Origin of the sequence: Nocardioides sp. LHG3406-4, assembly GCF_049897745.1 — a bacterium.
In the GTDB taxonomy this organism is placed as follows: Bacteria; Actinomycetota; Actinomycetes; order Propionibacteriales; family Nocardioidaceae; genus Nocardioides.
This window is the reverse complement of the sequence record NZ_JAFCWV010000007.1, coordinates 113,391-168,496: the sequence shown is the minus strand read 5'-3', so window position 1 is coordinate 168,496 and position 55,106 is coordinate 113,391. Positions and strand designations below refer to the sequence as shown.

The 55,106-nt window shown below is 70.7% G+C and carries 56 protein-coding genes (1 of these 56 only partly in view); 11 read left to right on the top strand and 45 right to left on the bottom strand.

Features of this window, described 5'->3' with window-relative positions:
* A protein-coding gene (locus ACP7BP_RS20620) for a DUF2630 family protein (RefSeq protein WP_426247458.1) crosses the window boundary here: on the bottom strand, window positions 1-148 show its 5' portion. The gene continues 98 nt to the left of window position 1, outside the view; 148 of the gene's 246 nt are visible here — the first part of the coding sequence; the start codon lies at window positions 146-148; its stop codon lies beyond the left edge, outside the window.
* Window positions 148-549 (bottom strand): winged helix-turn-helix transcriptional regulator, encoded by a 402-nt coding sequence (locus tag ACP7BP_RS20615; RefSeq protein ID WP_426247457.1) that lies wholly within the window; start codon window positions 547-549, stop codon window positions 148-150. Before ACP7BP_RS20615 ends, ACP7BP_RS20620 begins: the two co-directional genes overlap by 1 nt.
* Window positions 550-586: 37 nt before the next feature.
* Here ACP7BP_RS20615 and ACP7BP_RS20610 point away from each other — a divergent pair, with 37 nt between their 5' ends.
* Window positions 587-1,978, top strand: coding sequence for an MFS transporter (locus tag ACP7BP_RS20610; protein ID WP_426247455.1), 1,392 nt, complete (start codon window positions 587-589; stop codon window positions 1,976-1,978).
* Between the two features lie 121 nt (window positions 1,979-2,099).
* Entirely contained in the window at window positions 2,100-3,641 is a 1,542-nt protein-coding gene (locus ACP7BP_RS20605; RefSeq protein ID WP_426247453.1) for a hypothetical protein, read from the top strand.
* A gap of 18 nt (window positions 3,642-3,659) precedes the next feature.
* On the opposite strand, the gene ACP7BP_RS20600 is transcribed toward ACP7BP_RS20605, so the two are convergent.
* Window positions 3,660-4,217 (bottom strand): helix-turn-helix domain-containing protein, encoded by a 558-nt coding sequence (locus ACP7BP_RS20600; RefSeq protein ID WP_426247452.1) that lies wholly within the window; start codon window positions 4,215-4,217, stop codon window positions 3,660-3,662.
* A gap of 50 nt (window positions 4,218-4,267) precedes the next feature.
* On the opposite strand from ACP7BP_RS20600, the gene ACP7BP_RS20595 reads away from it, so the two are divergent.
* Window positions 4,268-5,191, top strand: coding sequence for an NAD(P)/FAD-dependent oxidoreductase (locus ACP7BP_RS20595; RefSeq protein WP_426247450.1), 924 nt, complete (start codon window positions 4,268-4,270; stop codon window positions 5,189-5,191).
* Here the strand turns inward: ACP7BP_RS20595 and ACP7BP_RS20590 are convergent.
* Window positions 5,172-5,843, bottom strand: coding sequence for a TetR/AcrR family transcriptional regulator C-terminal domain-containing protein (locus tag ACP7BP_RS20590; protein ID WP_426247448.1), 672 nt, complete (start codon window positions 5,841-5,843; stop codon window positions 5,172-5,174). The genes ACP7BP_RS20595 and ACP7BP_RS20590 overlap by 20 nt on opposite strands.
* A 78-nt stretch (window positions 5,844-5,921) precedes the next feature.
* Between ACP7BP_RS20590 and ACP7BP_RS20585 the strand changes: the two genes are divergently transcribed.
* Window positions 5,922-6,911, top strand: a complete 990-nt coding sequence (locus ACP7BP_RS20585; protein WP_426247446.1) for an NAD(P)-dependent alcohol dehydrogenase — start codon at window positions 5,922-5,924, stop codon at window positions 6,909-6,911.
* Between the two features lie 19 nt (window positions 6,912-6,930).
* Here ACP7BP_RS20585 and ACP7BP_RS20580 read toward each other — a convergent pair whose 3' ends face one another.
* The 29 genes from ACP7BP_RS20580 to ACP7BP_RS20440 form a co-directional block, all read right to left on the bottom strand.
* Entirely contained in the window at window positions 6,931-9,081 is a 2,151-nt protein-coding gene (locus ACP7BP_RS20580) for a DEAD/DEAH box helicase (protein ID WP_426247445.1), read from the bottom strand.
* 258 nt (window positions 9,082-9,339) lie between these two features.
* Window positions 9,340-10,812 carry a M28 family metallopeptidase gene (locus tag ACP7BP_RS20575; protein WP_426247443.1) on the bottom strand — a complete coding sequence of 491 codons (1,473 nt, stop codon included), beginning with the start codon at window positions 10,810-10,812 and terminating at the stop codon, window positions 9,340-9,342.
* Between the two features lie 146 nt (window positions 10,813-10,958).
* Window positions 10,959-11,522 carry a hypothetical protein gene (locus tag ACP7BP_RS20570; RefSeq protein WP_426247441.1) on the bottom strand — a complete coding sequence of 188 codons (564 nt, stop codon included), beginning with the start codon at window positions 11,520-11,522 and terminating at the stop codon, window positions 10,959-10,961.
* 93 nt (window positions 11,523-11,615) lie between these two features.
* Window positions 11,616-12,641 (bottom strand): 4-hydroxy-2-oxovalerate aldolase, encoded by a 1,026-nt coding sequence (gene dmpG / locus ACP7BP_RS20565; RefSeq protein WP_426247440.1) that lies wholly within the window; start codon window positions 12,639-12,641, stop codon window positions 11,616-11,618.
* The gene (locus ACP7BP_RS20560; RefSeq protein ID WP_426247438.1) at window positions 12,638-13,576 is read right to left on the bottom strand and encodes an acetaldehyde dehydrogenase (acetylating); all 939 of its coding nucleotides are present in this window, start codon (window positions 13,574-13,576) and stop codon (window positions 12,638-12,640) included. Before ACP7BP_RS20560 ends, dmpG begins: the two co-directional genes overlap by 4 nt.
* Window positions 13,573-14,406 carry a 2-keto-4-pentenoate hydratase gene (locus ACP7BP_RS20555; RefSeq protein WP_426247436.1) on the bottom strand — a complete coding sequence of 278 codons (834 nt, stop codon included), beginning with the start codon at window positions 14,404-14,406 and terminating at the stop codon, window positions 13,573-13,575. Before ACP7BP_RS20555 ends, ACP7BP_RS20560 begins: the two co-directional genes overlap by 4 nt.
* A gap of 37 nt (window positions 14,407-14,443) precedes the next feature.
* Window positions 14,444-15,214 (bottom strand): IclR family transcriptional regulator, encoded by a 771-nt coding sequence (locus ACP7BP_RS20550; protein ID WP_426247434.1) that lies wholly within the window; start codon window positions 15,212-15,214, stop codon window positions 14,444-14,446.
* Between the two features lie 78 nt (window positions 15,215-15,292).
* Window positions 15,293-15,991, bottom strand: a complete 699-nt coding sequence (locus ACP7BP_RS20545; RefSeq protein ID WP_426247433.1) for a class II aldolase/adducin family protein — start codon at window positions 15,989-15,991, stop codon at window positions 15,293-15,295.
* Window positions 15,972-17,690 carry a bifunctional 3-(3-hydroxy-phenyl)propionate/3-hydroxycinnamic acid hydroxylase gene (locus ACP7BP_RS20540; RefSeq protein WP_426247431.1) on the bottom strand — a complete coding sequence of 573 codons (1,719 nt, stop codon included), beginning with the start codon at window positions 17,688-17,690 and terminating at the stop codon, window positions 15,972-15,974. Before ACP7BP_RS20540 ends, ACP7BP_RS20545 begins: the two co-directional genes overlap by 20 nt.
* 129 nt (window positions 17,691-17,819) lie before the next feature.
* Window positions 17,820-18,311, bottom strand: coding sequence for a VOC family protein (locus ACP7BP_RS20535; RefSeq protein ID WP_426247429.1), 492 nt, complete (start codon window positions 18,309-18,311; stop codon window positions 17,820-17,822).
* Entirely contained in the window at window positions 18,308-19,021 is a 714-nt protein-coding gene (locus ACP7BP_RS20530) for a dienelactone hydrolase family protein (protein WP_426247427.1), read from the bottom strand. The genes ACP7BP_RS20535 and ACP7BP_RS20530 overlap by 4 nt, the downstream gene beginning before the upstream one ends.
* A gap of 347 nt (window positions 19,022-19,368) precedes the next feature.
* Window positions 19,369-20,157, bottom strand: a complete 789-nt coding sequence (locus tag ACP7BP_RS20525) for an IclR family transcriptional regulator (protein WP_426247425.1) — start codon at window positions 20,155-20,157, stop codon at window positions 19,369-19,371.
* A gap of 78 nt (window positions 20,158-20,235) precedes the next feature.
* Window positions 20,236-21,222, bottom strand: coding sequence for a hypothetical protein (locus tag ACP7BP_RS20520; protein WP_426247424.1), 987 nt, complete (start codon window positions 21,220-21,222; stop codon window positions 20,236-20,238).
* Complete coding sequence (locus tag ACP7BP_RS20515; RefSeq protein ID WP_426247422.1) at window positions 21,219-22,340, bottom strand: hypothetical protein; 1,122 nt, start codon at window positions 22,338-22,340, stop codon at window positions 21,219-21,221. Before ACP7BP_RS20515 ends, ACP7BP_RS20520 begins: the two co-directional genes overlap by 4 nt.
* A gap of 28 nt (window positions 22,341-22,368) precedes the next feature.
* On the bottom strand, window positions 22,369-23,319 hold the full coding sequence (locus ACP7BP_RS20510; RefSeq protein WP_426247420.1) for an amidohydrolase family protein: 951 nt from the start codon (window positions 23,317-23,319) through the stop codon (window positions 22,369-22,371).
* A gap of 10 nt (window positions 23,320-23,329) precedes the next feature.
* The gene (locus ACP7BP_RS20505; protein ID WP_426247419.1) at window positions 23,330-24,157 is read right to left on the bottom strand and encodes an alpha/beta fold hydrolase; all 828 of its coding nucleotides are present in this window, start codon (window positions 24,155-24,157) and stop codon (window positions 23,330-23,332) included.
* Window positions 24,158-24,170: 13 nt separating this feature from the next.
* Complete coding sequence (locus ACP7BP_RS20500) at window positions 24,171-25,118, bottom strand: ABC transporter substrate-binding protein (protein WP_426247417.1); 948 nt, start codon at window positions 25,116-25,118, stop codon at window positions 24,171-24,173.
* Window positions 25,115-26,185, bottom strand: coding sequence for a hypothetical protein (locus ACP7BP_RS20495; protein WP_426247415.1), 1,071 nt, complete (start codon window positions 26,183-26,185; stop codon window positions 25,115-25,117). The genes ACP7BP_RS20500 and ACP7BP_RS20495 overlap by 4 nt, the downstream gene beginning before the upstream one ends.
* A 93-nt stretch (window positions 26,186-26,278) precedes the next feature.
* Window positions 26,279-26,530, bottom strand: a complete 252-nt coding sequence (locus tag ACP7BP_RS20490; protein WP_426247413.1) for a hypothetical protein — start codon at window positions 26,528-26,530, stop codon at window positions 26,279-26,281.
* Window positions 26,530-27,708 carry a Rieske 2Fe-2S domain-containing protein gene (locus ACP7BP_RS20485; protein WP_426247412.1) on the bottom strand — a complete coding sequence of 393 codons (1,179 nt, stop codon included), beginning with the start codon at window positions 27,706-27,708 and terminating at the stop codon, window positions 26,530-26,532. The genes ACP7BP_RS20490 and ACP7BP_RS20485 overlap by 1 nt, the downstream gene beginning before the upstream one ends.
* An 89-nt stretch (window positions 27,709-27,797) precedes the next feature.
* Window positions 27,798-28,622, bottom strand: a complete 825-nt coding sequence (locus ACP7BP_RS20480) for a fumarylacetoacetate hydrolase family protein (protein ID WP_426247410.1) — start codon at window positions 28,620-28,622, stop codon at window positions 27,798-27,800.
* Between the two features lie 117 nt (window positions 28,623-28,739).
* Window positions 28,740-29,294 (bottom strand): hypothetical protein, encoded by a 555-nt coding sequence (locus ACP7BP_RS20475; protein ID WP_426247408.1) that lies wholly within the window; start codon window positions 29,292-29,294, stop codon window positions 28,740-28,742.
* Complete coding sequence (locus ACP7BP_RS20470; RefSeq protein WP_426247406.1) at window positions 29,291-30,856, bottom strand: tripartite tricarboxylate transporter permease; 1,566 nt, start codon at window positions 30,854-30,856, stop codon at window positions 29,291-29,293. Before ACP7BP_RS20470 ends, ACP7BP_RS20475 begins: the two co-directional genes overlap by 4 nt.
* 150 nt (window positions 30,857-31,006) lie before the next feature.
* A complete protein-coding gene (locus ACP7BP_RS20465) occupies window positions 31,007-32,101 on the bottom strand; it encodes a Bug family tripartite tricarboxylate transporter substrate binding protein (protein ID WP_426247404.1) in 1,095 nt (364 codons plus the stop codon).
* A 110-nt stretch (window positions 32,102-32,211) separates the two neighbouring features.
* On the bottom strand, window positions 32,212-33,201 hold the full coding sequence (locus ACP7BP_RS20460; RefSeq protein WP_426247403.1) for a PDR/VanB family oxidoreductase: 990 nt from the start codon (window positions 33,199-33,201) through the stop codon (window positions 32,212-32,214).
* Window positions 33,202-33,439: 238 nt separating this feature from the next.
* Window positions 33,440-34,369, bottom strand: coding sequence for an endonuclease/exonuclease/phosphatase family protein (locus ACP7BP_RS20455; protein WP_426247402.1), 930 nt, complete (start codon window positions 34,367-34,369; stop codon window positions 33,440-33,442).
* 117 nt (window positions 34,370-34,486) lie between these two features.
* Window positions 34,487-34,945: a hemerythrin domain-containing protein gene (locus ACP7BP_RS20450; protein ID WP_426247401.1), complete on the bottom strand. Its 459-nt coding sequence runs from the start codon at window positions 34,943-34,945 to the stop codon at window positions 34,487-34,489.
* Between the two features lie 11 nt (window positions 34,946-34,956).
* A complete protein-coding gene (locus ACP7BP_RS20445) occupies window positions 34,957-35,256 on the bottom strand; it encodes a DUF4287 domain-containing protein (RefSeq protein ID WP_426247399.1) in 300 nt (99 codons plus the stop codon).
* Window positions 35,257-35,333: 77 nt separating this feature from the next.
* Window positions 35,334-35,780 carry a DUF1905 domain-containing protein gene (locus ACP7BP_RS20440; RefSeq protein WP_426247398.1) on the bottom strand — a complete coding sequence of 149 codons (447 nt, stop codon included), beginning with the start codon at window positions 35,778-35,780 and terminating at the stop codon, window positions 35,334-35,336.
* 52 nt (window positions 35,781-35,832) lie between these two features.
* On the opposite strand from ACP7BP_RS20440, the gene ACP7BP_RS20435 reads away from it, so the two are divergent.
* Window positions 35,833-36,933 carry a DNA glycosylase AlkZ-like family protein gene (locus ACP7BP_RS20435; protein WP_426247396.1) on the top strand — a complete coding sequence of 367 codons (1,101 nt, stop codon included), beginning with the start codon at window positions 35,833-35,835 and terminating at the stop codon, window positions 36,931-36,933.
* 184 nt (window positions 36,934-37,117) lie between these two features.
* Here ACP7BP_RS20435 and ACP7BP_RS20430 read toward each other — a convergent pair whose 3' ends face one another.
* Window positions 37,118-37,747 (bottom strand): dihydrofolate reductase family protein, encoded by a 630-nt coding sequence (locus ACP7BP_RS20430; RefSeq protein WP_426247394.1) that lies wholly within the window; start codon window positions 37,745-37,747, stop codon window positions 37,118-37,120.
* A gap of 123 nt (window positions 37,748-37,870) precedes the next feature.
* A complete protein-coding gene (locus tag ACP7BP_RS20425) occupies window positions 37,871-42,976 on the bottom strand; it encodes a peroxidase family protein (protein WP_426247392.1) in 5,106 nt (1,701 codons plus the stop codon).
* Between the two features lie 324 nt (window positions 42,977-43,300).
* On the opposite strand from ACP7BP_RS20425, the gene ACP7BP_RS20420 reads away from it, so the two are divergent.
* From ACP7BP_RS20420 to ACP7BP_RS20410, 3 genes are all read left to right on the top strand, one after another.
* Window positions 43,301-44,719, top strand: a complete 1,419-nt coding sequence (locus tag ACP7BP_RS20420) for an AfsR/SARP family transcriptional regulator (protein ID WP_426247391.1) — start codon at window positions 43,301-43,303, stop codon at window positions 44,717-44,719.
* A 62-nt stretch (window positions 44,720-44,781) separates the two neighbouring features.
* Entirely contained in the window at window positions 44,782-45,321 is a 540-nt protein-coding gene (locus ACP7BP_RS20415) for a DinB family protein (RefSeq protein ID WP_426247389.1), read from the top strand.
* Window positions 45,318-45,932 carry a GNAT family N-acetyltransferase gene (locus ACP7BP_RS20410; protein ID WP_426247387.1) on the top strand — a complete coding sequence of 205 codons (615 nt, stop codon included), beginning with the start codon at window positions 45,318-45,320 and terminating at the stop codon, window positions 45,930-45,932. The genes ACP7BP_RS20415 and ACP7BP_RS20410 overlap by 4 nt, the downstream gene beginning before the upstream one ends.
* Before the next feature lie 15 nt (window positions 45,933-45,947).
* Here the strand turns inward: ACP7BP_RS20410 and ACP7BP_RS20405 are convergent, their stop codons facing one another.
* The 3 genes from ACP7BP_RS20405 to ACP7BP_RS20395 all read right to left on the bottom strand — a co-directional run bounded on the left by ACP7BP_RS20405 (window position 45,948) and on the right by ACP7BP_RS20395 (window position 48,076).
* The gene (locus tag ACP7BP_RS20405; protein WP_426247386.1) at window positions 45,948-46,523 is read right to left on the bottom strand and encodes a DUF664 domain-containing protein; all 576 of its coding nucleotides are present in this window, start codon (window positions 46,521-46,523) and stop codon (window positions 45,948-45,950) included.
* Window positions 46,524-46,609: 86 nt separating this feature from the next.
* Window positions 46,610-47,743: an MFS transporter gene (locus ACP7BP_RS20400; protein ID WP_426247384.1), complete on the bottom strand. Its 1,134-nt coding sequence runs from the start codon at window positions 47,741-47,743 to the stop codon at window positions 46,610-46,612.
* Between the two features lie 39 nt (window positions 47,744-47,782).
* On the bottom strand, window positions 47,783-48,076 hold the full coding sequence (locus ACP7BP_RS20395; RefSeq protein WP_426247382.1) for a Dabb family protein: 294 nt from the start codon (window positions 48,074-48,076) through the stop codon (window positions 47,783-47,785).
* Window positions 48,077-48,255: 179 nt separating this feature from the next.
* Here ACP7BP_RS20395 and ACP7BP_RS20390 point away from each other — a divergent pair, with 179 nt between their 5' ends.
* The 3 genes from ACP7BP_RS20390 (at window position 48,256) to ACP7BP_RS20380 (ending at window position 49,802) form a co-directional block, all read left to right on the top strand.
* Window positions 48,256-48,801 carry a GNAT family N-acetyltransferase gene (locus tag ACP7BP_RS20390; RefSeq protein WP_426247380.1) on the top strand — a complete coding sequence of 182 codons (546 nt, stop codon included), beginning with the start codon at window positions 48,256-48,258 and terminating at the stop codon, window positions 48,799-48,801.
* Window positions 48,802-48,878: 77 nt separating this feature from the next.
* Window positions 48,879-49,370 (top strand): hypothetical protein, encoded by a 492-nt coding sequence (locus ACP7BP_RS20385; RefSeq protein WP_426247378.1) that lies wholly within the window; start codon window positions 48,879-48,881, stop codon window positions 49,368-49,370.
* 45 nt (window positions 49,371-49,415) lie between these two features.
* Window positions 49,416-49,802 carry a DUF2237 family protein gene (locus tag ACP7BP_RS20380; protein ID WP_426247377.1) on the top strand — a complete coding sequence of 129 codons (387 nt, stop codon included), beginning with the start codon at window positions 49,416-49,418 and terminating at the stop codon, window positions 49,800-49,802.
* A gap of 2 nt (window positions 49,803-49,804) precedes the next feature.
* On the opposite strand, the gene ACP7BP_RS20375 is transcribed toward ACP7BP_RS20380, so the two are convergent.
* From ACP7BP_RS20375 to ACP7BP_RS20345, 7 genes are read right to left on the bottom strand one after another with little or no spacing between them, the layout of a single operon-like run.
* On the bottom strand, window positions 49,805-49,981 hold the full coding sequence (locus ACP7BP_RS20375) for a hypothetical protein (protein ID WP_426247376.1): 177 nt from the start codon (window positions 49,979-49,981) through the stop codon (window positions 49,805-49,807).
* On the bottom strand, window positions 49,978-50,253 hold the full coding sequence (locus ACP7BP_RS20370) for a hypothetical protein (RefSeq protein ID WP_426247374.1): 276 nt from the start codon (window positions 50,251-50,253) through the stop codon (window positions 49,978-49,980). Before ACP7BP_RS20370 ends, ACP7BP_RS20375 begins: the two co-directional genes overlap by 4 nt.
* A 52-nt stretch (window positions 50,254-50,305) precedes the next feature.
* Window positions 50,306-51,175 (bottom strand): polysaccharide deacetylase family protein, encoded by an 870-nt coding sequence (locus tag ACP7BP_RS20365; protein WP_426247372.1) that lies wholly within the window; start codon window positions 51,173-51,175, stop codon window positions 50,306-50,308.
* Entirely contained in the window at window positions 51,172-52,140 is a 969-nt protein-coding gene (gene speB, locus ACP7BP_RS20360; protein ID WP_426247370.1) for an agmatinase, read from the bottom strand. Before speB ends, ACP7BP_RS20365 begins: the two co-directional genes overlap by 4 nt.
* 16 nt (window positions 52,141-52,156) lie before the next feature.
* On the bottom strand, window positions 52,157-52,918 hold the full coding sequence (locus ACP7BP_RS20355; RefSeq protein WP_426247369.1) for an SDR family NAD(P)-dependent oxidoreductase: 762 nt from the start codon (window positions 52,916-52,918) through the stop codon (window positions 52,157-52,159).
* Window positions 52,919-53,611: an SDR family NAD(P)-dependent oxidoreductase gene (locus tag ACP7BP_RS20350; RefSeq protein ID WP_426247367.1), complete on the bottom strand. Its 693-nt coding sequence runs from the start codon at window positions 53,609-53,611 to the stop codon at window positions 52,919-52,921.
* Complete coding sequence (locus ACP7BP_RS20345) at window positions 53,608-55,068, bottom strand: APC family permease (protein WP_426247365.1); 1,461 nt, start codon at window positions 55,066-55,068, stop codon at window positions 53,608-53,610. The genes ACP7BP_RS20350 and ACP7BP_RS20345 overlap by 4 nt, the downstream gene beginning before the upstream one ends.
* Window positions 55,069-55,106 lie beyond the last annotated feature (38 nt).

Here is a 55,106-nt window from a genome sequence, read left to right as displayed (position 1 = left end):
CCCAGCACTGGTCGAGGGCCTCCTCGACCTGCCTGATCTCGGCCTGCTCGTCAGCCCGGCTGAGCTCGCCGCTCTGCCGCCGTTCGCGCAGCTCGTGCTCGCGCTCCACGAGCGACCTGACCTCGGCGAGAATCTGTTGCTGGTCCATCAGCCAACCGTACGCCCGTCGCCGTGCGCGGAGACGGTCAGGTGGCGGTCGAGATCGGGATCGTCGGGCGCGACCGCGTGCTCCTTGCCCCAGGCGAGCAGGGCGTCGAGCACCGGGAGCAGGGCGCGACCCGACTCCGTGAGCAGGTAGTCGTGGCGCCTGGGGCTGTCGGAGTAGGCGACGCGCTCGATCACGCCGGCGCTCTCGAGCGCTCGCAGGCGGGCGGCGATGCGGTCTCGGGGCGCCCCCGTGCCCCGGACGATGTCGGAGAAGCGGGTGTTGCCCAGGCGGATCTCCCGGACGACCAGCAGGGACCAGCGCTCACCGACGACCTCGAGCGACGCCGCGATCGGGCACGGCCGGCCGGGCAGCTCGGCCAACGTGATGGTGGACACGGGCATGTTCCCCTCCTCGTCGATGGATGCTAGCCTCGCGCCCATGAGTTTGAATGTCAAACCTACCACTGACGCAGCGCCCACCACGGGCCGACGCCTCCTCCCCCTCGTCGCGCTGGGCACTGCCCTCGTGCTCGTCACCTACGTGACGCCGATGGCGACGATCCCGGCGACCGCCGCCGACCTGGGCGCCGGACCCGTCGCCCGGGCGTGGATCCTCAGCTCGATGAGCGCCGGCCTCGCCACCGCACTGCTCGCCACCGGCGTCCTGGGCGACACCTTCGGGCGCCGTCGCGTGTACGTCGCCGGGCTGGGCGCGCTGGGGCTCGGCGCCCTGCTGTGCGGCCTTGCGCAGGAGCCGCTGCTCTACGTCGCCGCCCGGGTGCTGCAGGGCATGGGCGGGGCCGCCGTCCTCGCGTGCGGGCTGGCCCTGCTCGCGCACTCCTTCGCCCCCGGACCCGAGCGCGTGCACGCCACCTCGGTCTGGGGTGCGAGCGTCGGCCTGGGCATCGCGTCCGGTGCGGTGCTGGCGGCAGCGCTCGACATCGGCAGCGGCTGGCGGGAGACGTACGTCGCGGTGGCGGTGATCGCCTTCGCCCTTCTCGTGCCCACCCTGCGAGCGCTGCCCGGGTCTTCCAGGACGCACGCACGCGCCATCGACGTGCCCGGCCTCGTGCTGCTCGTCGCAGGCATGACGCTCCTCGTCTCCGCCCTCACCCAGGGCCGCAACGGCATCGACACCCCGACCGTGGTCCTGGCCGCGCTCGCCGTCGTGGCCCTGGTCGCGTTCGGCCTCGTCGAGGCGCGGGTGCGGATGCCGCTGCTCGACCCCGAGCTGCTCGCGAACCGGCGGTTCCGCGGCGCCACCATGGGCTCCCTGGTGCTCGGCGCCGGCATCATCGGGATGTCGGCGTTCGTGCCGACCGTCGCCCAGGTGGGCCTGGGGGCCAGCCTCTGGACGGCCTGCTGGCTCGTGGTGCTGTGGGCCGGCACGAGTGTCGTCTCCTCCCTTCTGGTGCGCCATCTCCCCCACCCGCTCGAGGGCCCGTTCCCGATCGCGGTGCTGCTCGTCGGCGTCGCGATCGGGCAGGCGTGCGGCTACGGGATCGCGACCGACTCGAGCCCGTGGCGCCTGGCCGTCTCGATGGTGGTCAGCGGAGTCGCCACGGGATTCCTCAACGCGGTGCTCGGCCGCGAGTCCGTCGCGAGCGTGCCGCCCGATCGCGCGGCGATGGGCAGCGGCGCGAACAACACCGCCCGCTACCTCGGGGCTGCTCTCGGCATCACGCTGTTCGTCACGGTCGCGACGCATGCCGGCGACGGCCTCGTGGACGGCTGGAACGTCGCCGTTCTCGTGTCGACGGTGCTGACGCTGGCCGGGGCCGCAGCGATCGCCGCCACCGGGCTGGGCGGCCGGTCGGAGCGGGCGCACTGACGCCTGTCCCCGTGGCCTGCATCCCCCATCGGGGCGATTGCGCCGGCGCGGCTTCCTGAGGAAGGTAGGGATCGTCAGTCGGACGGCCGGCTCGGGGGTGCCGCGAAGGCAGGGGGTCGTCATGGTCCGGACTCGAGTGCGTGCGGGGCTGCCGGCCCTGGCGGTGGTGCTCCTAGGGTCCCTGTTGTCGGTCGCCCATCAGGTTCCGGCCCAGGCCGTCGAGGACGGCGCCAGCCGCGCGTGGTGGGGCACCATCACGATCACGGGCGCCAGGAACAGCCACGACGACACCCTCGGGTCGGAGACCATCAGCGAGAGCTTCTCCGCGACTCTCACCCGCTCCCGGGACGGCGCCTACTCGGGCCGCGCACAGTGGCAGAACCGCTACGACTCGGTCGTCGGCGAGTGCTACGTCCACGACCAGGGCTTCGGCGAGGTCACCTTCCCCGAGCACACCAACCTCACCGACGCCCCGATGACGTACGACGCCGGTGCGGCCGCGTGGGTGAAGGAGTTCCCGGAGATCTGGGTGCCCACGCTCCAGACACGGGACGCCAACTGCGGGAACGAGTCCGGTCAGCACTACTTCGACTACCTGATCGGCCATCCCAGGTGCCCGGATCCGAGCTGGGAGGGATGGTCGGGCTGCTGGCCGTCCTCGCTGAACCTCACCGTCACCGACGCGGCCATCGCCGGACGCCCCGAGCCCCGCATCGTCGAGACGAGGACCGCCGTTCCCGTCAGCGACGCGTCCGACCGCTTCGACATCACCATCAGCTACGACGTCAGCTGGGCCGTCGACGGCCCGGACGCGGCCGACGAGCCGCTGGACGAGACCGCATGTGCGCCGCCGGCCCCCGGCTCCGGGGTCAAGAAGAAGTACCACTACACGACGGCCGACGGGAAGGCCCGCTGGGTGATCGCCGCCGGCCCGGACGCGAAGATCGCGACCTTCGACGTCGGGATCAGGTGGTGCACCACACCGGACGGACCTGCCTTCAGGGGCCCGGCCCGCCTCGGCTCCCAGGTGGTCGCCCACTGGCTCCTGCTGGGCGCCCTCGAGAACGCCGGGTTCGTCGTCGAGGTCGAGGAGCCGTCCCAGAAGATGACCGGCACGAAGCTCACCGCGAAGGGTCGGGTCGTCGGCGCCTTCTCGCCGGTCGAGGTGGCCCTCAACCTGCTGCCCGTGACCAGGATCCTCCACAAGGTCACCGGCCACGTGGACGACTGCTACCGCAAGGTCGCGGGAGGCGTGGACCCGGCCCGCGCGCTCCCCGAGATGGTGGACAAGCTCGCGGGACCGGTCAAGAAGCTCAAGAAGGCGATTCGGAAGCAGCTGCAGAAGCAGCTGGACAAGCGGATGACCACCGTCTTGGCGATCAAGCTCTCGCACCGCTGGCTGAGAGGGCTCGACCACGTCGGCGCCTTCCTGGTCGACGACCTCGCCAAGCGCGTCGCCCTGGGAGAGGTGGCCGTCAAGGGCGCGGCCAAGCTGGTGGGCGAGTCGTTCCGGCTGGCGTTCGGAAAGCTGCGGTTCACGATCTGGCGGCCGCACGTGGTCGTGGACATCAAGAAGAACGGCAAGCACACGTTCACCGACAAGAGCAGCTCACCGATCTATCTGCCCATCGATGACGAGTGGAAGCACAAGACCGTGCCGTAGCCGCACGGCGCGCGGCCTTCAGGCGCGCACGTGCATCCGCTCCCCCTGAGGCCCGAAGATGCTCAGCACCTCGACGACCCGGCGCTCGGCGCAGCCGAACCAGTGCGGCGTCCGGGTGTCGAACTCCGCCACCTCCCCCGGGCCGAGCACGAGGTCCTGGTCGCCGAGCACCAGGCGGAGCCGGCCCTCCATGACGTAGAGCCACTCGAAGCCCTCGTGCGTGTTGGGCGACGGCACCCGGCGATGGGCCGGCCGCACCACCAACTTGTAGACCCGGAGCCCGCCCGGCTGCCGGGTCAGCGGGATGACCGTCGCCCAGTCCAGCTGGACAGGCTTGGCATGCACCCGGGGGTCGCCGGTGGGCGGTGCGTCGACGAGCTCGTCGAGCGTGACGCCGTAGACCCGCGCCAGTGGCAGGAGCAGCTCGAGGGTCGGCCGCCGGCCGCCGGACTCCAGCCGCGACAGCGTGCTGAGCGTGACCCCGGTCTGGCCTGCCACGTCGGCGAGCGTGAGCGACCGTTGCTGGCGCAGGGAGCGGAGCCGGGCGCCCAGCCCCGGGAACGGATCATTTGCCATATCAGCAAACTATCTTGTCAGTTGGCGCGGCGACAGCGCACTCTCGCCGCATGGACTCCTACGACGTCATCATCATCGGAGGCGGGGCGGCCGGTCTCGCCGGCGCCACCACGCTGGCCCGGGCCCGCCGCTCGGTCCTCGTCATCGACTCCGGCCGTCCTCGCAACGCGCCCGCCGCGGGCGTGCACAACTACCTGGCCCGCGAGGGCATGGCGCCGCTCGAGCTGCTGGCCACCGGTCGCGACGAGCTGGCGTCGTACGGCGGCAGCGTGCGCGTCGCGACCGTGCGCGACGCAGCGGGCGACGCTGAGAGCGGCTTCACGGTGCGGCTCGAGGATGGTGCGACGCTGCGGGCCCGGCGGCTACTCGTCACGACCGGGCTCGTCGACGAGCTTCCCGACCTGCCCGGACTGGCCGAGCACTGGGGCAGCGCCGTGCTGCACTGCCCGTACTGCCACGGGTGGGAGGTGCGGGACCGCAAGATCGCCGTGCTCGGGAGCTCGCCGCTGTCGTGGCACCAGGCCCTGATGTGGAGCCAGTGGACGAAGGACCTCACGTTCGTCCTGCACGACCAGCCCGAGCCCGACGCCGACCAGGCGCGGATGCTGGCCACCCGCGGCGTGCGGGTCGTCAAGGGCCGGGTCGACCGGGTCGCCGAGGAGGGCGGCCGGCTCAGCGGGCTCGTGGTCGACGGCGAGGTCGTGCCGGCCGAGGCAGTGGTCGTCGCCGGCTTCATGCGTGCGCGGTCGGAGGTGCTGAGCAGCCTGGGCCTGCACCCGGCCGACTTCCGGATGGGCGAGCACGTGGTGGCCACCCACATCCCGGCAGAGCCCACGGGGCTGACGTCGGTGCCGGGCGTCTACGTCGCCGGCAACGTCACGAACCCGGGCGCGCAGGTCATCGCCTCGGCCGCCGCCGGGATGATGGCCGGGGCCTCGATCAACATGGAGCTGATCATGGCCGACGCCCGCTGAGCAGGCGTTCGAGGCCGTCGAGGATGAGCTCGAGGCCGAAGCCGAACTCGTCCTCGAAGTCCCAGCCCGGCTGGAGCACGTGCTGGGTCGCGAGCTCCACCAGGTGCGGGTAGGCGTCGCCGGGCAGCGGGTGGATGAGCCCCTCGGCCACGTCGGCGGCCGACCGGTCGTCGTCGAAGGGCAGGTTCGCCGCCTGCGAGGAGAAGCCGTAGATGAAGCTGTCGAGCAGCGCGAAGGCGTGCCCGGTGTCGACGATCGAGAAGCCGCCTGCTCGCAGCGCGCCGATCACGGAGTCGTGGTGGGCCAGGGTCGCCGGTCCCGCGTTGGGGCGGGAGTCGACCAGCCCCACCGCCCACGGGTGCTTGGCCAGCACGCGCCGGGCGGCATGAGCGCGGTCGCGCATCGCCGTGCGCCAGTCGGTGTCGGCGGACGCCGTACCGAACTCGGCGAAGATCCGGTCCACCAGCCCGTCCAAGAGGTCGTTCTTGTTGGCGACGTGGTGGTAGAGCGACATCGCCTCGACGCCGACGGCCTGGCCGACCTTGCGCATGCTCAGCGCCGCGACCCCGCTCTCGTCCGCGAGCGCGAGGGCGGCGTCGATCACCACGTCACGCGTGAGCGCCTCGCGTCGAGCCGGTCTGCGGGGGGCCATGCCACCTCCACCCTTGACAATGACTTACAGCGTAAGTTGTACTACACCTTACACCGTAAGTCTGACCTTGGAGGCACCATGTCCCCGCTCACCCGCACCATGCGCGCCGTGACCCAGCAGCGCTACGGCGGCACCGACCGGCTGGTGCTCGCCGAGGTCCCCGTGCCCTCTCCGGGACCGGGTGAGGCGCTCGTCCGCGTCGAGGCCGCCGGCGTCGACCGTGGCGTCTGGCACCTGATGACCGGCAGGCCCTACCTGATGCGGGTCATCGGCTTCGGACTCCGGGGCCCGAAGTCGGCGCCCGGGATGGACCTCGCCGGCACGGTCGCGGCCGTCGGCGCCGGCGTCACGGGGCTGGCCGTCGGCGACGACGTGGTGGGCATCGGCACGGGCGCCTTCGCGGAGTACGCCGTCGCCCCGGCCGCCAAGCTCGTCGCCCGGCCGGCCTCGGTCAGCGCCGTGCGCGCCGCGGCGGTGCCGGTCTCCGGGATCACGGCTCTCCAGGCCGTGCGCGCCGCAGGCATCGAGCCCGGGCAGTCCGTGCTGGTCCTGGGTGCGGCCGGCGGTGTCGGCTCCTTCGCCCTCCAGCTCGCCCGCCACCACGGCGGCGAGGTCACCGGGGTCTGCAGCGCGGCCAAGCGGGAGTTCGTCGAGGGGCTCGGCGCCGCCCGCGTCGTGGCGTACGACGAAGGCGGCACCGCGGGTCTCGGACCGTTCGACGCGATCATCGACACCGGCGGCCTGCGGTCCCTGCGCGAGCTCCGCACCATGCTCGCGCCCCGCGGGACCCTGGTGATCGTCGGCGGCGAGGGCGGTGGGCCGTTGCTCGGCGGCATCGGTCGGGCGGTCGGCGCCTCGCTGCTGTCACGGTTCGTGGCCCAGGAGCTGGTGATGCTGATGTCGGACGAGGACCCCGACGACCTGGCCGCGCTCGCCGCGCTGCTGGCATCCGGGGCCGTGGTGCCTCAGGTCGAGCGGACCTTCACCCTCGCCGAGACCGCCGCCGCCGTCGACCACCTGGCAGCGGGCAACGCCGTCGGCAAGGTCGTCGTGGTCACCAGGTCGTGACTCGGCCCTGCGGCCCTCCTCAGGCGGCGGGGTCGGGGTAGCGCTCCGAGAGGGCGTCGGTCAGCAGCGCCACCAGGGCCTCGAGCTGCAGGTCTGCCGACGAGGAGACCTCCTCGTCGGACCCGTCGAGCGCCCGGGCGGCGAGCCCGGCCTTGCTGTCGATGAGCTCGGCGATCTTGGTGTCGATCGTTTGCGAGGCGATGATCCGCCAGGCGGTGACCGGCTCGTCCTGGCCGATACGGTGCACCCGGTCGATGGCCTGCGTCTGCTCGGCGTCGGTCCACGACAGCTCGGCGAGCACGACGTTGGAGGCCACCTGGAGGTTCAGCCCGACGCCCGCGGCCAGCAGCGAGCAGACCACGATCGAGGTGTCGGGATCCTCGAGGAAGGACTCGATGTTCTTCTGCCGTGCCTTCGGCGTCTGGTCACCGCGGATCGAGGCGTAGCCGATGCCCCGCTCGGCGAACGTCGCCTCGGCGATGTCCATCACGTCGACGTGCCGGGCGAAGAACACCACCTTGCCGACGCTGCGGGCCAGCTGGGCGGCGTAGTCGGCCGCCAGCCCTGCCTTGGCCTGGCCGATGCGGCGCATCATCGCGAAGACGTTCTCGTCGGTCGACGCGGTGTCGTCGCGCTCCCAGCCGGCCACCCGGCGTACGAGCTCGTGGTCGATGCCCTCGACCGTGACACCCGACGTACGGGCGGCCAGGGCGCTGTCGTAGCGCGAGACGAGGCGTCGGGAGAGCTCCCGCTCGGCGTCGCGGATCGAGCGGCCTAGTGCGCCGTCGAGCTCCACGGGCAGGTCGGCGATGCGGCGGGCCGGGATGTCGGCCGCCACGTCGACCTTGCGACGCCGCACGATGCCCATGTCGATGACGGCGGCCCGGGCGGAGGGGTAGAACCCGGGGTCGGCCGGGGTGAGCCCGTTCTCCTCCAGCTTGTGCATGAGCTCGGCGCCCGGGGAGTTCGGCTTGATCCAGCCGAGGAACTCCCAGATGGCGCGGAAGTCCTCGATGTCATTGATGAGCGGAGTCCCGGTCAGCGCCATGAGCAGCGGCCGCGCGATGCGGGCCCGGATCCGCTCCGAGAGGGCGAGCACGTTGCGCGAGCGCTGGGAGCTCTTGTTCTTGATGAAGTGCGCCTCGTCGATGACCATGCTGCGGAAGCCGAGGTCGCCGAGCCAGCCGACGTGCCGGTCGAGGATGTCGTAGTTGACGATCATGATGTCGGCGAAGCCGTCGATGGTCTCGCCGTCGCCGTGCACCACCGTGGCGGCGCGCTGCGGCGTCCAGAGCTCGGCCTCGTGGGCCCAGTTGGCCTTCACCACGTTGGGCACGACCGCCAGCAGCGGGTAGGCGTCGGCGGCCTGGGCGGCCAGCAGCGCCTGGGCGGTCTTGCCGAGCCCGGGCTCGTCGGCGAGCAGGAACGTGCGGTGCCCGGCGGCGGCAGCGGCCACGACCTCGGCCTGGTGGCGCATCAGCTGCAGGTCGGCGGGTGCGCGCAGGGATCCCGGGTCGGGCAGGGCCATGCTCGCGACGGCGCCACCGGCAGCGCGCTCGAACGACGTGAGCAGCGGTCCGATCAGCTCCCACGTCGCGAGTCGCCGAGGGGTCGACTGCAGGGCGGCCTGGCGCTCTGCGGCGGTGAAGTCCTGCGGGAGGAACGGGTTGGCCAGCTGCCGGGAGATCACCGAGCGGGGTACGACGCGGCGCTGCTCGGCGACGGGCGCGGTCTCGGGCTCGTCGGACTCCTCCTCGGCCGGGACCTCGATGCCGGCGGCCTCGAGCATCTCCAGGCGCATCGCCTTGGCGGCGTCGGAGACGACGGCGTCCTCGCCGAGCAGCTCGAAGAGCGACGGCTCGCGGGTGGCCGTCTTGGCCAGGATGATGGCGATCCCGTCGAGGCGCTGCAGCTGCTCGCTGCGGTAGCTCTCGGACGACGACTCGTCGGCCTTGACCCGGGCGCGCTCCTCGCGGACGAGCAGCGCGACGACCTGGAACCTGACGTGCGACTGCCGGGTCATGGTGCCGCGCTGGACGGCGTGCTCGACCTCGCGTGCGGCGCGGGCCAGCTGCGGGATGATGCCCTCCTGGTCCCGGGCGCGGGAACCCCGCCGGTTGCGCGACTGGGTCCGCGTGCTGCCGGACCGGCGCTGGCTACGTGGGGCCAAGGACTCCTCCTCATGGCTGGTGATCAGCCGGTGGTGCACCTGCACCCGAGCAGCCGGCTGGTCCGGCGCCCGACACGTCGTACGACGCGGTCGTGGGCCGGAGCCCGAGATGCGTGCCCTGCGACCTGGAACAGGTCAACCGGGCCGCGAGAGCGGCCGGGTCAGGGGTGTCGACGTGCACCCAGCATATAGGTAGTCCGGCCACGCGTGGGCACGACCCGGGCGGCGCCCTGCCGCCCGGGCCGTTCCAACCGAGGATCAGCGCCGGACTCCCGTCAGGGTCGGGGTCGGCGCCGACCGTGCTCCGGCCTTCCGCAGGGTCACCAGTCGGCGTTCGGACACGGTGCCGTTCACCTCGCGCGTGGACGTCGCGTAGCTGCCGACCGACCAGGCGATCGCGTCGATGTTGCGGTCGAACGCGCGACGGTCGACGTTGCCCAGGTTGTCGCAGGCGGCGTGGTAGCAGGGGTCGTAGGCGATCCCCGCCGTGCCGCCCCAGAGTGCCGCCTGCTCGGCCGTCTTGATGCCCTCGGCACCGGTGAACAGGCCGCCCGCCGGGATGCCGACGGCGATGAAGCCGCCGTAGTCGGAGCGGCCCGTGAAGTCGGTGCCCTGGGTCGGCACACCCAGCCGGTCCTCGATGAACGAGGCGAGTGTCTCCTCGATCTGCGCGGAGCCGTACGGCCCCGGACCAGCACCGACCGCGTCGGAGTCGTCGCCGTCGTACACGAAGTAGGCGGCGTTGGGCGAGCCGATCATGTCGAAGTTCAGGTAGAGCGCGATGTCGAGCTGCTGCTCGAAGCTCAGCGAGTCGACGTAGGCCTGCGACCCGACCAGCCCCAGCTCCTCCGTGCCCCACCAGGCGAACCGCACGGCGTTCTTCACCGTGGCCCTGCCGCCGAGCTCCAGGGCCACCTCGAGCAGGCCGGCCGAGCCGGTGCCGTTGTCGTTGATGCCCGGGCCCGCCTCCACGCTGTCCAGGTGCGCGCCGGCCATCACGACGTTGTCGGTGCGGCCCTTGCGCGTCTGCGCGATGACGTTGCGGCTGGTCATGGTGCGGATCTCCACACTGGGGTCGGCCGTCGCGGTCTGGCCCGACAGCCCCACCAGGGTGTTACCCGTCGCGAAGTCGACGAAGCCCACCGGGATCGTGGCCGGCTCACCGAGGGTGCCGTTGAGCAGGTCGGTGCCGGTCTCCGTGTTGGAGATGATCACGTGGATCGCACCAGCGGCCGCGGCGTTCTGCGCCTTCACGATGAAGTTGCAGGCGCCCCGCCTGATCACCACGATGTCGCCGGTGTAGTCACCGCCGGCGAAGTCGCCGGCCTCGCAGCCCGGGGTGGCGTCCTCGGGGAGCACGACCATCGGGGCCGTCACGCCGCCCGCGGGTGCCGCGATGCTCTCCTGGAGCAACCCGAGCGTGAACGTCTGCGTGCCCACCACGAGGGTGCCGTCGGCCGCGACCCGCTCGTCGTAGGTGAACTCCGGCGTCGTGACCCGGTAGCCGGACCTGCGGAGCAGGCCGGCGACGTACTCCACGCTGGCGTCGTAGCCAGGGGTGCCGGACGCCCGGGTGCCGCCGTTGCGGTCGGCGATCCGCTGGAACGCGACCAGGTGCCGGTTGGCGTCGGCCCCGTCTGCCTTCTTCACCAGCTGGCGAGCGAGGCTGGTCTCGGCCTTCCCGGGATGCTTGTTCGTGTGTGCGGACGCCGAGCTCGGCGTCATAGCCATCACCACGGAGACTGTGGTGGCGAGCGCAACCCCGCACATGAGGCGGGACTTCCTCCAACTGTCCATGTGCTTCCTCCCTCGACGGCAGGGGGCCCGATGCACGCACCTGCCCGTACCGGCACAGTGAGCCGGTCCGCACCGAGACGTCAAGATTCAGGAAGTGAAGCGGCACCCCGCTCAGCCGCGGCCTCCGCGGCCTGCTTCTCGTCGACCCGCCGCCTGACCCGGCCGATCCCCGGCAGCTTGGCGAGCATCAGGTTGAGCTCCCGCGAGACGTCGAGCAGGTCGTGCAGGTCGGGGGCGACGCTCGAGAGGCTGTCGAGCACCGGGATCAGGTCGGCCTCGAACTTCACGACGAGCCCCGGCAGGTGGTCGACGAGCGTGACGAGCGCGTCTATCTCGGCCGGGTCGGTGGTCTCGGCGAGACGCTCCAGCGTCGGCTGCAACGCCGTGAGCGGCGGCTCGAGCCGGTCGAGAAGGGCGACCAGGCGGTCCAGGGGAGCGGCGAGGTCGGTCATCACCCGGTCAGCCGCGGCCCTGGTCTCGTCGACGGCGGCCACGACCTCGTCGGCGCGCTGCCGGGTCTCCTCCATGCGTGAGAGCAGCCCGCCGACGTCACGCAGCAGCCGCTCGGCACCGCCGACCAGCTCACCCACCCGGGGCACCAGGGCGGCGAGCTCGAGGGGGTTGGGGATCGACGGCAGTCGCACCCTTCAAATCTAGCCCCGAGGAGCCAGCACGCCAGGCCGGCGACCGACACGTCGTACGACGCGGTCGGGGGCCGGAGCGTGGGGCGGTCGGGCTCAGGCGCCCGACAGGTCGAGGGCGATGTCCACGATCATGTCCTCCTGGCCTCCGACCAGACGGCGCCTGCCCACCTCGGTGAGGATTGTGCGGACGTCGAGGCCGTAGCGCTCGGCGGCGACCTCGGCGTGCCGGAGGAAGGAGGAGTAGACGCCCGCGTAGCCGAGGGTCAGGGTCTCCCGATCCACCCGCACCGGTCGGTCCTGGAGCGGGCGCACCAGGTCGTCGGCAGCGTCCTGCAGGCGGAACAGGTCGCAGCCGTGCTTCCAGCCGAGGAGGTCCGCGACGCCGACGAACGCCTCGATCGGGGTGTTCCCAGCGCCCGCCCCGTGGCCGGCCAGCGACGCGTCGACCCGGGTGGCGCCCTCCTCGACCGCGACCACGGAGTTGGCCACCGACAGCGACAGGTTCTCGTGAGCGTGGATGCCGATCTCGGTCGTGCCCGAGAGCACGTCGCGATACGCGCGCACGCGCTCCCGGACGCCGTCCAGCGTGAGCCGCCCACCGGAGTCGGTGACGTAGACGCAGTGCGCGCCGTAGGACTCCATGAGGGCGGCCTGCCGGGCCAGCTCGGTGGCCGGCGCCATGTGACTCATCATGAGGAAGCCCGAGACGTCCATCCCCAGCTCGCGGGCGGTCTCGATGTGCTGCGCGGCGATGTCGGCCTCGGTGCAGTGGGTCGCCACCCGCACGGAGGCGACGCCGAGCGCGGCCGCCTGCCGCAGCTCGGCGATCGTGCCGATCCCGGGCAGCAGCAGCGTCGTCAGTCGCGCCGTCCGGAGCTGTGAGGCGGCGGCCTCGATCCACGCCCAGTCGGTGTGGCTGCCCGGCCCGTAGGTGAGCGAGCCGCCGGCGAGGCCGTCGCCGTGAGCCACCTCGACGGCGTCCACCCCAGCTGCCTCGAGCGCCGCGGAGATCGTGCCGACGTCGTCGGTGCTGATGCGGTGTCGCACGGCGTGCATGCCGTCACGGAGCGTCACGTCCTGCACGAACACCCGGGGCGCCTCGTCTCTGGTCCCGTTCATGCGCGCACCGCCTCGTCCAGCTGCGTCGCCAGCTGCTCGCCGACCTGGAGGGCTGCGCTGGTCATGATGTCGAGATTGCCCGCGTACGACGGGAGGTAGTGGGCGGCGCCCTCGACCTCCAGGAACGCCGTGACCTGATGGGTCACTGGAGTCTGGGTCAGGGTGTGCACGGGCTGGTCGGCCGGCACGGGCACGACCTGCACCTGCTGCTTGAGGCGGTAGCCCGGGACGTACCTGGCCACCGCGGCGACCATCTCGACCACCGAGCGCTTCACCTCCTCGGCGTCGACGTCGCCGACCAGGGCGAGCACCGTGTCGCGCATGATCAGCGGCGGCTCGGCCGGGTTCAGCACGATCACCGCCTTGCCCCGCGCGGCGCCGCCGACCGTCTCGATCGCGCGTGCGGTCGTCTCGGTGAACTCGTCGATGTTGGCCCGGGTGCCGGGACCCGCCGATCTCGAGGCGATCGACGCCACGATCTCGGCGTAGGCGACCGGCGTGACGCGCGAGATCGCAGCGACGATCGGGATCGTGGCCTGGCCGCCGCAGGTGACCATGTTGACGTGGTCGGCCTGCAGGTGGTCGCCGAGGTTCACCGCCGGGACGACGTACGGGCTGGTCGCGGCGGGGGTCAGGTCGATCAGCTTCTTGCCGTACGGCGCCAGCGCGGCCGTGTTGGCGCGGTGCGCTCCCGCGGAGGTCGCGTCGAAGACGATGTCGATCTCCTCGAAGCCCGGAAGCGCGATCAGGCCCGCCACGCCGTCGGAGGTCGTGGGCACGCCGAGTCGCGCGGCGCGGGCCAGCCCGTCGGAGAGCGGGTCGATGCCGACCAGCGCACCCATCCGCAGGCGCTCGGAGACCCTCAGGACCTTGATCATCAGGTCGGTGCCGATGTTGCCCGAGCCGATGATCGCCACGTTGCGTCGCTTGCTCATGCCGGTCTCCCTCCGGGGGACTCGCTGTCGGAGAAGGTGGTGTGGACCTCGCCCAGCCCGCTGATCCGCGCCGTGACCACGGCGCCGGAGGACACCGGCACCATCGGACCCAGCGCCCCGGAGAGCACGACCTGCCCCGCCAGCAACGGGTCGCCGAGCTCGCGCAGCGTCCGGGCCAGCCAGGTCAGGGCGAGCAGCGGATCGCCCAGGCATGCCGTGCCGTCGCCGGTCGACACGACGGAGCCGTCGACCTCCAGCTCCATGCGGGCCTCGATCGGAGTGAACGCGTCGAGGCCGACCCGGCGGTCGCCGAGCACGTAGAGCCCGCTCGACGCGTTGTCCGCCACCGTGTCGCCGAAGGTGATGTCCCAGCCCTCGACCCGGCTGTCGACGATCTCGAGGGCGGCCATCGCATAGGCGACGGCGCCCCGCACCTGGTCCAGGGCCAGGTCGCCGTCGGCCAGGTCCTCGCCGAGCACGAACGCCACCTCCGCCTCGACCTTGGGCTGGAGCAGCCGCTCGGTCGGCACGGGTCCGGCCGAGACGTCCATGTCGTCGAAGAGCACGCCGAAGTCCGGGCGATCGACACCCAGCTGTGCCTGCACCGCAGGCGAGGTGAGCCCGATCTTGCGGCCGACCACTCGAGCGCCGGTCGCGAGCCGGTACTCGGTCAGCCAGCCCTGGACCGCGTAGGCGGCGGCTACGTCGTCAGCGCCGATGAGGTCACGGACGGGAGCGCACGGACGCCGGTCCCTCGCGGCATGGAGCAGCCGCCGGGCGGCGGCTCTGACCGCTTCGGACGAGTGGGGACTGAGGATGGTGTCGCTCACCCGGCAACCCTGGACGACGGCCGCACGCCACCGCCACTCATCGGTTCCGCTCCGCGGAACTCCAGCCGGAACCAGCAAGCGCGCGACCGATCCCGTCGGCCACGGAGACGACGAGGTCACGCTGCCGTACGGCGTGGAACCGGGTGATCGGGCCCGAGACGCTGACGGCGGCGACGACGGAGCCGGACCCTTCGCGCACCGGTGCGCCCACGCAGGTCAGGCCGGGCGCGCTCTCCTCGAACTCGAAGGCCGCTCCCGTGGCCCGGACCTGCTCCAGCTCACGCTCGAGCAGCCCGGGCGCCACGACTGTGCGTGGCGTGTGCCGGGCCAGCGGCCCACCCAGCACCCGCGCTCGCACCTCGGCCGGCGCATGGGCCAGCAGCACCTTGCCGATGGCAGTGACGTGCAGGGGCATCCGTCCGCCGAGCCGCGACGGTGCGGCCACCGCCCGGTGCCCGACGGTCTTGGACAGGTAGACCACCTCGTCGCCATCGCGGATGCCGAAGTGCACGGTCTCGCGGAGCTGCCCGTAGAGCTCCTCGAGGTACGGCGTCGCCAGCTCGAGCAGACCGCGGCCGGTGGCGGCTCGCATGCCGATCTCGAAGATCCGGCCACTGAGCCGATAGCCCTCGTCGTGCCGCTCGAGGAGACCTGCACTCACCATGTCGGCGGCGACGCGGTGCAGGGTTGCCTTGGCGAGCTCGGTGCGGCCGCGGAGCTCGGTGAACGTGAGCACGTGATCGTCGGGGCCGTAGGCGGTCAGTACCCGCATGGCCTTGGGCAGCACTCCCGCACGGTCACCCGTCATCGGTCCTCCTTTCCGACAGCTGTGGCGGCGCCGTCGCCCCGGGCGGCCGACCGGCCACGGGTGGACGAACAGGCCGATCTAAGTGGCCGAGCTGCTGCCCTGGACGCGACGGAGCAGGTACGCCCAGGCGGCCTCGATGTTGCTGCGCGTGAAGTGCTGGTCGCGCTTGCGGATGGCCTCGTCGTCACTGGAGTAGCTGAAGTCCGGGGTCGCCGCTGCGGTCAGCAGCTGCAACCGGGCCGCGCGTTCCAGCATCACGGCCGTCACCACCGCCTCGGCGACGTCCGCCCCCACCGTGACCATGCCGTGGTGCGCGAGCAGTATCGCGGGGCGATCCTCGAGTGCCTCGGCGACGGCCCGGCCCTGCTCGGGCGTGGTGATGAGCTCGCCCGATCCGTAGCGGGCCAGCCGGTCGGGGACGAACAGCGTCGCGTCGTGCGAGATCGGACGCATGGGCATGCCCGTCGCCCCGAAGGCCACGACGTGCGGCCAGTGCGTGTGCACGACTGCGCCGACGTCCGGGCGCGATCTCATGATCTCGGTGTGGATCGGCGACTCGATGTGCCGAGTGCCACCGCCGGCCAGTGTCGTCCCGGAGTCGTCGACGAGCACGAGCAGGTCGGCCGTCATCTCCTCGAAGCCGAGCCGTGACGACTTCATCCAGGCACCGCGGCCCTCGCTGTCGCGCACCGACGCGTGTCCCCAGATCAGGTCGTCCTGCGCGTACCCGCCCAGGACGCTGCAGGCGGCCAGCAGCTCAGAGTGCTGATCCGTCACGGGAACCAACTCCGTTCACAGAGGGGACCGGGCCCGGTGACCGAGGGACGGCCGGTGCCTCCGGACCACCGTCCTTCTCCCCGCCTGCCGGGGTCGGGACGCGCAGCCAGCGGGCCAGGTCGGCCACGACGGCGTCAGCCTCGCTGGCGACGAACACCGCCGCCACATATCGGTCGGGCTTGACCAGCACGAAGCTTCCTCGAACGCCGGCCATCACCTCGTTGAGAGTGTCCTCGGCGTCGACGATCGCCGGACGCGTTCCTGCCGGCGGTGGCAGGAGGTCCTCCCAGACGACGTCGATCTCACGCAGTGCAGGCAGGCCGTGGCCCGCGGCGATCGCGGCCACGTGATCCCAGTCGCTGCCGTCGACGTCGACTCCGAGGAGCGCGAAGCCGCTGCCCAGGACGTCGTCCAGCCGGCGCGGGCGCAGGCTCGGGCTCGGCAGCACCCACGGCTGGGGCAACAGCGACCCGACCAGGGGCCGATCGTCGCGGGCGCCGCGACTCACGACACCCTTCGCGTGGACGGTCTTCGGCCGATAGCGCATCTCGCCCAGATAGCGCCGCCCCGCCGGCGCGAGCAGCATGGCTCTGACGACGGCGTCGCGGACCAGCGCTCGCCACCGACTGGTCGTCATCACGACGCGACCGAGCCTCTCGGAGAACTCGACGGTGTCCTTGGCATGCTGTCGTCGTTCGAGCTGGTAGGTGGCGAGCACGTCCGGTGCCAGGTCGCCATGCCAGACCATGGCGAGCTTCCAGGCCAGGTTCGCCGCGTCGCGCACCCCCGAGTTGAGGCCCTGGCCAGCGAACGGCGGCATCATGTGCGCGGCATCGCCCAGCAGGAAGCAGTGCCCGGACCGCCACTGCTCGGCGACGATGGCATGGAACCGGTACACGACGCTGCGCTCGATCTGATCGTCCGTGATCGCCCGGTGCGGGGCCAGGAGGTCCGCCACCAGGTCCGAGCTCGGAGGCTCACTCGGCACGCCTTCGCCGGGCTTCAGCCGGAACTCGTAGCGGCACCTCCCGTCCCGGCCGGGGACGATGACCGCAGGGCGCCTGGGGTTGCCGTGATGCATGCCGTAGCGCTCGCGGTGGTGGTCGTCGAGCACATCCACGACCAGCCAGGTCTGCTCGTGAGAGCGACCGGACATCTCGATGCCGAGGACCTGACGGACCGTGCTGCGGCCGCCGTCGCAGGCGGCGACCCAGCTCACCTCGGTCTCCTCGAGCCGGCCCGTGGCCAGGTCGCGCAGCTGGGCCGTCACGCCTGCTGCGTGGTCGGTGAGACCGACCACCTCGGTCGCGAACCGCACGTGGGTGCCCCGTTGGGCCAGCTGGCCGGCGAGCACGTTCTCGAGCTCGGGCTGGGCGAACTGGTTCTTGAACGCGTACCCGAGCTGGTACGGCCGTCCACCCCGCGCCTGGAACAGCACGCGGTCGTGTCGGTCGTAGTAGCGGGTCCCGGTGCCCGGCACGACCACCTGCTCGATCTGCTCGGACAGACCGGCCGACTGATACACGCGCAGTGACTCGGCATCGAGACTGATCGCCTTCGCCTCGTCGCTCGTCGAGGCATTGCGCTCGACGATGATGACGGAGACGCCCTGAGCCACCAACAGGTTCGCGATGGTGAGCCCCACGGGTCCGGCACCGACGACAAGGACCGGCTCGGATGGCCGACTGGCGTTCGACAAGTGCGTTCCTCACGTTCCCTTGTTGCGGCGATGGCGGCTCGACACAAGGCCCGCACCAGCTGAATCGGACTGACCTCCCACAGCGCCGGCGCACGAGGCGCCGAGTGCCTGGGATCGGATCGGAGTGGCTCAGACGACCGGCTGGTAGGCAGGGCCGCCGTCGTCCAACAGGCGGGCTGCTTCGGCATAGACCCCCTCGGGGTCCTGATCGAGGTTCAAGGTCTTGCGGAACGGCTGCCGCACGTCGCGCTCGATGCGCAGGTAGACCTCGTTCCGATTGCCCTCCGGGTCGAAGAAGTAGATCCCGAAGGCGTTGCCGTGCGTCACCTCCTGCTGCACCGGGACGCCTTCGTCGATGAACCGGAAGTGGAACTCCCGAAGAGCATCCAGGGATTCCACGCGCCACGAGATCTGGTGGGTGAGCTTCACGTCCTCGGGGGCGTTCCTCCCCCGCTGCAGCACGAACTCGTGGTGCTCGTCCTCCGGTCGGGCGCTGAAGAAGACGATGCCCATGTCCGCGTCCTCGTCTGTGACGGTGAGCCCGAGGACGCGCTCGTAGAAGTCCCGCATCCGATCGAGGTCGTCGACCCACAGACCAGTGTGTCCAAGCCCGGTGATCATCGTTGGAGCTCCTCTTCGTGGTCGGGCAGCGTCGTCGCGAACAGGTCCATGGCCATCCCCCAGGCCTGTTGGGCGGCCTCAGGGCGGTACATCTGCGGACGGGCGTCGCAGTGGAATGCGTGGCCCGCGCCGGGGAAGATCTCGATCCGCACGTCCTTGTCGTGCTCAGCGGCCGCGGTGCGGATCGCCTCCAGGTCAGCCTCGGGGATCGTGGGATCGGCGTCGCCGACCAGGAACAGCAGCGGCCCGCCCAGCCCGGCGATGCGATCGAGGACCGAGTGCGGCCCCGAGGCCGCGCCGGGACCGTAGAAGACGGCAGTGGCGGCCAGCTCTGGGAGCGCCGTCGCAGCGGTGAAGGCAGCACGGCCGCCGAAGCAGAACCCCATCAGCGCGATGCGGTCACGACCGATGCCGTCGGCGGTCGTCAGGTGGTCGCACGCAGCGGTCACGTCGGCAGTGACCTGGTCCCGGCCCAGAGCCCCGATCAGCGGCATCGCGGTCGCGTGGTCCGCGTAGTCCACGGTCTCCGTGCCCGTGCGGTGGAACAGGTCCGGCGCAATGGCCACGAAACCCCGGGCTGCGGCGCGATCCGTGACGTCCTGGATGTGGGCGTTGACCCCGAAGGCCTCCTGCAGGACCACGATCGCGCGACGCGGCCGGGAGTCGGCGGGCTCCGCCCGGTAGACCCGCATCATCCCGTCGGGGGTCACCACCTGGTGCCACGAGGATTCGATAGGAACGCTGGATTCCACGACGAGTTCTCCCTTTGCTCAGTGCCGTCAGGGTGTCGCTGTGCCGGTTCGTCGGTCGGCAGCAGTGGCCGGCCGGACGATGATGCTTGTACTGTATCGCAGGACATAAGACCTGACAATCGCGACCACCGTGAATGCGGCAGCAGCTTCCGACACCTGGCGGACGGCGCCGCGCCGCCCTCCGGCGTCACCCACAAACAGGCAGCACGAAGCTCCCGACCCACCCATGCGGGCGCGTCAGGGCACGCAGACGCCGTCGAGCCGACGGGTGCGGCGACGGCGGTCGATCGGGCGCGGAGCCGGACCTACAGGTCGAGCTCGATCACACGCTCGGTGATCGTGGCCGCGGCGGCGAGGACGCCTTCGGTCATGACCTTGGCCTGCTTGGCATTCACGCGCGTCGACAGCGCCGCGATGCTGACAGCCGCGGACACCGATCCGTCATGGCCGCGGATGGGCGCCGCGATGCCGAGGACGTCCGGGTCCACCTCGCCGCGGGTGAGGGCGTAGCCGTCCCTGCGGATCTGCTCGAGTCGCTCCTCGATCGCCTGGGCGTCGACCAGCGTGCTGGCCGTGAATCGTTGCAGGGGCGCCTCGCTGAGAACCCGCCGGATCTCAGCCTGCGGCAGCCACGCCAGCAGCGCCTCGGCCGCCGCGCCCGCGTTGATCGGAAGCACGTAGCCGCGCTCGTACGACAGCCGGATCGCCCGCGGGGCCTCGACCCGCTCGAGACACACGACGGCGCTCCCGGAGCGCCGAGTGAGGAGAACGGTCTCCTGGACGCTGTCGGCGAGCTCCTGCATGGCCGGCAGCGCCGTCTCCGCAAGCCCGACGCGGCCGCGAGCGACCCGAGCGAGCTGGAAGATCCTCGGCCCGAGCTGGAACCCGCCGTTCGTCTCGGCGATGAACCCGGACTGCACGAGGCTCGACAGGTAGCGGTAGCCGGTCGAGCGCGCGACCCCGATGTGCTCGGAGATCTCCGCTCCGGACCAGACCGGCTTCTCCTCACTGAAGAGCTGGAGCACGACCAAGGCACGGTCGGCCGTCGAGTTGCGCTCGCGGTATCCGCTCGCTTCAGACTTCCGTCCTGACATGTAGGACATCCTACCATCGCTGGTCATGACACCGCCATTCGCGGTCGTGTCCCGTCTCGGCCGCGCTGCGACCCGAGCTCAGAGGTACCCCTTGGCTTCCCAGTAGCGCCGAGCGGCTGGATGGAGCGGGACGTCGAGGGGCGCGTCCGGATGTGTCCCGCACATGCGCTCCAGGGGCAAGGGTCCTGGCCCGTCCCACGGGATGACATCGCGCTGTTCGTCGAGCGCCGCACAGAATCGCTCGATGAAGTCGTCGTCGGCCTCGGCGTGGCAGAACACCGGCCACCCGCTGAAGTCGACGACCTCGACGTCGCGCCCCAGCCCCGGTGCGACCTCGGGCGTGATGGTCATGGTCCGGTACCCCATGGCCCTGAGCCGGTCGAGCGTGTCCTCGCGCAGGGACAGGAAGGTCATGCCCTGCTCCAGCGCCTTGGTGCCCCAGATCGGCCAGGCCTCGTCGAAGATCGCGGTCCGCTCGCCGGTCGCCACCGCTCCGAGGCGGTTCGGCCCGCTGGCCATGCCGGCGTCGTGGAAGATCTGGCTGCCGGCAGACTCGAGATCGGCCAGCGGACAGCCCGCCGCCGCGAGGACGTCGCTCATCACCGCGTGCACGGAGTGGTTCGGCTCCCTCCCCCGCACCGAGATCTTCAGCGGGTGCCGTCCCTCGGCCAGCTCCTCGACGAACTGGAGCCCGCTGTCGGCAGGCACCGCGAACATCAGGAAGTCGAACTGCGGCAGCACCGTGACCGCGCGCACCGGGGCCGGGCGCCGGAAGGCACCAGACCCTCGGTAGGCGAGGGTCAGCAAGGCGGACGGGTTGATGATGGCTAGGTCCGCCTCGCGCTCGACGACCGCATCGATCCCCTCCGGCGTGTCACTCGCCAGGAAGCGTGCGTGCCAACGGTTGTCGCCCTGGGGGCGGATGGAGATCTCGACCTGCGTGCCGAAGCTCGGCCGCTTGCGTCCGCGCACCATCGAGGCGGCCGCCTCGAGCATCAACAGCGAACGGATCGCCGGCGGACTCTCGAAGCGGGCGGCCTCCGGCTGGTCGGGTCGGCCGGTCACTGCTCGATCTCGCCGACGATCGCCTGGTAGTCGGCGAAGATCCGCGGGTCCTCGATCTCGAAGTCGATCGACGTGCCGCCCTCGCGGATGCTCGTGCGGGTCGGGACGATGTCCTTGGTCTCCGGGGTCTTGAAGCCCTGCGCGAAGCCGGCCGGGTTGTCGGAGCTGCCGTACCGGACGGCGACCTGGAGAGCGGCGTCGTCACCGGTGTTGAAGTGCTGGTGGAACCACTGGTCGGGCGGGCAGAACGTCGAGCCCTCGCGCCACTCGACGCGCACGACCTGGTCCTCGTTGCCGTTCTCGTAGGGCCGCAGACCGGCCTGGCTGGGCCACATCAGGCTGTAGCCGTGGGACTTGGCGATCAGCAGCACGGCGCCCGGGGCGTGGTAGTGCGCCTTCTGCCGGCGGCGCGGAGGCCACTCGGCCAGGTGCCCGGCCAGCGTGTTGTCGGCCATCTCGAAGACGGTGATCTTGGAGTTGACGCCCCGGCGCTCGTCGGCGTCGATGGGCAGGTTCAGCACGTCCGGGACGATGTTGGTCCGCAGCGCCGCGACGCCGGTGGTCGCGGTGTGCCGTGCGGACTGGCTGGCGAAGTCGGCGGTGGGCGCGAACCGCGAGGTGAAGTAGTGGTTGTTGTTGAAGACGAAGTCGTGGTCGTGGAAGAGGTCCATGACCATCGGCGCGGTGGTGACACTGGTGTAGACGGCCGGCACCTCGCTGGTGTTCCGCATGACGTACCAGCAGTTCAGCGGGATGCAGAACAACGAGTAGGGCTGCCACGGGATGACCTCGCGGGCGCCGGACTCGCCCGGCGCCCAGATCTCGATCTCGCCGTGGCCCTCGAAGACCATGACGACCTCTTCGAACAGGTGCTTCTGCGGCTTGGTCTCATGGCCCGCGGCGAGGTCGGCGACGTACATGCCGGTGTAGCCCTCCATGCCGAACAGGTCGATGAAGGAGGCGTTGCAGCCGACGGCGTCCCACGGCTTGCGCACGACGTCTCGGACGTTGGACACGCCCCAGGTCTCGAGGATCGGGATCTCCTGCTCGCGCATCCAGCGCTGGTAGGGCGTCGGCGGCGTGAACGGCTTGCTGCGTGGTTCGTTCTCTGCGGTCACTTCTGTGGGTCCCTTCGATCTCGACAGGTCAGATTCCGAGCAGCGTGGCGGCGCTGGTCCCGAGGATGGCCTCGTGCTGCTCGACGTTGATGGGCAGGTCGCGGATGTGCACGAGACGACTCGCGAACTCCTCGCGGGTCTTCGTGTACGGGTAGTCCGTGCCGAACAGCAGGCGGTCAGGACCGAGCGTCTCGACGGCGCAGGTCAGGGCCGGCACGTGGCGCACGGCGGTGTCCCACCACAACCGGTTCAGGCCCGTGTGGGGCGCGTCCTCGGTGGTCAGGCCGTCGGCCAGCCACTTCTGCTCCGCCATCTGGATGTGCCGACTCACTCGGCCGTAGATGAACGGCAGCGTGCCACCGAGGTGCGGCACGATGAAGTTGATCCGGGGGTAGCGCACGACCACCCCGGACAGCAGCAGCCGGATGCCGGCGATGGTGTCCTCGACCATGCCGCCGATGGAGCGCTGCATGCCGAGGTCGTTCTCGCCGAAGCCGGCGAACGCCATGGAGGGATGGATGAAGACGGTGGAGCCACGGGCATCGAGGGCCTCGTAGACGGGCGCGAACCGCGCGTCGTCCAGGTCGTGCTCGAGAACGCTCGTGCCGAGCGTGACGCCGACGCAGTACTCCTCGTCGCCGATGCGGTCCAGCTCGGCCAGGGCGGCGTCGACGTGCGGGAGGGGCAGCACCGCCCAGGTCCGCAGCCGTCCGTTGCTCTCCACCGACGTCTGCAGGTAGGTGTCGTTCGCCTGGTGGGCCAGGGCGACGGCCGTCCCGACGTCAGCGTGGTAGGGCTGCAGGACACCCACGGACAGCAGGCCGATGTCGACGCCGTACGCCTCCATCAGCTCGAACCGCTCGTCGAGAGAGACGCTCTGCTGCGGCGCCGCGCTCAGCTGGGGCAGCCGCCCACCCGCCTTCTCGATGCTGTCCATCAGGCCCGCCGGGAACAGGTGCGAGTGAACGTCGATGATCATCGAAGCGTCCTCAGTGGGTCAGGAAGTCGGTGACGATGCGCGCGTACTCGTCTGCATGCTCGGTCAGCACGAAGTGGCCGCTGCGGTCGCCCCAGATCACCGCGCGCGAGCGCGGGATCATCTTGAGTGCGTCCAGCGCCGTGGAGACCGGGATCATCCCGTCGTCGTTGCCGCAGACGTAGAGCACCTCGGCCTCCAGCCTCGGCAGCACGTCGGACAGGTCCGAGTTGGCGGCGTTGGGGAACTCCTTGCGCGACGCGAGGTGGTCCGGCGCCAGCGCCTTCTCCAGACGGTTGTCGATCACCGACGCCGGGCGGAACTGCTCACGCGGGGTGAAGAACTCGAACATCGTCTGCATGTTCTCGCGGGTCGGGTCCTGCGCGAATCTGATCAGGGACTTGATCCCCGGGCGCGGCGGGCCCGGTTCGTGCGGGCCGAACTCGGAGGACTGGACCACGATCTTGCCCACCCGCTCGGGGTACTCGATGCCGAAGCGCAGGCACCCGGGCGCGAACTGCGACGAGCCGTACTGATGGGCGCGCTCGATGCCGAGCTCGTCCATGAAGTCACGCAGCAGGTCCGCGACGTAGACGTCCAGCGGGACGTCGTTGCGCTTGACGAGCTTCTGCGACTCGCCCCAGCCGGGCAGGTCGAGCAGGATCACCCGGAACGTCTTGCTGAGCTCGTCGATCACGTGCTTGGAGTTGTCCCAGGCGTTGGCGCCGGGGCCACCGCCGTGGGTGCAGATCAGGGCCGGCCCCGTGCCGGCCTCGTTGTAGTGCAGGCTGATGTCGTTGACGGTGACGAACCGGTCGGTCTCTTCCTTGGTCAGAGTCATGTCGTTGCTCCAATCACGCGAATGCGGCAGGTAGGTCGTCGACGAACAGCTCGTCGACCTCGAATCGGTGCGAGACCAGCCCCTGGTCCGCCGCCGTGGTCAGGAAGGTCTCGATCGCCTGGCGGTTGGCCGCCACGCCGTACGGCCACGGGTCGCCGCCGAGCAGCTCGCGCAGCTCGGGCAGCCTGTGCCCGAGCGGAGGCAGCGGCCACTCGGTGGCGGGGTCGGAGGAGGCGATGTCCTTGGCTTCGGAGTACGCCGCGAGCAGGGCCGGGACCAGCGCCGGCTCAGCCTCGGCCAGCTCCTCCTTGATCACCGTCACGTGCAGCAGGGGGAGCAGGCCGTCGGCCCGGTAGTAGTCGCGCTCGGCGGAGACGAGGTCGGGGTAGGCCGGCACCGTGAGCTCGGCGAGCTCCTCCGGCAGTGGCCGGCCGCCCTGCAGCAGGCAGGCGTCGATCTCGCCCGCCCTCATGAGCGCGGCCAGGTCACCGCCACCGACCGTCCTGAGCTCGACGGCGGCGGGCAGGCCACCCTCGAAGCGCTCCGGCTCGACCGTGACCCAGCTCGCCTTCTCAGGCGCGATGCCGTGCATGGTCTCGAGGACGTGCCGCTGCCACACGCACGACGAGATCCAGTACTGCGGCAGCCCGATGGTGCGCCCGGACAGCTGGTCGGGTGAGGTGAGGCCGCTGGCCTTGGACAGGTAGATGCCCGACTGCACGAAACGGCGTCCCGAGGTGAAGACAGGGATGGCTCGCAGCGGCAGACCGAGCTCCCTCGCCTTGGTGAACGCCGCGATCGACATCTCCCCGACGTCGTACTCCATCTGCAGCATGGCGCGGGAGTTCGCGTCGGTGGTCTTGGGGCGGAAGACCTCCAGCTCGACGCCCTCGACCGGGGCGGCGCCGGAGGTGATCGGCTGGGTGAGCCCGGTGGGCATCACGGAGAACGTGATCCTCACCGGAACAGCGCCACGCACTTGGAGGAGTTGAAGACGTAGGTCTCGGCGTAGCCGAGGATCTCCACGTCGCGGCCCTCCATCGCACCGGCCAGGCTGACCCAGTTGCGCATCTCGTGCTGGCCGCTGACCTGCATCTCCTCGGCAGACATGTCGCGCCACGCGGCGAACTTCCCCGAGCGCAGCTCCTCGAGGCGGGCCCGGTCGGCCTCGACGTCTCCCCACAGGTAGCCGTGCATCGGCGTCAGCGACGCGTGCGACCAGCTGGCGGAGCCGATGATGAGGGCGCGGTAAGGGCTGTCGGCCAGGATCTTGGCCACCTGCCGGCCGATGTCGTAGCAGCGCCGCGGCGTCGGCGAGTCGGGAGGCGCGACCTCGACGCCCTCCATCAGTCGCCCGGGCGAGATCGTCGCCTCGGGCGTGGGGACCTTGAGATTCACGCCGTAGCAGCTGACGTGGAAGGGGATGATCGGGTACGGGAACCCCTTGCGGTCCCAGTCCAGGTAGTCGACCGAGTGGCTGAACGCATGCCCCAGGTGGTCCATGTGATGGAGCCGCCAGGCGCAGGCGACGTCGAAGTCGTTGCGCACGAGCTCGTTGGCCAGGTAGGTCCCGACGACCTTGCTGCCCCGGACGGTCGCCTGCAGCGCGGGGTGGGGCAGCGGCTCGGGAGCCAGGCCCTTGCCGACCTTCGGCGCACCCTTCGCGACGTCGGCGAGGTCGAACTCGTCTGCCGCGTAGATGCAGAACGGCGGGAGAACGTCTTCCTTGAAGTTCTCGTACTGGTCGTCGGCGAAGATGACCACGATGTCGGGCTCGAACTCGTCGATGGCCGCACGAGCCTGCCGGGTGGCGCCGAGAGCGACCTCGCGGTGCCGCCGCGCCGCAGCGAGCCCCTCGTCGTCGCCCCACTCCTCGCGCAGCTCCGCCGGCCAGTTGGCCGGGTCGACCAGCTCCGCCGACGTCGTCGGGTCCTGGAGGATCCGACGGAAGTAGACGTTGGCCATGGTCTCGTCGGTCAGACCGGGGTGGGGACCGTGGAACATTCCCAGTCCCATCAGCTCAGCCATCGTTGAACCACCTTGTGTAGTAGGTACGTCGTGGGAGACCGCCGGGTACGGAGGCACGGGCGGTGCTCGCCCCCTCGGGGGACGGTCCCGACGTCAGTTTCCTTGGACCAGCACGAACTGGAGCCCGTCGACGGGCTCACCGGTCCTGCGTGTCCACCACTCCTTGATGATCGCCTGGGTGCGGTCGATCGCCTCGTCCGGCGAGCTGCCGTCCTCGTTCGCGACAGGGCACTCCGGAGCCTCGGTCCAGTGCGTCACATCGGCGTCGATCGAGGGCGAGACGTGCAGGATGATCCTGAAGACCGGATCGGGTACGGGACCGGCGTTGCCGTCGATGGCTTCCATCAGCTCTTGGCGAATCCCTCGGCATGCTCCGGCCGCAGATAGTCGAAGTTGATGCTCTGGTTCTTGGCCTCGTCCCAGACGAGAGCCATCGGCGAGCCGCCCTGCTCCACCAGCTCGATCTGCTCGGCGAGCATCCGCCGCAGCATGGCGATGCCGCGATCGGAGGCGCCCAGGTTCTCCTTGGTGCGATCCGTGATCCGACCCTGCGTCTCCCAGGCCATCTGGTCCTGGACAGGGAAGGTGAGCATGTCGTAGCCGCCATCGGGCGTGCGCCCAGCGTCCTTGGGGAGCACGATCGACTCGCGCAGCTCGTCCTCGGGCTCTGCGTCGATGCCCTCGGTCGGGAAGAAGGTCATCTCGAACAACAGCGTGTTCTCGTCGTCGACCGGCACCCGCCAGTGCATGAGGTCGTCACGGACCCCGTCGCCGACGCGCAGGATGTTGGGGAAGATCAGCGGCGGCCGTCGCTCGATGCCGGCGTTCTCGCCGCCGTAGACGCAGGTCTTCTCGATGCCCCACTCACACCGCTCGAAGGAGTAGCTCTCGACCGGGCGCTCGTAGTACGCCGCCGCGACCCGGTCGGGCTCGCCGTTCGGGTACCCGAGCTCGCGGAGCATCCTGGCGTGCAGGTAGTAGGTGTGGATCGTGTCAGCGGTGTTCTCCTGGATCTGCAGCCAGTTGCACTCCAGCGGTCCACGAAGCCAGAGCTGTCGCCACCCGTTGCGCTTGACCAGCACATCCCAGCGCGGCAGCAGCGGCACCGGGTCGGACTCCGAGTCCGGGCCCAGGTAGGCGAAGATCAAGCCGCTGAGTCGCTCGACGCGGTAGCCGTTGATGCCCGACCGCTTCCGGAGCCGGTCGTTGTTGGGCGCCTCGAACGGCTGGTCCACGCACTCACCCGAGTAGGCGAACTTCCATCCGTGGTAGGCACAACGGACTCCGTCCTCCTCGAGGAACCCGTAGAACAGCGAGCAGGAGCGGTGTGCGCAGTGCTCCTGGAAGAGCGCGTACTCACCGTTCGGCTGGAGCGCGAGGATGAGGTCTTCGCCGAGGATGCGAACCTGGAGCTTCGGCTTCTCGGGCGTCAGCTGGCTGGCCAGGGCCACCGGGTGCCAGTACCGACGCAGCAGGTTGCCGCCGGGCGTGCCCGGGCCCACCTGCGTGAGTCGTTCGTTCATCGCGTGACTAAGCATGATTCCTCCGCACCGTGTCCTGACTCTCGGGATTCGTGTTCTACATTATAGGAATAGCGACGCCTTGGGAAGGGTCATGCGCGTTCCAGCACCACTGTGTTGCGGACTGAGCCGAGCCCGTCGATCTCGACCACCACCTCGTCGCCGGGCTTGAGGAAGACCTGCGGGTCACGTCGGTACCCGACGCCGCCTGGCGTGCCCGTGAGGATCACGTCGCCCGGAAGAAGGGTCGTGAACTCCGAGATGGTCGAGATCAGCGTGGGGATGTCGAAGATCAGGAGCGAGGTGTCGGAGTCCTGCAGCTTCGTCCCGTTCAGGATCGTCCGCAGCCCGGCGGCCGCGACGTCGACCTCGTCCGGGGTGTAGAGGTACGGACCCAGCGGCGTCGAGCCCTCCCACGCCTTGCCCTGCAACCACTGGTGGGTCTTGTACTGGTAGTCGCGCATGGTCACGTCGTTGGCCACCGAGTAGCCCAGCACGTGCTCATGGGCCCGCTCCGGAGCGATCCGGCGGCCCTCACGTCCGATGACGACGGCGAGCTCGGCCTCGTAGTCGACCTGCGCCGAGGCCGCCGGCACCACGATCGGGTCGTAGGCGCCGATGAGCGCGGAGGCGAACTTGGTGAAGAGGACCGGGTACTCCGGCATGTCTCGACCGGTCTCCCCCACATGGGCCTTGTAGTTGAGCCCGACGCAGATCACCTTGTCCGGCTGCGGCACGACCGGTCGGAGCCGGACGTCCGTGACGGGCACCCTGACGCCGGACTCCACCAATGACGCCAGCACCTCGGTGGTCGTCTCGCGGCCCAGCTCGCTCGGACCGACGAGCGCCACGACCTCGTCACCCTCGACGCGGCCGATGTGGCACCGGCCCTCGTGCTCATATGACGCGAACGGCATCGGCCGTCCTCCTTCTGGATGTGGCGCCGGCGCGCTCGGGAGCGCGCCAGGCGCAGTCGTAGCAACTGCCGCGGGACCGCGACAGTCGACCCTCCCGCCGGGTGGCTGACCACGCGGTCAGCCGAAGAGCCGCCACACGACGGGCTCGGGCCACGGAGCGTTGATCACCTCGTCGTAGAGCCCGAAGACCATGGCGAGCAGTCCAAGGCTGACGACCGCCGACTTGATCAGGGAGAAGTTGGCGAAGAAGTAGAGGTAGACGAAGACGCCGAGCGGCACGGAGATCTCGACGCCGACGAGCCAGATGCCGACGATCAGCATCACGATCAGCCCTGTGACGTGGATGAAGCGCCTGGTGTTCTCCCGGTGGTCGTCGCTCAGCCGGAAGCCGAGGTCCATCACCTGACCGTTCGGCTCCTCGCCGGCGGGGGTGCTCTCCGGGCGTGCTCTGAGCAGCGTGAACCACCGGTAGAGGAGGAACGGCAGGCCGACTCCCAGGGCCATCCGGGGCAGCAGCGCGGCATCCGACGGCCAGCCCATGGAGTCCTTCAGCATGTAGGCGAAGAACAGGGTCACGACGGTGAGGAGTGCCCCCTCTCCCACCCGCTCCAAGGAGAGGCGGCCACCACCACCCTGCCGCTCGTCGCTCTCACTGAGGGTTCCGTCGGTCACTTCTTCTCCACCTCGCTCGGGCTCAGGTCGGTCGTGAGCGGCACCGTCGTCGCCCCGGCCAGCGCCGTGTCCTCGATGGTGCGGCTCTTCACGCGGTTCACGAGGCGGCTGAGGACCGCGCCGACCGCGAACACGGTCAGGATCCCCAAGAAGGCCGGTCGCTGCAGCATGGACCATCCGTAGGTCGCGAAGGCGATGTTCATGTACTTCTCCAGCAGCGGAGTGAGAACGATCGCCAGCAGGATCGGTGGCCTCGGCCACCCGTACCGCTTCATGAACAGCCCGAGCACGGTGAAGGCGATCACGACGAAGAAGTCCGCCATGTCGTAGGTCGTCGTGAACGCCGAGAGCAGCACGATGGCGATCAGGGGCGCGGCGAGCAGCTCGGCCCGGACATCGGTCAGGCGCGTGATCCACGGACCGGCGTAGAGCATGATCGGGACGACGACGATGTTGCCGAGGACGAGAGCCAGGAGCATGCCCATCGTCACGTCCAGGTTGACGCCGACCATGTCCGGACCCGGGGTGTATCCGCCGACGATCAGCACCGAGAGAAGGATGGCCGTCCCACCGCTGCCGGGCAGGCCGAAGACGAGCGTCGGGATCAGGACGCCACCGTCGCTGGAGTTGTTCGAGGACTCGGCGGCAATGACGCCGCGGACGTCACCCTTCCCGAAGGTCTTCTTGCCGTCCTTCACCGTGGCACGAGCGCTGGAGTAGGCGATCCAGTGCGCCGCGGAGCCTCCGACGCCCGGCATCAGGCCGACGGCCGTGCCGATGAAGGAGGAGCGCAGCAGCAGCCACTTGTGGCTCAGCCCGATGCGCATGCCCTCACGGACCTGGGCCTTGCTCTCGGCCAGCGAGCGCTGGGCGTCCCGGCCGGAGATCGAGGTCTTCGCGACCGCCATCTCGATGAGCTCCGGAAGGGCGAACAGCCCGATCACGATCGGGACCAGCTCGAAGCCGTCGAACAGGTAGCTCGAGCCGAAGTCCCCTCGCACCGCGCCACCCGTCGGGGCCAGGCCGACGGTGGCGAGCAGGATGCCGAACGCGGCCGCGAGCATGCCCTTCGACATGGCACCCGTGCTCAGTGCGGCGACCGAGACGATCCCGAGGAGCGAGAGCAGGAAGAACTCGGGCGAGCCGAAGGCCGGGATGATCGTGCGAGCGAGCGGCAGGGACGCGAGCAGGACGAGCGCACCGAAGAGCCCGCCCACCAGGCTGACGGAGTAGCTGGCCCCGATGGCGATGCCCGCCTCACCCCGCCGGGCCATCGGATACCCGTCGAGCACCGTCGCCTGGGAGCTCCGGTCCCCGGGGATCCCCATCAGGATCGAGGTGATCGGCTTGGTGATGTCCGAGGCCGCGTTGTTGAACACGATGACCACCGCGGCGATGTACGGGTCGAGCACCCCCGCCAGGCTCAAGATCACCGCTGAGACCGGAAGCGCGCCTCCGGGAGTCAGTCCAGAGATCAGGGCGATCGGCAGCACGATGAGCATCCCGAGTAGGGGCCCGAAGGAGAAGATGTCACCGAGCGCCTGGACGAGTGCGTCTAGCACAACGTTTACCTCTCGATCATTGGTTGCTGTTCGTCATGGGAGGTGGAATGCCGGGGGTCGTGGCAGGTCAGGAGCGACTCCGCGAGAGCTCGCGCTCCCCGGCATCCCACACTTCCATCTGAATGCATCTGGACTGCAGAAGCGCGACGGCTACTCCGGCAGCTCGATGAACTGCTTGAAGATCTCGCGACCCTCAGGGGAGAGGTCCTCGACCATCGACACGGCCTCCTCGATGTCCTCGGTCGGCTTGTACTCGCCGACCTCACCGGCCTGGACCAGCTTGGCGCGGAACTCCTCGTTGGTCACCGCCTCCTCGAAGGCCTGGTGCCAGACCTCCGCGATCTCGGCGGGCAGGTCCTTGTGGATGAACATCGAGCGCGCGTAGTCGTCGAAGCGGGCAGCCGCCCGGTAGGCATCGACCTGGTCGGAGCTCACGTCGAGCCCGGGCAGCTCGGTCAGCTCGGGGATGTCCTCGGGAGCGGCATCCATGCCGAGCTCCGTGAGGTACTCCTGGGTCGGGGAGACGTCGCTGTACCAGAGCGGGACGAGCCCTGGATCCTTGATCACCTCCGGGTACTCGGTGATGCCGAAGGACGACGCGCACCGGACGGTCGCGTCGGTCTCGCCACGAGCGAACGACGCGACGATCTCCTCGACGCCGTCGTAGCCGCGCACCACCTCGACGGGGAACCCGCCCATCTCGAGGAACTGGACCTGGCGCTCGGTGCCACCGGGGGCGGAGAGTCCGCCGAACTTCAGCGTGTCCCCGTCCTTGATGTCCTCCCACGACGTGAACTTGTCCTTCCGGGCGCACGCCAGGTGCTCGGTCGCACTGTTCGGCGTCCCCATCAGGTCGATGTCCTTGTAGTCGAACCCCTCGACCGTCTCGCCGACGAGCTGGGGGGTGTACCACTTGTCCAGCGCGAACATCCCCAGCGCCTTGCCGGGATCCTGCTTGACGGCGTACTGGATGCCGGCCAGGCCGCCGCCTCCAGGCAGGTTGGTGACCACGATGTTGGGCTTCCCCGGCAACGCGTCCTCGAGGTAGGGCTCGAGGAGGCGGGCGGTGGTGTCGTACCCGCCCCCTGCCGAGAAGGGCACCACGAGCTCGATCTTCTGTCCGTCGAAGAAGTCGGCCGGGTCATCGCCGGCCGCCCAGCTGTCTTCCCCGCAGGCGGTGACCGTCGTGGAAAGCAGCGCCACAGCAGCGGCCCCGGCCCAGCAGTTCTTTGTACGTCTAGTCACATCAGTGTCCAATACTCTCGACTGGCGGACGCCCACACCGACATCCGTGATTCACATGGCTCAAACAGCTTTCATCTCTCGATCTCGCCACAGCGCCCCATCGGGAGCGGTCATAGATCGAGAACCAGGCGATTCGACTTCGACCTGCCCACACAGATGATCATCGTGTCGCCGTTCTCCTTCTCCTCCTCACTCAAGATCTGGTCGTGATGCTCCGGAACGCCCTCGAGGACCCGGGACTCGCAGAAGCCGCAGTAGCCCTCCTCGCACGAGAACTGGACGTCCGCGACGACGTCCTTGACGACCTCGAGCAGTCCCCTTTCGGGTGGCACGAGGACAGTCACACCAGTGCGTCGCAGCTCGACCTCGAACGGCATGCGCGCCGCCGAGGCGACCGATCCACCGGTCACTGGCTCCGGCCCAGCCGAGAAGCGCTCGAGGTGCAGCCTCGATGCGAGACCTTTCGCCTCACACACATCGCTCACGGCACGCAACATGCCCTCCGGACCGCATGCGTAGATCGCCGTCCCGGGCTCGACGTCCGAGATGACCTCACGCAGCGGGAGGATCCCGAGCCGGTCCTCGGGAAGAATCCGCACGCGGCCGGCGGCCAAGCCCTGCAGCTCATCGACGAACGCCATGCTGGCCCGGGTCCGGCCGCCGTAGATCAGCGTCCATTCTCGTCCGCTCGCGAGTGCGGTCCGCACCATCGCGAGGATGGGCGTGATGCCGATGCCGCCCGCGATGAAGAGGAAGCGCTCCGCGTCCTCCAGCGGGAACTGGTTGCGGGGGCCGTGCACCTTCAGTGCGCGGCCGACCAGAGCCGTGTCGTGGATCTCGGCAGAGCCTCCGCGCCCGTTGACCTCCCGAAGCACGGCCACCGTGTAGGTGGACGTGTCCGCGGGGTCGCCGCACAGGGAGTACTGCCGGGTCACCCCGCTCGGCAGGGACAGGTGGATGTGCGCCCCGGGCTCCCACGACGGAAGGGGCTTTCCATCGGGCCGTCCCAGGACGAGCGAGTGGACGCCCGCTGCCTCCAGGCGCACCTGGATGACGGTGAGCTGCTCGCCTGACAACACGTCCGGGGCCGTGCCTGCCATTCGCCACCTGTCCTCTCCGGATGCCGTGTCAACGAGCACTGAGCGACGTCAGCCCGATCTGGACGCCCGATCTGACGCCCGATCTGAACCTTCGGTCTCGGCGCCGTGCCCTCAAGGCGTTCCGTCACCCTAATGACCTAGTTGTCAGGACGCAAGACCTAGTTTTTGGGACTGTGGCGAGTCGCCAGCGTGACGGTGTGGACGTCGGGCGGGCCGCCGGGAGGCCGGCGGAGAGGTGTCAGGCCCGGTCGAGGTCCAGGGTCGCGACCACGGGCCGGTGGTCCGAGCCGGGCACGTCGACGCGAGCCAGCGGGTTGTCGGTGACCGACTGCGGCGTCGGACCGCCGGTGGTCACCTCGCTCACGCGCACGACGACGGCCCGGCTGACCAGGAGGTGGTCGATGAGCTCGCGTCGGCCCCGGTAGACGCGGGTCCACCGCTCCTCCTCCGGGATCAGCGGAGCGAGGTTCCACAGCCGGGCGCGGTCGCCGGAGTCGGGGGTGTCGAAGCCACCCGTGCCGATCTCGGACCCCGGCGGGCCGAGCAGGATCTGGGTGGTCGCCGCCTGCGGCTCGTCGTTGAGGTCGCCGGCCACGACGAGCTGCTCGGCGCCTTCCCCCTCCAGCAACCCGTCGGCGCACTCCCGGACGCACGCGGCCTCGGCGGCCCGGCGGTGCACGGCGAACACGGCGTAGCGCGCCCGCTCGCCCTCGTCGCGCGGGCCGAAGCGGCCGTCCGGGTAGCTCAGGAGCTTCGACTTCAGGTGCACCGAGACGAGGTCGACGCCGCCGACGCGCGCCCGCAGCGCCGGCCGCCCCATGGCCGTGATCGTGGCACCGTCGTCGGCGACGCGGACCGGCCCCAACCGGGCGGGGAACTCCGACACCTGCTCCACCGACTCGGGTGCCGACGTGGCGACGACCCCTACCCGGATGCCGCGATCGTCGGGGCCGGCGAGCGCCACGTGCCACGGCCCGTCGAGACGGTCGACCAGGTCGTCGAGTGCACCCGGCGATCCCACCTCCTGTACGGCGAGGGCGTCGGGTGCCAGGAGCGTGATCGTCCGCGCGAGCGAGGCCAGCTTGGCGTCGTACACCTCGGGCGTCGGGCTGGCGTCGCTCTCGCCGGGACGGAAGAGATTCTCCAGGTTCCAGGTGCCGATCCTCATGCCACCACTATGGCGCTGTTGCTCGGGCGGCACCTCGTGGCAACCAGCGTCGAGCCCGACGTGCTGTCCGTTCGGGAGCCCCGCGGCGACCGCAGGGCCGCTCCTTCGGCATGGCACTCACAACGGCCCGAAGACGTCTCCCGGCTCGGCGTCGAGCGAGGTCGTCTCGAGCACTCCGAGCAGTTGGCGTTCCTCGTAGCCGAAGTGCGACTCCATCACCGCCTCGATCCCCTCGACGTGGCCCAGCAGCGCGGCGGGATCGGCGCGCGCGTCGACGGCGGCCCGGAAAGCACCCAGCAGGTGCTCGATCATGGAGTGGTCCTGCCGCAGCTTCATCAGCACCGGCTCGAGCTCCGGGTGACCCGCGAGGACGGCCGGGAAGAGGTGGGAGTCCTCGCCGGCGTGGTGGCCGCTGAGCGCCGCGCAGAAGCCCCAGCAGTGGAGAAGGAGGTCGCGCCCGAGTATCCCCTCGCCGTCCTCGACGGCGTCGCGGGCCACTTCCAGCGCGTCGCGCAGCCGCTGGTGCACCGCCCGCATCTCGGTCGCCCAGGCCACCGCGCGCTCGAGGTCGCTCATCGCGCGGCAGCCTACGGCGTGGACGGCTGGCCCCGCCTGACGAGCCCGTCGAGCCGGAGCACGTCGCTGTCGTCGCGATGGACGCCCGTCGTACCCACGTGCTTGTCGCTGATCTGCGGCCCGTTCTTGATCACGTGCACGAGTGCCATGGCGTGGCCGCGGCCGAGCTCGTAGTCGTCGGCGAGCCACGTCACGATCTCGCCCGACTTCGTCTCGGCGCCGAAGCCGCGGGCGTGCGCCTCGTCGACGATCTCCTGCGGGATCTTGCCGGTCTTCTTCTCGACGGTGTCGAGGTAGGCCTGGAAGGACATGAGGACTCCTGGTGTGAGGGTTTGGTGGTACGTCGAGCGGCGCCGCCCCACTTCGACATGGTGGACCTGAGGTTCCCCTAGGCCTTCCCGGCGCGGAGGTCGGCGACCGACGTGTCGATGCGCCTGGCTCGCGTGTCCGCGGCCTTCGCGCCGGTCACCGCGAGGACGATGCGCCGGCGACGGCTGAGCGACAGGCCCTGCCAGGCCGCATCGGCCTCCGGATCGGCCGCGATGGCTGAAGCCAGGTCGTCCGGGACGTCGAGGGTGCGCGGCTCGGTGTCGAGGGCGAGCTCGACCTCGACCTCGTCTCCTGCGGAGAGTCCGGCCGCCTCCCGGTTCTCCGCGCTCAGCGGCAGCAGGAACCGGCCGCCGCGCGCAGCCACGGTGCTGCGGTAGGTGTGTCCCGGCAGGGTCACGGTGACGGGTGTCTGCTTGCCCCGGCCGAGCGCGTCGACCACCTCCGCGGGCACCTCGAAGCCGGTCGCCGTCTTGCCGCCGAGCTCGACCGTCGTCGTGAATCGCATGGCACGACGGTACTGCCCTCGACCACCGCCGGGTGCGCCTACGATCGCGGTCGTGACCGAGGTCCACCAGCTCTCCCGAACCGACGCGCGGCGCATCGCCGTCCGCGCGCAGCTGCTCGCCAGACCGCGGCCCGCGGAGATGCTCGAGGTGGTACGACGCCTCACGCTGTTGCAGCACGACCCGATCAGCGCCGTGGCGCCGAGTGCCGACCTGGTGCTGTGGAGCCGGATCGGGTCGTCGTACTCCCCCGACGAGCTGCGCGACGCGCTCGACCGGCAGGAGCTGATCGACCACCGCGGGCTGATCCGCCCCGCCGAGGACCTCGCGCTCTACCGCGCCGAGATGGCGGCCTGGCCGGGCGTCGGTCCGTTGCGGCCCTGGCAGGAGGACCTCCGCGACTGGGTCGAGGCGAACGACTCCTGCCGGCTCGACATCCTCGACCGGCTGCGGCGCGACGGGCCGCTGCCGATGAGCGAGCTGCCCGACACCTGCCAGGTGCCGTGGGCCTCGAGCGGCTGGAACAACGACAAGAACGTGCAGCAGCTGCTCAAGACCATGGTCGCGCGGGGCGAGGTGGCGACCGCCGGCCGCGACGACCGCGAGCGGCTGTGGGACCTCGCCGAGCGGATCTACCCCGACGACCCGGTGCCCAGCATCGACGAGGCCCGGCGCATCCGCGACGAGCGCCGGCTCCTCGCCCTCGGCATCGCGCGGGCGCGAGGCCCCGAGATCAACGAGGAGGGCATCGTCGGCGAGACCGGCAAGCGGGCCGTCGTCGAGGGCGTCAAGGGCGAGTGGCGGGTCGACCCGACCCAGCTCGGCCAGCCGTTCCAGGGCCGCGCGGCCCTGCTGTCGCCGCTGGACCGGCTCGTCTACGACCGCAAGCGGATGGACGAGCTGTTCGAGTACGACTACACGCTCGAGATGTACAAGCCCGCGGCCACCCGCATCTGGGGCTACTACGCCCTCCCGATCCTGTACGCCGACCGGCTGGTCGGGAAGCTCGACGCCACCGCCGACCGCAAGGCCGGGGTTCTCCGGGTGAACGCGATCCACGAGGACGTGCCGTTCACGAAGCCGATGACCGCGGCGGTGGGTCGTGAGATCGCGGACCTGGCGACGTGGCTCGAGCTCGAGCTCGAGTCGCCGTAGCGCAGACCGAGCCAGGCGAGGTCCGGTCGTCACTTCCTCAGCGACGGCGTGGCCGACCACCGGGCGGGCCTGATGCCTCCGTCGCCGACGAGATGACGATGCTGCCGGCTGTGAGCGCGGCCGTGCCCTGCTTCGAGGGAGGTCACCGGCCGGCTGACGGCGCCGGCCGGCTAGCCCTCGGCCGTCATCGCCGGGTCCCGTCCGTCTCCCCGATCCGGCCCCTGGGGCGGTGAGTCACGTGCGTCGCCAAGGAGACCGGCCGCACCGACACGACCTCCAGCTCCAGGGGCGGAACGCCCGCGAAGAGCCGCTCCCCGGCTCCCAGCGTCACCGGCGCGACATGGGTGCGCAGCTCGTCGAGCAGACCCGCGCCGAGGTACTGGTTGATCGTCGCGGCCCCACCGGCGATGGCGACGTCGCCACCGTCGGCGGCCGCGCGGGCCCGGTCCAGAGCCGACTCGATGCCGTCGGTGACGAAGTCGAAGGTCGTCCCGCCCGTCATCTCCAACGGGTCACGCGGATGGTGCGTCAGCACGAAGACGGGACGGTGGTACGGCGGCTCGGGCCCCCACCAGCCCTGCCAGTCGAGGTCCCACTCACCACGCCCGGGGCCGAGCATGTTGCGCCCCATGATGAAGGCGCCGGCCGCGGTGATGGCCCCGAGCTCGTGGGGACTCTCCTCGGGGGTGTCGAACATCCAGGCGTGGAGCCGCTCCTCGACGGGTCCGTGGCCGAGCGGCTTCTCGAGCGTCTGCCCCAGCCCGGCGGCGTACCCGTCGACGGAGATGCTGACGTCACTGACGACCCTGCTCATGAGATCACCTGCCCGGCTCGGTCTCCTCCCATCGTTCAACGAACAGCACCCTTCGTGGAAGCCCCGCGACCCGGACGGCGTGGGGGACGTCCGGGTCGCGGGGGGTCTGCGGGGTGGGGCCGACTACCGGGCCCTCACCACCTTCGAGGTGGTGCCCAGGCTGCTGCCCACCTCGTTCACGGCGACGACCGTGACCCGGTAGCGCCCCTTCGGCAGGGTGAAGGTGTGTGCCAGGCGCTGCGGCCCGAAGGACCTCCTCGCCACCACCTTGTCCTTGCCGGGGCGGACCTTCTGCACCACGACCCGGTACTGCAGGGTCGACGCGCCACCTGTGAGCTCCGGAGCCGACCAGGCGACCCTGATCGTCTTCGCACCGCCGGCCTTGCCGGCCCTTACCGACCGCATCTCGGGCGCCGCCGGCGCCGCCGGCTGGGTGCCGGGGGTGCCGGTGACGGGCGGGGTGCCCGTCGTCGGCGGCTGCGTCGTCGGCGGTCGAGGTGCCGGCGGCTGCTGTCCCGGGGGAGGCGTCGCCGACAGCACCAACGGGGCGCTCCTGGGGGACCAGGCTCCCGGGCCGGCGGCGTTCACGCCCCGCACCTGGAAGCGGTACTCCGGCCCGATCTCCAGTCCGGTGACCTCGAGGCTCACCGCGTCGTGGGCGATCGCCTCGATGATGCGGTCCGTCGCGCCGTTCCTGAGGACCTTCACCTCGAAGCCCATCAGGGTCGACTCCCCGAACCCCGGCGGCGACCAGGTCACCCTGGCCGAGGACGCACCGGCCACCGCGGCAGCTCCCAGGGCCGGGATCCCCGGCGCGGCCAGGTCGGGTACGACGTCCGACGGCTCGGAGAGGATCTCCTCGGGCGTGCCGTGGACGTCGCTGAACCGGATGCGCACCCGGAGCCGCTGACCCGAGTCGGCCGGCATCACCGTGTAGCTGCTCGCCGTGGCACCGGGGATGTTCGTCCAGCTGCTCCCGCTACCGCGCTGCCACTGGTGGTCGAGGTCCACGATCAGATCGCCGTCGTCGTTGTGCGTCCCGTCGGGGTCGACCAGGCCGCTGGCCGCGACCACGCTCCCGACCGCCGGGCTCTGCGGGTCCACGACCAGGCCGGTCGGCTCGTCGTTGACGTTCACGACCGGCAGGGTCGTGTGCGAGGTGATCGACTCCAGCGTCCCGTTGGCGTCGAGGAACGTCGCGATCACCCGCAGCGTGAAGCCGGCCTCCGGGTCACCGGGAGTGAACGTCGCACCGACCCCGTTGGCGGAGGGCGTGAACTCACCCTCGTCGTCGCCGTACTGCCAGGTGTAGACGATCGTGTCCGTCTGGATCGGGCCGTCCGGGTCGCTGAAGTGACCGGTCACCGTGAGCGGCTCGTCCTCCTTCGGCTGGTCGGTGCTGAACGTGAGGTGGCCCGACGCGGCCGTGCCCTGCAGGTCGACCAGGTCGACGGTCTCGTCGGCGAACTGGACGCGCTCGATGTTGCGCAGCGTGTCCACACCGGACTGGAGCCCACCGGCGTCCTCGTCCACGTGGGCGACGCGCCAAGTCCCGTCACCGTTCTCGGTGAGCGTGTGCTGGTCACGCACGTCGGCGTAGACAGCGGTGTCGATGCTGTTGTCGACCTGCTGGACGATCTCGCGACGGGTCTCGATGTCGGCCGGGTCGATCTCGCCCGCGAACGCGCGCTCCTGGACCTGCGACATCGAGTCGGCGCGCTCGCCGCCGGGGAGCTCCAGGTAGACGTCCAGGGCGGCGTCACCGTCGAGGTAGTCGTCACCGGACCGACCCTCCATCAGGTCGCTGCCGCCTCCTCCGAGCAGCATGTTGCCCGTCTGGTTGATGGCCAGGAAGGGGGTGGCGTACTTCGGCACCTCGGGCAGCGAGCCGCCCTCGAGCTGCTGGCCGGAGCTCAGCATCTCGCGCAGGCCGGAGACCCGGTCGAGCTGTGCCTGGGTCAGCTCGTGACCCTTGCCACCGATGGGGAACGCCTGGTCGCCCGGGTGACGGCGCCCACGGAGCACGTCGTTGCCCTCCCAGCCCGAGAGACCTTCGACGTTCATGAAGCGGGACCTCATGACCGTGACGTTCGGCGGCTGGAAGATCAGCACGTCCAGGTCGGCGTCGACCGGGTCCGGGTCGCCCTTGTGGGTGACCCAGTCGAAGCCGAGCATGCCGGCGTGACGGTCACGGCCGTTGTTCAGCATGATGTCGTCACCACCCTCGGCGTCGTGGTCGTCGTTGCCGGACCCGCCGTCGAGCACGTCCGCACCGCCCACCGGGTCGTTCTGGAACGTCAGCGCGTTGTCGCCTTGCACCAGGTCGGCGCCCTTGCCGCCCTCGAGCCAGTCGTCGGCCTCGTTGCCGGTCATGACGTCGCTTGCGTTGCCGCCCTGCAGGAAGTCGGCGCCCTGTCCCGCGAAGGACTGGGTGGCCTCCTGCCCGTGTAGGAGGAAGTCCTTCCCGGACTGCCCGAAGATCACGTCGAAACCGTGGCCGGCGTTGACGACGTCGTCGCCGGGACCGGCGTGGAAGGTGTCGTCACCGAACACGTCGGTGAGGACGTCGTCACCGGGTCCGCCGTGGAACCCGTCGTTGCCGATGCCGCCTTCCAGGTGGTCGTCACCCTCGTGCGACCACAACGCGTCGTCGCCCTCACCGCCACGCATCCTGTCGACACCCAGCGTGCCGTGCATGGTGATGTGCTCGTCGCCGTCCCAGCGCCACCAGCCGTCGAGCTGGCTCAGGCCCGGGACCCCCCCGGCCGGGACGGTGTCCAGGTCGATGGTCAGGTCCTGGCTGGCGAACATGTCGACCGGCAGGTCCTGCGCAGCCGTGTTCCGCATGACCAGCTCGGCGAACGAGTTCGCCTCCAGCTGGTGGAAGAGGTTGAGGCCCTGGTTGCGGTTCAGGTAGTAGAACCGGTCACCGTTCTGCAGGTCCTCCATGTGCTCCTCGAACACGTGGTTGAAGGTAGTGCCGAGCATGCCCCCGAAGACCGCGGGCCGCTCGGCGAGGCCGCCGATCCACAGGTCCACGTCGTCCAGGCCGCTGGCGGCGGCCGGGGCGGTCATGAAGGCGCTGTCGAGTGTCAGCGCCTGGGCAGCGAGCCTCTTCTCGTCCAGCGTGCCGGCCGACGCGAGCGTCGGGTGGATGCCGTACGCCGCGATGAAGTTGACGATCGAGGCGCGGTGCTTGAGCTCGAGCCGGAAGTCCTCCCAGCTCGCGTACGGACGCAGTGCGGAGTTCGCTCCGTTCGCGAAGAACTGGCGCCGGGCCTTGTTCAGCGACGGGATGCCGGTGTCTCGGCCCCGAGCCAGGTTGATCGTCGCCAGGTCCAGCGGGACGCCCAGCAGGTTGTTGCGCAGGGTGTCGGTGACGAACTCGTCGATCTCGTTGCCGGTCTGGTTCATCATCCCCTGGATGACGGCCGCGGCGCCCTCGTCGTGCGTCAGCGCACCGTTGTCGGTGAACGCGGCCGGGTTGAGGAACGCGTCGAGCAGCGGCATCGACGTCGTCCCGAAGCCCTCGCGGTCGACGGTCTCGTTGAGCATCGAGTGGCCGAAGCGGTAGACGACGTGCGCGAACTCCGCCTTCACCGAGGAGTCGATGTCACCGTGGTAGAGCGACTCGTTGATCGGGCCCGGGTCGACGTTCGGCTGGACCTTGCGCGCGAACTCCTCGAACACCAGGTGCTGGTACTCCATCTCCGTGACGAAGCGCGCCGCCTGGAACAGCCTCTCGCCGTAGCCCCACACCCCGCTCTCATCACGCCAGCGGCTCTCGAACGCGTCGTCCTCCCCGGCGATCAGCTCGTCGATGTGAGCCGCGAGTCGGTTGTGCTCGCTGTGGAAGACGTGGTGCACCGACGTCAGGCCGATGTTCTCGTTGCCCCGGCCGTCCCCGGTGATGAAGTGCTCACCCAGCAGGGCCGCGTCGTGGGTGCCCTCCGGGTTCGGGGCCGCGGCGTGTGCGATGTCATCGAGGAACGCGACGCCCGCCTTCATGGCGTCGGTGGCGTCCGCGGGCGCGCCCGGGTCACCCTCGACCGTCGCCGTGGAGGGCTGCACGACCTGCGGGAAGCCGTTCTCGCCCGGGATGAAGTGGCCGTAGGGGTCGGTCGCCACCAGCGGCACCGCCAGTGCGTCCATGTCGTCGAGCTCGATGCCGAGCAGCGAGGAGGCCTGGGCCTTGATCTGGGACCAGTTGGCGAGGCCCTCGCCGCCGGCGCCACCGAGGAGCCGGCCGGTCGGCACGGGCGCGCCGTCCTGCATCTCGTACTCGCGGATGAAGACCTGGTGCGACGGGTGCGAGGTGTAGGTCTGGTTCTGGTCGACGTACGACGTGGTGCGGTTGGTGTGCTCCTGGATGTCGTCGCTGGTGCCCAGGATGTCGTCAGGACCAGGCTTGTTGGTCGCCCGGGTCAGCGGGATCATGTTCCGCATCGGGTTCGACCCCGTCGCCTGGTACAGCGGGTCGGAGCTCTTGAGCGGGACCATCACGGTGCCGCTGCCGCCCTTCGCCACGAGGTCGAGCCCGTGGTCGAAGAACTGGCCGAACAACGTGAACCACGAGTTGTAGGACGCCGAGAGGCCCTCGTCGGGAGAGACGTTGGGGATGAAGATCCCGTGGCCGGGCCGTGGGGTGCCGGGCTGCGTCGGCAGGGGCGGCAGGTCGATGACCCCGGACCCCTCGACCTCGAGAGCCACTTCGGCGGCGGCCGGGTTGTCCATCGTCTGGTCGACGATCAGGTTGCTGATCTCACGCGGCTCCGAGTCGACCACGTAGCCGGACTTGCTCTTGTACGACGACGGCATCGACGGGGCCGGGCCCGCCGGCCCGTCCGGGTCGAAGGACTCCGCGTCCTTGAACTCCGGAGCGAGCATGCGCGGGAACTCCTGGCCCGCGGCGCCGAACGTGCCGCGCTTCGGGAACTGGGCGGTGTTCGGGAGCAGGTTGTTGAACGACCCGTCCACGGTCCGCAGCCCGTACGGCAGCTTGGCGTCGGGCACGCAGGTCCAGCTCATGTCGGCGCGGTCGTCGCAGAGCAGCTCACCGCCCATGGCGTGGTGCTCGGCGACCTTGATCTGGTTCAGGATGAACTCCAGGTCGTGGCGCGTGACCTCGAAGTCGGAGTCCTCGTACTCGGCGGTCGCCGAGCCCTGGCTCCCCGTGACCACGATTCCCGCCAGCCCCAGGCTCATCAGCCCCGCGGCCGTCGCACGCATCCATGAACGTCGTACTCGTCTTGTTCCCATCGGAAACCCCCAGCTGTCCTGCGCCGCTGGCCCTCCCGGCGACGCGCACCGGCCGCTACGGATCGCGGCGGTGCTCGGGTTGGAGTTTTCGGGTGCTGCGTGACAGGCCCGTGAAAGTTCCGGACGGGCCATTTCGACATAGCCCGAACGGGCTATGCCCGGCCCGCTCGGGGCATTTCACGCCGTCCCCAGAACTGGGCATGACCCCTCGGCGCGGTCACAGCACCCTCGTGGAGGGGCGACGCTGAGCCCCGCGAGATCCAGTCGCTCGGGACTGCCTGCTGGGGGAGCGACATGCCGACGACCATCCGACTGCTGGGGACGATCCGCTTCGAGCGCGACGACGGAGTGCTCGTCGACGCCGAGGCCGTGCCGACGGTCAGGGCTCTCGACCTGCTCCGGCTTCTGGCCGAGGCCGGGGAGACGTGGCGCCGCGCCGACCACTACGTCGCGCTGCTGTGGCCGGCGGCCGGCACCGACCAGCACGGGCGCGCGAGCCTGCGCACGGCGATCGCCCAGCTGCGCAGGACGCTCGGGCCGGACGTCGTACGACGCTCGGGTGACCGCATCGGCCTCGGCGACGTGTGGACCGATGTCGCGGAGCGGCGACGGCTCGCCGCTCGCGTCGAGGATGCCCGGGGGGCACGCGACGACCGGACACTGCTGTCCCTGGTGCAGGAGAGCGAGGAGTCGTGCGGTGGCGACCTCGTGGTGTCCGGATCGTCGTGCGACGCCGTCTACGCCCTGCGCGACGATCTGCAGGCACTCCGGCACCAGATGCTGCTGGATGCCGCAGCGGCGGCGGCGTCCCTGAGATGGATGCGCGCCAGCCTGGAGCTGGCCAGGCTGGCGGACTCGGTGCGCAGCACCGAGGCCACCGCCCGGGCGCTCATGGTCGCGTGGGCCGGCCTGGGCGAGACGCCCCGGGCCATCGACACCTTCGAGCGGCTGCGCATCAGGCTCGACGACACCTACGCGGTGCAGCCGTCTCCGGCGACGCGTGCGCTCTACCTGCAGGTGGTGACGGCCGGCGACCGGTGGGAGCCGGGTCCCCCCGAGTGCCACCTGGACAAAGCCACCGAGCTCGCCAACGCCGTACGGCTCCTCCAGCGAGGCCCCCACCCGGGGGGTGTGGTCTGGTTGCACGGGGAGCCGGGCTCGGGCCGCGGGATGGTGGCCCTGCAAGCGCGCCGGATGGTCGAGGAGCTGCCGTTCCCGCGACGGACGACCTTCGAGCTGCTGCCGGAGGTCGTCGCCCTGGACGACGACGAGAGCGCCCGCATCAGGGAGGAGGCACGTGACCGGCGGTGCGTGCTCGTCGTACCGATCCGGAGCAGCGTCCGGCCGGCGCCGTCGCGGCGCGAGGCCCTCGTGCACGTCGGCAGGCTGAGCCGCTCGGAGTTCGACGGCCTGGTCTCCCAGCTCCTGCAGGACCGGCCGACCCCCGACCTGGCCGCGCGGCTCTGGAGCACCTCGGACGGGCTGGCGGGTCAGGCCTGCCGCACGGTGGACCACCTGGTCCGCCAGGATGCTCTGGCGTGGACCCCGGCCGGCATGGACCTGGTGAGCCGGGAGCCGGTCTGTCCCACGCGACGGGGGCTGCAGATCCATCCGGTCGCCAAGCTGAAGGCCCTGCTCGCCCCCCTGCTGGTGGACCTCTCCGCCTGGGTCTCCAGCTCCGAGTCCGCGCTGGTGTCCGTCTTCGCCGTCTGACGCCCGCCGAACGCCCGCCGAACGCCCGCCGACCAGCGCGCGCCTCTCGTAGGCTGCTGCGCGTGACCACCACAGAGGGCTTCACGGACCTTCCCGCCGCAGGCACCGAGGTCGAGACGCTGCTCGGCAGCCTCGACCGGATCCGGGGGAGGTTCGCCTGGAAGTGCGGGCCGCTCGACGCCGAGTCGATGCGCGCCACGCTCGGTCCGTCGAGCATGACGCTGGGCGGCCTGCTCAAGCACATGGCCTTCGTCGAGGACTACTTCTTCACGCGCTGCCTGTGGGACCGCGACCTCGGCCCGGAGTGGGCGGCCATTGACTACGACGACCCTGACTGGGAGTGGAACACGGCCGCCGACGACAGCCCGCCGGAGCTGATGGCCCTGTGGGAGGGAGCGGTCGCCCGTTCGCGCACGGCCGTCGCGGAGGCCCTGCCCGAGGGCGGTCTCGACCGACGGGCGGCCCGTGGCCCGTGGCCCGAGCTCCCCAGCCTGCGCAAGATGTTCGTCGACGTGATCGAGGAGTACGCCCGTCATGCCGGCCACGCCGATCTGATCCGGGAGTCGATCGACGGCCTCGTCGGCGAGGACCCGCCGGAGTGACCGTCACCGTCGTGCCGGCCAACGAGGCGACGTGGGACGACCTCCAGACGGTTCTCGGCACGCGCGGCCCGGCGGCCAGGTGCCAGTGCCAGCGGTTCAAGCTGCAGCGGCGGGAGTCGTTCGGATCGTTCCCGGTCGAGGAGCGCGCGCACCGGCTGCGCCAGCAGACCGACTGCGGACATCCCGAGGCGGAGGCGACGAGCGGCCTGGTCGCCTACGTCGACGCCGAGCCCGCCGGCTGGTGCGCGGTCGAGCCGCGGCCGGCCTTCACCGGGCTGGTGCGCACCATGCGCGTCCCCTGGGAGGGCCGCGACGAGGACAGGACCGACGAGAGCGTCTGGGCGGTCACCTGCGTCTTCACCCGGCAGGGCTTCCGAAGGCAGGGCGTCAGCCGCGTCCTGGTGCGGGCCGCTGTCGACTTCGCGCGCAAGCGCGGTGCCCGCGCCATCGAGGGCTACCCGATCACCACGACCGACGTGATCACCGAGGAGCTCCTCGTCGGCACCGTCGGCACCTTCGCCGCGGCCGGGTTCACCGAGGTGAGCCGGCCGACGCTGCGTCGAGCCGTGATGCGGCTCGACCTCCAGGAGCTGCCGCCCACCTCGGGCTGACGCCGAGCCTGCGCCCTAGGCGCGGCCACCGCTGGTCGGAGTCCACCCGGGCGGCGGATCCTCCCCCACACGCCCGTCCACGGCCTCCCGGATCAGGTCGGCGTGCCCGGTGTGCCGGCCGTACTCCTCGACGTGGTCGCACAGGAGCCGCCGCAGGCTGGCGTGGTTGCCCTCCCCGTCGTTCGCGTGGACGGGCTGGTCGAGCCCGCCGTCCTCCAGGGCCGCTCGGACCCTGGTGCGGGCACGGTCGACGGCGCCGTCGTAGAGCGTGTAGAGCTCCTCGGGGCTGTCGTCCGCCGCCGAGCTGAAGTCCCAGTCGTCGCTGCCGTCCCAGCCGGTGGTGTCCCACGGTGCGCCGATCGGGGCGCCACTCAGCTTGACCGTGAACATGTAGTCCTCCGCGGCGGCGAGGTGCTTGAGGAGCCCGCCGAGCGTGAGGGCCGAGGCGCCGATCCGGGCCTGCAGCCCGGCCGCGTCTAGGCCGTCGGCCTTCCAGCGGAACGTCATGCGCAACCGGTCCAGGGCGCCGAGGAGCTGCTCGACCTCGGTGCCCGCGAGGGGCGGTTCCCAGGGGGTCTGTGTGGTCGTCATGCCGGTCACGGTAGCGGCGGTTCCGGACGGATCGTTTCCGGAATCCCTGCCTTCTTCGACGCGCGGCAGCCGACGCCCTCGGGCCGTCAGGGGCGATGCCCACGCACGACCGCTGCGGGCAGCACCAGCACCGCGAGCCCGGCGACGACCAGGAACGCGGTGGTGAACGACGTCTGCTGAGCGATGACGCCGACCGCCACGGCGCCGAGCGCCGTGCCGCCGTCGAACCCGATGTTCCACACGGAGCTGGCCAGGTTGTGGTGCCGCCGCGAGACCACGGCGAAGGCCACGACGAGGGTGAGGTTCTGCAGCGCGCCGTAGGCCAGCCCCAGCATCGCTGCCGCGGCGAGGAAGACTCCCGCCCTGGTCGCTTGCGGGTCGGCGACCGACCAGGCGACGAGCGCCGCGCTGGTGGCGGTCAGGACCGCGAGGGGCCACAGGAAGCGCTGGGTGCCGTACCGGTCTGCCAGCCGTCCCGCCCGCCAGCGACTCAGTGCGGCGACGAGCCCCATGACGAGCAGGCCCAGCGCGCCCAACAGGCTTCCCGACACCATCTGCGGGACGAAGGTGATCGCTGCGCCACCCGCCATCGTGACCGTCAGCAGGAGCAGCGTGGGGCGCAGCAGCGGCACGAGCGTCGCGAAGACCGGAGCGCCGGTCGCGGCCCGCGCCGGCTCGGGCGGCCTGCCCGGCAGCGCCTCAGCCAGACGTCGGGCAGCCGGGATGCCGAGCACGGGGACGGCGCTCACGCAGAACACGACCCAGAATCCGACGTGCTGGGCGACCCACGGCCCGGCCGGGAGCAGGAGAAGGTTCGGCAGCGCGATCGCCAGCCCGTAGATCCCGATGGCGTCGCCCCGGCGCTCGGCACCCACGAGGGCGGCTACGGCGGAGCTGCCAGTGACGGTCAGCACGCCGAAGCCGACGCCGCGCACCGCCGAGATCGCCAGGACCGGGGCGAGGGCGTCGGAGACGGCGTACAGCGCAGAGGGTGCACCGAGCAGTGCCATGCCGGCGATCAGCACCGGGCCCCAGCCGAAGCGGCGCAGGGCCGCCGGCACCAGGAGCTGGGTGAGGACCGTGAAGGCCAGCAGCACGCCGTTGACCAGGCCGGCACCGCCGGTGCCGGCGCCCCCGTGCACCGCCCACAGCGGCGCGACCGCGAGCAGGGCGGCGTAGCCGCAGAAGCCGGAGCAGGTCATCGCGACCAGGGGGCGCATGCCCGGCTCCCGCCAGATGGGTGGCCTCACGGTCGGCGGTCAGGCCAGCGGCTCGTAGTCGATCTCCAGGAAGCTCGCGACCTCGGGCACCCAGCGCTCCGCGACGAACGCCGTGTGCGCCGGATGGTCGTTGTAGGCGTCGTACGCCGCCCGGTCGGCGAACTCCATCGAGAAGCCGAAGGAGAAGTCGTTCTTGGCGCTGGTCTGGCGCAGCTGCTCGAACTGCTCGACCCCCGGGATGTCCGCGAGCACCCGGGCCGCGGCGAGGAAGTCGTGCTCCTCGGACGAGCCGGCGGGATGGGTGAGGCGGAAGGCGACGGTGTGGCGGATCACGCCGAGGACTCTAGTGGCGCGGACTTCGGGGAATGGGAGAACCCGCGGCGCTCTCGGGTACGCCGCGGGTTCGGACAGAAATGTAGCGAAGCCGCCGAAGGTCTGTCCGGATTTCCGCAGAACTCACCGATCCGGCCCCGCAGGCCTGAGGTCGTCAGCGGGGCACCTAACGTGGAGCCATGGTCACCAGGCCCGTCCGGGTCCCCTTCGACGATCTCGTCCTGCGGCAGTTCGAGCCGGGTGACGAGGCGCAGCTGTCGGCGGCCTTCGCGGACGCGCGCCTGCAGAGGTGGCACCCCGTGCCCGTCGACGCCGAAGCCGAGGCGGCCTTCGCCGACCGACGCAACGACTGGGGTACGGGCACGCACGCTGCCTGGGTGGTGGCCGAGGCCGACGGCGACGACGGCCCCGGGAGGCTGCTCGGGTCGGTGTCGTTGCAGGAGATCGACGTCGAGGGCGGGGATGCCGAGATCGGATACTGGCTGGCGCCGTGGGCTCGCGGGCGCGGCGTGGCCACCCGCTCCGTGCTCGCCGCCACGTCGTGGGCCTACTCGGCGCTGGGCCTGCACCGCGTCTACCTCTACCACTCGGTGGAGAACACCGCCTCGTGCGCGGTGGCCGGGCGGGCCGGCTTCCTGCTCGAGGGCACGCTGCGCCAGTCGTTCCGCTACCAGGACGGCAGGCTGCACGACGAGCACCTGCACGCACGGCTCAGCAGCGACTGAGCTCGGCCGGCAGCGCGCTTCCCGGATCCCCTAGATTTGCAGCGACAGCGCGATCCCGGCTGCGCCACACTGAGGTGATGGACCTGAGCACCTTCTACGCCGTCGTGGCCGGCACCTGCTTCACGCTCGTCGGGCTCTGGTGGAACGTGGTGGAGCGTCGGCCGGACTGGCTCGCCGACCCGGACCTGCGCCGGCTGGTGGGCGGTGTCTACGTCTCCTTCCTGCTGCCTGCGCTGATGAGCCTGTTCGCTCAGATCGACCCGTCCGAGCCGCTGATCTGGCGCATCACCTTCGTCGCCGCCTCCGGCATCGGCGCCTACAGCACCCTGCGGCTGATCCGGGTGGACCGTCATGTGAGCACTCCCGGCCTGGTGCGCCGCCACCGGTGGCTGGTCGCCGTGGTCTACGGCCTCGTCGCCGTGCTGGGCGTCGTACCCGAGCTGGCCGAGCTGGTGGGCCTCACACCTCCCCAGGCCGCGGCGTTCCTGCTGGTGCTCCTCGTGGTCCTGGCCCACGCGCTCACCTGGGAGTTCATGACGCAGACTCGGAAGCCGTCGTCGGCGGCGTAGCGCGGCCGACGACGGGCCGCCCGGCGACGATGAGAGGCTGGCGCGGTGACAGAGCGCAACGTGCTGGGTGGCGAGCTCGAACCGTGCGGCACCGACCCGGTGACCGGCTTCTACCGCGACGGCACGTGCACCGTGGGGCCGGAGGACGTCGGGGTGCACGGGGTCTGTGCCGTGCTGACCACCGAGTTCCTCGCGCACCAGCAGTCGGTCGGCAACGACCTGGTGACCGCCATCCCGGAGTGGGGCTTCCCGGGGCTGACGCCGGGCGACCGCTGGTGCGTGGTCGCGGTGCGCTGGCTGCAGGCGTACGCCGACGGGGCGGCCGCGCCGGTGGTGCTGGCCTCGACGCACGAGTCCGTGCTGCGCGTCGTACCCCTCGAGGCGCTTCGCGAGCACGCCGTCGACGTGCCGCCGGACCTCTCGCAGCTCTGAGCTCAGCTGCCGACGCGCGTGTAGACCAGGTCGAAGTCGGTCACGTAGGTCTCGTGGCCCTCGGCGATCTCCCACCGGGCCCTGATCGTGTCGCCGTCGTCGCTGAAGGTCCCCGTGAACCGCTGGGAGAACGGCGCACAGTCGCGCCACAGCCGCCACACGCCGTCGCCGATGCTCATCTGGTAGATGCGGCAGACCCCCGCTCGTCGGCGTAGACCTGCACGTAGCTGCCTGTGGCCCCGTCGCACCCGATGACCGAGACGCCGTCGGGCGCCTCGGGCAGGTCGACCGACGTCCGCTGGATCAGATGGGCACCGGAGTCGTGCCACTCGAAGGTGACCCGCCCCTCGCCGGGCCACCGCGTCCCGTCGGCACCCGTGGCCACGAAGGTCCACCGGCCCACCAGGGGCTCGAGCTCGCGGAGCGCCCGCTCCGCCGTGGGCTGGTCCATCGCTTCTCTCCTGCCTGCAGGTCCTCCAGGCATCCTGCTGTGCCCGAGCGCGTCACGCCAGGGCTCGAGGCTCCGGCCGGCTGAACAGGTCCTCGCGCGGCACGAGGCCGCAGTCGGCGGCGAGGTCCGCGACCTCGCCCATCGTCGCCACCCACACGCCCGGGTCGGCCACGGCGGTGGCGACCAGCTCCTCGAGGGCACGGGTCCGCGACGGCCGGCCGCTGAGGAACGGGTGGCAGGTCAGGATGAAGTGACCGCCCTCGTCGGTGGTCGCCTGATACTCGTCCGTCCAGCGCGACACCACCTCCCGCGGGTGGGCGATCACCCCGCTGCCGGTGATCTCCGGCAGGTAGGCGAACGGCTCCCAGTCGTCGAGGCCCCACTGGACCGGCAGCTCAACCAGCGGCCGTCCGGCGGCGTGCGCGATGAGGTACGGCTCGTCGCCGTCCATAAGGCTGCTGTCGTAGCCGATCCCCGCCTCGCCGAGGATTCCAACCGAGTCGAGGCTCAGGCCCCAGCTCGGCGAGCGATAGCCGATCGGTCTGGTGCCCAGCAGCTCCTCGAGTACGTCGAGCCCGTGCAGCAGGGCGGCCCGCTCCACCGACGGCGACACGTCGGCGGGCGTCTCGTGCAGGTAGCCGTGTGCGGCGACCTCGTGGCCCGCGTCGCGGACCATCCTGATCCGGTCCGGGTAGCACTCGGCGGTGTAGCCTGGCACGAAGAACGTCGCCCGCACCGAGTGCCGGTCCAGCATCGCGAGGATCCGGGGCAGCCCGACTCGCGGGCCGTAGGCCTGGTGGCTCATCGTCGAGAGGTTGCCGGCGGCCGCGGGGTGGCTGCACAGCACCCCCGACTCGGCGTCCACGTCGAACGTGAAGCTCGCGGCGCCACGACACCCGTCGGGCCAGGGGAACCCGCTCACCGGACTCGCATCAGGGACACCAGCTCGTAGGCGAGATTGGCGGCCGCGACGCCGGTCAGCTCCGCGTGGTCGTAGGCCGGCGCCACCTCCACGATGTCGGAGCCCACGATGTTGAGCCCGTCGAGCCCTCTCAGGAGGGCCAGCGCCTCACGGCCCGACAGCCCGCCCAGCTCCGGCGTTCCCGTGCCGGGAGCGATCGCCGGCTCCAGGACGTCGATGTCGATGGAGACGTAGACCGGGACCTCGGCCCCGATCCGGCTGCGCAGCCGCTCCAGGATCGCGGTCAGGCCCTCCCGGTCCATGTCAGCGCTGTGCACGATCGTGAACCCGAGCCCGGCGTCCATCGAGAAGTCGTCGGGGCTGTAGACCGAGCTGCGGATGCCGACGTGGGCCGACTGCTGGTCGAGCAGCAGGCCTTCCTCGTGGGCGCGCCGGAACGGAGTGCCGTGCACGAACTTGGAGCCGTAGAGCGTGTCCCAGGTGTCCAGGTGCGCGTCGAAGTGGATCAGCGCCAGCGGACCGTGCACGCGGTGCAGCGAGCGCAGCAGCGGCAGGGCGATCGTGTGGTCGCCGCCCAGGGTCAGCAGCCGGGTCGTGCTCGAGTGCAGCAGCTCGTCGGCGCGACGCTCGATCGCGGCGATGGCGTCCTGGATGTCGAAGGGGTTGCAGGGCACGTCGCCCGCATCGACGACCTGCTGGACCTCGAAGGGCGCGACCTCCTGATAGGGGTTGTAGGGGCGCAGCAGCCGTGAGGACTGCCGGATGTGGGCGGGGCCGAACCTGGCGCCCGGCCGGTAGCTGGTGCCGGAGTCGAACGGCACGCCGAGCACCGCCAGGTCGTAGCGCGTGACGTCCTCCAAGCGCGGGAGTCGGGCGAACGTCGACAGGCCGGCGTACCGCGGGATGGTGCCGGCGTCGGCCTGGGCCACGATCTCGGGGGGCGTGGAGGGCGTGCTTGATGACATGGGATTCCGTTTCTCTCTAGACGCGCCCACGGAAGGATCCGCCGTTGGCGTTGATGACCTGCCCGATGATCGAGCCGCCGTAGGGCCCCAGGAGGTAGACCACCGACTTGGCGATCTCGGCGGGTGCAGCCACCCGCCCGATGGGGATGCCCGCCGCCACCTGGCGCTTCAGCTCCTCCACCGGCACCCCGGCGTGGCCGGCGTCGACCTGCAGCTGGGGGGTGTCGATGTAGGAGGGGGCGACGACGTTGGTGATGATGCCGAGCGGGCCCAGCTCTCGGGCCATGGTCTTGGCCAGGGTCGCCAGGCCGGCCTTGGAGGCGGAGTACGCCGTGGCGTCCCGCATGCCGACCGAGCCGGCCTCGGAGCCGATGAACACGATCCGGCCGCCGCCGGCCTGCCGCATGGTGGGCAGCACGGCCTGCGTCAGCTGGAAGGTGGCCCGCAGGTTGATGTCCAGGTGCTTCCACCAGGTCGCCGGGTCCTGCTCCAGGAACGGGCTCATGGCCATATAGGCGTGACAGACGACGAGGCCGTCCACCCCGCCGAGAGACTCCAGCGCGGCCGCCACGACCTGGGCGGGCGCTCCGGGCTCGGCCAGGTCGGCGCCGTGGGCGGCTTCGGCCTCGCCGTTCGCGAGCTCCGCCAGGGCCGGGTGCCCCGGCAGGTCGGTGGCGAACACGCGAGCGCCCTGCTGGTGCAGGGCCTCGACCACTCCGCGGCCCAGTCCTTGGGCTGCGCCCGTGACGATGATCCGCTGGCTCTCGAGGGTTCCCACTCAGATCACCGCGCCTGCGTTGGGGGACAGGATCTCGCCGACGAAGTAGGCGTCCTGGTCGGCGAGCAGTGCGATCGTGCCCGCGATGTCCTCGGGCCGGACCAGCCGACCCAGCGGCAGGGTCGCGAGGTACTCCGGGTCCCGCCACTGGCTGCCGTCCACCAGGGGGGTGTCTGTCGGCCCGGGTGCCACCGCGTTGACGTGGACGCCGTACTCGATCGCCTCCAGCGCGAGGGCCTTGACGAAGCCGTTGACCGCCCCCTTGGCGGACGCGTACGCGGCGTACAGCTCCTCCCCGGCGATGCCGAGCTCGGAGCTCACGATCACGATCGACCCGGCGCCACGCGCCTTCATGTGGGGGAGGACGGCTGCGCACCCGTTGATGCTCCCCCCGAGCAGGACCTCGAACATGCGGTCCCAGGTGTCGGGGTCGATGTCCTCGATGGGCATCTCCAGGTCATAGCCGGCCGCGCTGGCCAGCAGGCTGATGGGGCCCATCTCGAGCTCGATGGCCTGGACTTCCGCGCGGTACTTCTCGCGGTCGGTCACGTCCAGCGTCACGGACCTCTCGAACGGGGACTCCCGCAGGTCGACCCCGACGACGCGCCAGCCCAGCTCGGTGAGGTGCTCCCCCGTCGCCTTCCCGATGCCGCTCGCGGCACCGGTCACGACTGCGATTCGGTCGTCGGTCACGCCGAGGCTTCCCCTCTGGTGTGCTCGTCGGCGAGCCGCTCGCCGACCGGCCGGTCCATCTGCGGCGCGACCCTGGCGTAGATCACGGCGCCGACGGCACCCAGGATGACCGTGGTGAGGAGCATGCTCCAGTCGATGTACCACGGCTGGCCCACGATGTCCCTGGGCCAGGCGATGTTGATCGACTGGAAGAGCACCCAGGCGGCGGCGATCGATGCGATCAGCCCACCCCACCGGCCGGTGGTGAAGGGACCGGGAACCCAGACGCCCTTCCAGCGGGCGATCGCCAGGCACCACACGGGGATGCCGAAGGAGATGTAGAAACCGATCGAGGTGAAGTTGACCAGGACCCGGTAGAGCTCCGACCCGGACAGCAGGATCAGCACGATGGCGACGATGGTCGTCAGCAGGATCGCGTTGACGGGAAGCCGCTCCGCCCCGCGGAGCTTGACGAGCCACGCGTTGCCGACCAGGCCCCGGTCGCGCGCCGTACCCCAGATGCAGCGGGAGACCGCCGCCTGGACCGCAAGGAACGAGGAGGCGAAGCCGATCACGATCAGCGCCAGGAACGCGCGGGCGAAGCCGTCGCCCATGTGGAAGTGCAGCGTCAGCGCGAGGGGGTCGGCGGAACCGTCGGCCACGACCTGGTGGATGTCGGGCACGGCGAGCAGGAGGGCGAAGCAGGAGAGGATCACCACGACGCCCACACCGAGCAGCGAGTAGAACATCGCCTTGGGCACCTCGCGCGCCGGGTCCTTGACCTCTTCGGCGATGGATCCGGCCGCCTCGAAGCCCAGGAACGAGTAGCCGACGAAGGCGACCGCGGTGAGCATCGCCCCTCCCTGCCACAGCGCCTCGGGGCCGCTCGAGCCGATGCCGTCGAAGAGGGTGCTGAAGGGGTTCACCCGGTACTTGGTCAGCAGGATGATCGAGAGGCCCACCGAGCCGATGATCTCGGCGACGATGCTCAGGCCCACCATCGTGCGGAGCACCGAGCGGCCGACCATGTTGCAGATGCTTCCGGCGATCACGATGACGATCGCGCCGGCGGCGACCTCGGTCGTCGAGGCCTCCACTCCGATCAGCTCGAAGAAGAACCCGGCACCGGCGACGGTGCAGGTGGCCAGCGCCGCCGTGAGGCCCCACATGTAGGCCCAGCCGGCGAACCAGCCGGCGCCGCTGCCCTGGATGTGCCGCGCCCACTGGTAGACGCTGCCGGCGAACGGGTACCGCGACGCCATCTCGCCGAAGCAGACCGCGACCAGCAGCTGACCCAGCAGGACGACGGGGAGTGCCCAGAAGAAGGCCGGGCCGACCGCGAACAGGCCCAGTGCGAACACCGTGTAGAGAGCCACGATGGGGGAGATGTCGGCGAACGCGAGGGCGAGCGCCGAGCCGAAGGTGAAGCCCTTCTTGAGGACGGGGGTCGTGCCGGGTGCGAGTTCCTCATCAGCCATGGACATCGGAAACATCCCTTCCAGTCGGGGCGTGCGGG

What these genes read in the sequence shown, in the direction of transcription:
- ACP7BP_RS20615 (WP_426247457.1), bottom strand. Translation starts at nt 549, where the DNA reads ATGCCCGTGTCCACCATCACGTTGGCCGAGCTGCCCGGCCGGCCGTGC.
- ACP7BP_RS20610 (WP_426247455.1), top strand. Translation starts at nt 587, where the DNA reads ATGAGTTTGAATGTCAAACCTACCACTGACGCAGCGCCCACCACGGGC.
- ACP7BP_RS20605 (WP_426247453.1), top strand. Translation starts at nt 2,100, where the DNA reads ATGGTCCGGACTCGAGTGCGTGCGGGGCTGCCGGCCCTGGCGGTGGTG.
- ACP7BP_RS20600 (WP_426247452.1), bottom strand. Translation starts at nt 4,217, where the DNA reads ATGGCAAATGATCCGTTCCCGGGGCTGGGCGCCCGGCTCCGCTCCCTG.
- ACP7BP_RS20595 (WP_426247450.1), top strand. Translation starts at nt 4,268, where the DNA reads ATGGACTCCTACGACGTCATCATCATCGGAGGCGGGGCGGCCGGTCTC.
- ACP7BP_RS20590 (WP_426247448.1), bottom strand. Translation starts at nt 5,843, where the DNA reads ATGGCCCCCCGCAGACCGGCTCGACGCGAGGCGCTCACGCGTGACGTG.
- ACP7BP_RS20585 (WP_426247446.1), top strand. Translation starts at nt 5,922, where the DNA reads ATGTCCCCGCTCACCCGCACCATGCGCGCCGTGACCCAGCAGCGCTAC.
- ACP7BP_RS20575 (WP_426247443.1), bottom strand. Translation starts at nt 10,812, where the DNA reads ATGGCTATGACGCCGAGCTCGGCGTCCGCACACACGAACAAGCATCCC.
- dmpG (WP_426247440.1), bottom strand. Translation starts at nt 12,641, where the DNA reads ATGAACGGGACCAGAGACGAGGCGCCCCGGGTGTTCGTGCAGGACGTG.
- ACP7BP_RS20560 (WP_426247438.1), bottom strand. Translation starts at nt 13,576, where the DNA reads ATGAGCAAGCGACGCAACGTGGCGATCATCGGCTCGGGCAACATCGGC.
- ACP7BP_RS20550 (WP_426247434.1), bottom strand. Translation starts at nt 15,214, where the DNA reads ATGACGGGTGACCGTGCGGGAGTGCTGCCCAAGGCCATGCGGGTACTG.
- ACP7BP_RS20535 (WP_426247429.1), bottom strand. Translation starts at nt 18,311, where the DNA reads ATGATCACCGGGCTTGGACACACTGGTCTGTGGGTCGACGACCTCGAT.
- ACP7BP_RS20525 (WP_426247425.1), bottom strand. Translation starts at nt 20,157, where the DNA reads ATGTCAGGACGGAAGTCTGAAGCGAGCGGATACCGCGAGCGCAACTCG.
- ACP7BP_RS20510 (WP_426247420.1), bottom strand. Translation starts at nt 23,319, where the DNA reads ATGATCATCGACGTTCACTCGCACCTGTTCCCGGCGGGCCTGATGGAC.
- ACP7BP_RS20505 (WP_426247419.1), bottom strand. Translation starts at nt 24,157, where the DNA reads ATGACTCTGACCAAGGAAGAGACCGACCGGTTCGTCACCGTCAACGAC.
- ACP7BP_RS20495 (WP_426247415.1), bottom strand. Translation starts at nt 26,185, where the DNA reads ATGGCTGAGCTGATGGGACTGGGAATGTTCCACGGTCCCCACCCCGGT.
- ACP7BP_RS20490 (WP_426247413.1), bottom strand. Translation starts at nt 26,530, where the DNA reads ATGGAAGCCATCGACGGCAACGCCGGTCCCGTACCCGATCCGGTCTTC.
- ACP7BP_RS20485 (WP_426247412.1), bottom strand. Translation starts at nt 27,708, where the DNA reads ATGAACGAACGACTCACGCAGGTGGGCCCGGGCACGCCCGGCGGCAAC.
- ACP7BP_RS20480 (WP_426247410.1), bottom strand. Translation starts at nt 28,622, where the DNA reads ATGCCGTTCGCGTCATATGAGCACGAGGGCCGGTGCCACATCGGCCGC.
- ACP7BP_RS20460 (WP_426247403.1), bottom strand. Translation starts at nt 33,201, where the DNA reads ATGGCAGGCACGGCCCCGGACGTGTTGTCAGGCGAGCAGCTCACCGTC.
- ACP7BP_RS20455 (WP_426247402.1), bottom strand. Translation starts at nt 34,369, where the DNA reads ATGAGGATCGGCACCTGGAACCTGGAGAATCTCTTCCGTCCCGGCGAG.
- ACP7BP_RS20450 (WP_426247401.1), bottom strand. Translation starts at nt 34,945, where the DNA reads ATGAGCGACCTCGAGCGCGCGGTGGCCTGGGCGACCGAGATGCGGGCG.
- ACP7BP_RS20445 (WP_426247399.1), bottom strand. Translation starts at nt 35,256, where the DNA reads ATGTCCTTCCAGGCCTACCTCGACACCGTCGAGAAGAAGACCGGCAAG.
- ACP7BP_RS20440 (WP_426247398.1), bottom strand. Translation starts at nt 35,780, where the DNA reads ATGCGATTCACGACGACGGTCGAGCTCGGCGGCAAGACGGCGACCGGC.
- ACP7BP_RS20430 (WP_426247394.1), bottom strand. Translation starts at nt 37,747, where the DNA reads ATGAGCAGGGTCGTCAGTGACGTCAGCATCTCCGTCGACGGGTACGCC.
- ACP7BP_RS20425 (WP_426247392.1), bottom strand. Translation starts at nt 42,976, where the DNA reads ATGCGTGCGACGGCCGCGGGGCTGATGAGCCTGGGGCTGGCGGGAATC.
- ACP7BP_RS20420 (WP_426247391.1), top strand. Translation starts at nt 43,301, where the DNA reads ATGCCGACGACCATCCGACTGCTGGGGACGATCCGCTTCGAGCGCGAC.
- ACP7BP_RS20405 (WP_426247386.1), bottom strand. Translation starts at nt 46,523, where the DNA reads ATGACGACCACACAGACCCCCTGGGAACCGCCCCTCGCGGGCACCGAG.
- ACP7BP_RS20400 (WP_426247384.1), bottom strand. Translation starts at nt 47,743, where the DNA reads ATGCGCCCCCTGGTCGCGATGACCTGCTCCGGCTTCTGCGGCTACGCC.
- ACP7BP_RS20390 (WP_426247380.1), top strand. Translation starts at nt 48,256, where the DNA reads ATGGTCACCAGGCCCGTCCGGGTCCCCTTCGACGATCTCGTCCTGCGG.
- ACP7BP_RS20385 (WP_426247378.1), top strand. Translation starts at nt 48,879, where the DNA reads ATGGACCTGAGCACCTTCTACGCCGTCGTGGCCGGCACCTGCTTCACG.
- ACP7BP_RS20375 (WP_426247376.1), bottom strand. Translation starts at nt 49,981, where the DNA reads ATGAGCATCGGCGACGGCGTGTGGCGGCTGTGGCGCGACTGTGCGCCG.
- ACP7BP_RS20370 (WP_426247374.1), bottom strand. Translation starts at nt 50,253, where the DNA reads ATGGACCAGCCCACGGCGGAGCGGGCGCTCCGCGAGCTCGAGCCCCTG.
- speB (WP_426247370.1), bottom strand. Translation starts at nt 52,140, where the DNA reads ATGTCATCAAGCACGCCCTCCACGCCCCCCGAGATCGTGGCCCAGGCC.
- ACP7BP_RS20345 (WP_426247365.1), bottom strand. Translation starts at nt 55,068, where the DNA reads ATGGCTGATGAGGAACTCGCACCCGGCACGACCCCCGTCCTCAAGAAG.